Source organism: Ignavibacteriales bacterium, assembly GCA_026390815.1.
Lineage (GTDB): Bacteria > Bacteroidota > Ignavibacteria > Ignavibacteriales > SURF-24 > JAPLFH01.
The window spans coordinates 1-57,671 of the sequence record JAPLFH010000059.1; the positions used below are offsets into that span (position 1 = coordinate 1).

Sequence of the window (57,671 nt, forward strand, 5' to 3'; positions counted from 1 at the left end):
TTAAATCCCAAACCGTTAGGTAACGAACTACACTCTGTTTATTTTTATGATGAATTGAACGGATGGGCATTCGGCGGATCATCCGTATTAAGAATGCGTGAAGGTTCACCAAACTTTACCATTGTTCCAACAGAATGTATATTATTTGAAAACAATATATCCCGGTAGAGAAGCAACAAAAAGATATTTAAATAGAGAGGAATAGAAATGAAATATTTAGATAAAGAAGAAAAAGATTTAATTGAATCTTACGAAAAAGGTGAATGGAAAGCCATCAAAAAGAAAAACCAAAAGAATTATATAATAGCAGCAAAAGAAAGCATATCTAAAAACAAACGAATAAACATTCGATTGACTTCAAAGGATTATCACGATATTCAAGTGAAAGCAATAGAACAAGGAATTCCCTATCAAACATTAATTTCCAGCATAATCCATAAGTATAATAAAGGGGAATTAAAATCTTCAGCAATATAGTGTCAATGGTATAATACAGTGTCGGAAAGAAAACATTCAAACTGAAGGCAAACTTGTAATGATGAAGCCAAAATTCAATCCGCTAGTTTTATGAAAATTAAGATGAAGAATTTTGTTAAGCCAGTCATTAACCGGGAAGTTATTTTATTATTTGTAATTGCGTTTTTACTTTCTTGATTTTAGTGGCAGCAACACTGTATGCCGTTATACCGGTAGCTTCAAATTCGAAAAATATCCTTTTATGAATTATTAAAGAGAAAGAGAAATCTTTAATGCTTTATCTATTTCACTCATTTTTGATTTACTTAATGAACCATATTTGGTGATTAATCTTGCGTCTTTGTCAACAGTTCTAATTTGTCCACAATCAACGTAGCTTTCTTCCTTTAAAACGCCCTCACCTTTTTCAATAAATATCATAATGCATGAAACAATTTATTTATAATTTGAATTCAACTTATTAACAATTTGTTAATGCTGCCTTAACATTAACTTAACATTCATAAAGTAATTTTAGACGAGAATTTTTTTAAACAAGGAGTATCTATGAAAAATTTGTTTTTACTAATTGGCTTTTTTGTAATCTCATTATTTAAACTGCAGGCGCAGGATGTAAAAGAAAATGTAAAATTTAGCGGCTTAATGTTCGGCGACTACTTTTACAACATTGATAATTCGGATATAACCAAGAAGGATTTAAGCGGATTTCAATTTAGAAGAATATACATTACCACTGACTATAATATTGCAGAAAATTTTGAAACTCGTTTCAGATTGGAAGCTGATCAGGGTGCTGGATCATTAACCGCCGGTGGAAAAATTGGCGTTATGGTTAAAGATGCATATTTAAAATGGAAAGGAATTTTCAGCGGATCGGATATGATTTTTGGTATTTCTCCTACTCCCGCTTTTGATGTATCCGAAGGAGCTTTTCAGTATCGCGCAATAGAAAAAACTATTATGGATCTATTCAGTATCGTTCCTTCAAGAGATTTTGGAGTTGATCTAAAAGGTAAATTAACAGAAAGCGGTTCTGTAAATTATTGGTTTAAAATTGCTAATAATTCCGGCAACGCTCCGGAAACAGATAAGTATAAAAGATTTTACGCGCAATTTCAGTTGAAACCTGTTGAAGGATTTATAGCTACTTTTTATGGTGATTTTGCATCGAAGGCAAATAAACTTGATAAATTCGATAACCAGACAAAATCAAACGATCAGGTAGTTGGGGCAGTATTTCTGAATTACAAAAACAAGGATAATTTTTCGATTGGAGCCGAATCATTTTACAGAAGTATTCAGAATAATTTTAGTAAAACCTCCACTCAGGCGTTGCAAAACCAAAATAGTTTTGGAGTTTCTTTTTGGGCTTGGGCTTCTTTGTCGGAAAAATTTAGAGTGGTTGGAAGATTTGATAATTATGATCCTAATTCTGATAACTCAAATGATGCCGTGTTATTATTACTTGCCGGTATCGATTTTAGACCTGTTAAAAATGTAAGCATTATTCCAAACTTTGAACTATTCAAATATGAAGGAAAAGATCCAAAAGATTTAGTCGGTAGAGTAACATTTTATTATCAATTTTAATAAAGGAGTGAAAATGAAATTTCGAATAATCATATCAACACTATTAGCCATTTACTTTTCTTCAACTTCAATTGCGCAATTACAATTGAATGGAGCAGGTGCAACTTTTCCTTTTGTTATATATTCTAAATGGTTTGATGAATACAAAAATGCGACTGGTGTTCAATTCAATTATCAATCAATTGGCAGCGGTGGTGGCATCAAACAAATTATTGAAGGAACTGTAGATTTTGGTGCAACTGATGGACCTATGACTGATCAACAATTAGCTGATGCTAAAACTAAACAGGGTACAGATATTCTGCACATTCCAACTGTAATGGGAGCGGATGTTGTGTGTTATAATTTACCTGGTGTTGCCAAAGGGCTTAAGTTCGACGGTGAAACCCTATCGGCTATATTTTTGGGAAAAATTACAATGTGGAACGATGCCGGTATTAAAAAACTAAATCCAAAATTAAATCTTCCTAATAAAGCAATTATTGTTGCGCATCGTTCTGATGGAAGCGGAACCACTTATATTTTTACAGATTATTTAACAAAAGCCAGCAAGGAATGGGAATCGAAAGTTGGTAAAGGAACTTCAGTTAACTGGCCTGTTGGTTTGGGTGGAAAGGGTAACGAAGGTGTTGCCGGTTTGGTAAAGCAAACTGAAGGATCAATCGGTTATGTTGAATTAGCTTATGCAGTAAAAAATAATATTGCATACGCTGATATGAAAAATAAAGCCGGTAAATTTATCGAAGCAACTTTTGCTTCAGTTAGTGCGGCTGCCGAAGGCGCTTCCAAAAATATGCCTTCAGATCTACGCGTTTCAATTACTGACGCGGACGGAAAAGATTCTTATCCAATTTCAGGATTTACCTGGTTGCTTATTTATCAAAATATAAAAGATGATGCAAAAGCTAAAGCATTGGTAAAATTCTTAAAATGGGCAATGAATAAAGGACAATCCTATGCTACCGGGCTTTACTATGCTCCACTTCCAAAAGCCGTAGTTAAGCTGTGTGAAAAGAAAATCAGTTTAATTACTGTGAATGGCAAAAAAATTAAATAGTGCTTGTAAGTGATTATTGGATAGTGTTGAAATTAAAACAGCTAAAAAAAACATAATAAAAAAATTCTTTTCATCGTACAACTTCGGCGATTTCATATTCGAAAGACTGACACTACTCTTTGCGATGTCAGTCTTTCTTCTTGTTTTGTTGATGGGTTACGAGATGTACCAGGGTTCCAGAATTTCCATTGAAAAATTTGGGTGGAGTTTTTTAACCAACTCTACATGGGATCCGGTTAGGGAAATTTATGGTGCTTTGCCTATCATTTATGGTACTCTGGTATCTTCATTCCTATCTTTAATCCTGGCATTACCACTTAGTATTGGAGTGGCAATTTATCTGTCAGAAGTAGCTCCACCCTGGTTAGAGAAACCTCTTTCATTTTTAGTGGAACTTCTGGCAGGTATTCCAAGTGTTATCTACGGTTTATGGGGAATTTTTGTATTAGTTCCTTTGATACGAAATTATATTGAACCTTATTTATCGGATAAGCTTGGATTTTTACCATTCTTCCGCGGTGCACCTTATGGATTTGGAATGTTAGCCGCTGTTTTGATTTTAACAATTATGGTGCTGCCAATAATTTCTTCCATTACCCGTGACGTGTTAAAGTCTGTTCCACATTCCCTGCGAGAAGCTGCATTAGCGCTTGGTGCAACTAAATGGCAATCCACTATTATTATTTTAAAGGATGCTAAATCCGGAATACTTGGCGCAACCATGCTTGGTTTTGGAAGAGCAATTGGAGAAACAATGGCTGTAACTATGGTTATTGGCAACAGAGCTTTAATTTCTCCATCCTTATTTGATCCATCTTACACAATGGCAAGTTTAATAGCAAATGAATTTACTGAAGCAACCTCGGATATGTATATGAGTGCATTGATTCAGCTTGCGCTGGTTCTTTTTATAATTACAATAATTATTAATGCACTTGCAAGGTTCCTGGTTTGGAGTATGAGCAGGAAATGGAAAACGATATAATGAATTCAAAATTTTTCTTTTATAGAAAAAAAATAACAAGCACAATTATGATGTCTTTGACATTTGTTGCTGCATTGGCAGCAATTGTTCCGTTAGTTTTCATTTTCTATTATACAATTTCTAAAGGCATTACTTATTTCAATTTTAGTTTTTTTATTTCCATGCCCAAATCGGTTGGTGAAACTGGTGGTGGAATGGCTAATGCAATTGTTGGTACATTAATTTTAATTGGTATTGGTGGCGCAATTGGAATTCCCGTTGGCATAATGACAGGAACATATTTATCAGAATTTGGTAATAACAAATTTGGGTTTTTAGTAAGGTTTTTAACTGATGTATTAAGCGGCATTCCTTCTATTGTTGTTGGTGTAGTTGCTTACACTATGATTGTAGTTCCTATGAAGCATTTTTCTGCATTTGCTGGTGGGGTTGCTCTGGGAATTTTAATGATACCAACAATAACAAGAACAACAGAGGAAATGATAAAGCTGGTTCCTCATTCTTTGCGCGAAGCTGGGTTAGCATTAGGAATACCGAAATGGAAAACTACTACTGCAATTATTTTGCGTACGGCATGGAAAGGAATTGCGACCGGTGTTTTACTTGGTTTATCAAGAGCTGCCGGAGAAACCGCTCCTTTACTTTTTACTGCTTTAGGTAACCGTTTTTGGTCCACCAATGTTGGGCAGCCAATTGCTTCATTAACAGTATACATTTACGATTATGCCAAAGCTCCTTTTGAAGATTGGAATCAACAAGCCTGGACTGGTGCGTTAGTGCTGATATTGCTAATCTCAATTTTAAGTTTGTTGTTTAGAATTATAACTCGATCAAAATATAAATCAAATTAAATCTTCCGGATAAAAATGGATATCAAATTATCAATTAAAAACTTAGAAGCGTATTATGGCAAAAATAAAGTTTTAAAAGACATCTCAATGGAAATTCCCAAAAATAAAGTTGTGGCAATTATCGGTCCTTCTGGATGCGGTAAATCAACATTTATAAGATGTCTTAATAGAATGCACGAAGTTGTTGGCGGTACAATTAAAGGATCAATTTTACTTGATGGAGAGGAACTAACAAAAACTGACCCGGTACTATTAAGAAAAAGGGTGGGGATGGTATTTCAGAAACCAAATCCTTTTCCGACAATGTCTATTTTCAATAATGTTGCCGCAGGATTAAGATTAAATGGAATCCGAAACAAAAAATTAATTACGCCAATTGTTGAAAGGTGTTTGCAGCAAGCTGCACTTTGGGATGAAGTAAAAGATAATTTAGGTGATTCCGGAGCAAATATTTCCGGCGGACAGCAGCAAAGATTATGTATTGCCAGAACGCTCGCCGTTGATCCGGAAATAATTTTAATGGATGAGCCGGCAAGTGCACTGGATCCTATTTCAACTGCCAAGATTGAGGAGCTTATTTTTAAATTAAAAAAGAACTATACAATTGTTATTGTTACACATAACATGCAGCAGGCTGCAAGAGTAAGCGATTACACCGCCTTCTTCTATTTAGGTGAACTTATTGAATATGACGTGACTAAAAAAATATTTACAAACCCGGCAAAAAAACAAACCGAGGATTATATAACCGGCAGGTTCGGTTAAGCAATAAAACTGACTTAAAAGTATTACAAACCAAAAGGTAAAAATGCTTACACAATTTGAAATAAAAATTGAAGAAATAAAGAAGAACATTTTAGTGATGGCAAGTATTGTGGATGCAATGGTAGAAGATGCCTTTGCAGCAATTGAAAAAAATGATGCAGAATTCATTGCATCAATAAAACTACGTGATAAAACAGTTGATGAGTATGACATTCTGATCCAGGAAAAGTGCGAAGGTGTTTTAGCGTTGTTCCAACCAGTTGCAACAGACCTGAGGTACATCATCACAGTGCTGATGATAAATAATCAACTTGAACGATGCGGTGATATTGCAGTAAATATTTCTCAAAGAATTAAAAAACTGGGTGATGCTAAAAATCTTTTCCGTGAATCTGAAATAATTGATATGGGGAAACAAGCCCGGTTAATGGTAAAAGAAGCAATTGATTCATTTATTAATGAAGATATTTCGCTTGCCAGAACTATACGTGAAAAAGATAAAATTGTTGATTCTTATAACAAAACAATTTTTAATTTTCTTGTGGAAAAAATGCAGGCGGATAGTTCTGTTATAAATCCAGCTTCTCATATGATAATAATTTCCAAACATATTGAACGGCTGGCTGATCACGCGAAGAATATTGCAGAAGAAGTTGTTTTTTTAATTGATGCAGAAATTGTTGTGCATAGGAAAAATTTAAAAGAATAGTAATATTACGCAGGCCATCTAATTATTCAATTTCCAAGTTGGTTCAGTTTCCAGATATCTTTCTGATTGATCCGAAGTACCGGTGAGATTGCGAGAATACCAGTCTTACCAATATTTTTCTTAAGATATTTTAATTCGTTTAGTTTTTGTTGTACATCTTCATCTTTATTAACTGCAAACCCACTTTCAGTTAGCAGCAAATTGCTTTTTGCTCTTAAAGATAATTCCAGGTATAAACGAATATAGCAAATCATATCAATAATAATTTCACCTGGAAAGCGATCCTTTATTGAAATTATATACCTACCACTTTTGGTTTGGGAAAATTGCCCGCTCTTTGCCATATTTAGTAAACGCAGCTCGGTATCAAATTCTATCTCCAACCATTTCCTCAACGATTTTTCATTCTGCTCGAAGATTAAAATAATTATGAATGGAACACTGACGCAGATAACTAATGTTGAAATTAGCGGTGACACAATAAACTGGTTGTAAATGGAATGCAGAACTACAGCCGCAATTAAGCCCGGAAAAAACAAATAAAATCTAAAAGATTCTTTTTGACTAAACATATTCATAAAAATGACTGAAAATATTAATGTGCAGCTACCATGCATTAATGCTGTTCCAAATCCGCGTACAATCCAGATTGTTAAATTACTGCTGTCAATCATATTCAGATAATAAATATTTTCTACAAACGAAAAGCCGGCGCCAATTGCAAAACCTAAAACTGCTCCATCAATTAAAAATCCAATTCTGCCCCGGTACATTAGCAAAATAATTATTGATGCTTTCAAAGTTTCTTCTATCAGCGGGGCAATATATTTTGAGTAGGTAATAAAACTTATTTGCAATTCGTTTAAGAGAAATGAATTTATTAAGTAAGATATTCCGGCACTAATCATTCCCCAAATCAAGCAGGAAATTAAATCAAAGTACTTAACCAGCTTAAAGCTGTCTATGTAAATTAGAAAAAGTAGAAATATAAATACCGGTATTAAAGCAACTATAAAATTCATTTCTGGTTATCGCTTATAAAAGTTTTAGTGATAACATTACTTCATCAGATGGTTTCTGATATTTATTGAATGCCTTTCCATAACCAACAGAAATGGTTGACTTCAGAAGGGAGAAAAGCACAACTTCAAAATCGAGTTGAGTGCCGACATTTAAATACTGCTGACGTAAATCGCTTTTATCAAAATTTGTAATTAGTCCAGAGGAAAAGAAAGCAATTCTTGCAAAGGTTGAATAGAAAGATAGAAATCCCATTTCTCTAAATCTTAAAGCAGGTAAATCCCACTCAATTAAACATTTGCTAAAGTTAGTTCCACCAAGTGAATTTAATTCCATTCCGGGAAAGCTGTAATAGGTTCTATATCTTCTAACTTCCTGGTAATCAACATAGTTATTTCCGAATCCGCCGAAATAAAAATTAGCAAACGCATCAGCCCTGTTATTTGCAAAAGAATTTCCTACCGAACCTCTAAACCATATTGATGAATGATTCCACGGAGTTAAGAACCCATAATTCAAATTTGCCCATACACGGGGATAAAAATTCTTATTAACATAATTATTTTTTGAATTGAACTGGAATGAGAAACCAGCTTCGTCATCAACACTACCAAGTGATTTTCTAAAGCGTGAATATTTTATGTCTCCGCTTAATGAGTAAAGTTTATCGAATGAAGCCGCCACGTTTTGATAATCAGGTACTCTTTCCAAATCTCCAAAAGCTGCTGCACGGATTGTGTAATCCATTTTTTTTGGCGTTTCATCAATTAACATTTCATTGTATTGCAAAAGAAAGGAGTAACCAGCCCGGCTTGTTTTTGTTGGTCCAAACAAATCATAGAAATCCGCATGATTATATTCTGCCTCAAACTCCCAGTTCCAATACCGCATTGCTAATCCTAAATGTATTCTCTGCTTATTCTGAATTAATTTATTCGGCGAATAAGAAGCCGACATTGATATTGAGGAAAGTTGGATCGGATCCTGTAATTCCAATCTTAAACCATAGGATGGAAAAACTTTGTATCCTTCAACTATCGGGTAAAGGGAAGTGAACCGTAAATAATTGAAGGGAGCATACCCACCATTATATATTGTTAAAGAATCAATTTTTATTTGAGCGGGTGAGCCGGCTTTCCACGATTCCAGTACCGGATATTTTTCAATAACTTTTTGTCCAAGGTAATTTATTGCATTTACATCTTCCAATACTTTCTCCTTGAATAATACCGGTGAAAATCCCTTACCGGAATATTTAAATGCGAGGATTGAATCCGTACTAATTTTTATTGGTCTAAAGAAACCGGTTTCCGTATTGCTTATCGTCTGCATATCCTTTTTTTCAAAATCATAGCGGAACGTATTGGATACTCCGGTCAAATAGGAAGTACCGTACAAATATTTTCCATCTGGTGAAAAAACAAAATTTGAAGCGGAGTTATTTTCAAACTCATAAAGCTCTTCAAAATCAAGCTTACCTTTAATTGCATTTTGAATATCAATCCTGACGAATTTTTGTTTTCCGCTTATTTCCGATTTAGTCCCGGTCAAATATTTCCCATCAGGAGAAACATCAATATCAAAAAGATCCTGCCCATAAGTAATTGAATAGATTGTATTCCAGCTTTCATAAGGAAACGGAATATGCACCAACAAAGAAATTCCATTGTTATGCTGCATTCCCCAAAGAGATTTATCTGCTTTATCAAATACTAAATCGCCAATCCTTGCTCTCTCAATTAGAGTTTTAGATTCATCAGTTACCAGATTGTATGAATTTATTGTTCTCCAGTTTTGGCTGTTATTGGTTGTGTAAAATAAAGTTGATGACGAATCATCGTAAGCAAGCGAGGTAACATAATACAGTGCTGGCGAAGGCATATCTATCAACTTTTCAATCTTTCCATCTGTTAAACTTATGGAAGAGATTTGAGCAAGCTGCCCCGGATAATTTATTCCAGCGTAAATTTTATTTTCTTTCCTGTTGTAAAACTGCCGGGAGACTGAGCCCAGAGTTTCCGTCCCAATTTTTTTAAATTCGGTAGTTGGATTCTCTCTTATCAATTTGATGTTGTCATTCTGCAAATCTTGCTCGAATGAAATCCATTTATCCCACTCGTTTCTTATTGTTGTTTTATATACTTCTTTGAATTGTGAATCATAAAGAGTGTAACTATCATCAGTTCTTTTGTACCAATTTAAAAGTTTCTCCGGTCCATATTGATAAGAAAGATAATTAACGAATCTTGTTCCGTATAAATAAGCATTCATACCAACTTGGAAATCTATTGTGGTTCCTTCCGATTCCAATCCCACAGCATTATAAAAATAACTGCTGTCATTTACCATTGATCTGAAAACCATTTCATCATAACCACCAAGAGCCCGTCCAACACCGCCGGCCATCCAGGTTTCCATAAATACAGCTATGCCCTCGTGGTACCAGCGTGGTGAGTAACGGCGCGGGCTTGCTAAAAAACTGTAAAGCAAAGAAAGTGGCTGCTGATTTGTTGAAGAAACTTTTCCGGAAAATAGTGATCGGAAAAATCTATCGCGGTTGTTGGGTTTATCGCACATAACTATGTGTGTTAATTCGTGATTCATCAACCAGTTCATTCTTTCATTAGCCGGCATTACATCGTATGCATAATCAAATGGTTCAATTGCTACAATTAAAAGGTTGAATGGAATATTGATTGCACCGGCATAACCCCAATCACCAAAATCGTGGAAAAGCACCGCAAGCTGTTCATCTGATTTGTAATCCCATAGTTTATTGTGAAAACTCATTGCGTTTTCAAAACAGCTTGCAAGATGAGGAATTAAATAATACTGTCGCTGATCAACAAAAATTGTGTTTAGATTTTTAGTTTGAAAGGAATTAAGTAGCTGTGCATTAGCAAAACCAGAAAGCAAAAAAAATGTAATGAACAAAAAATATTTTAATGATGCGGCAGCAACAGTTGTTTTTTTCATTTGGCAGCCCGATATGTTTAAAAATAAACTATGCCATACATTGTAAGTATGGCATATCAATTAATAATGAGAAGATTATTTCTAATTATCTTAGGATTTAATGCTATCCCTAACTGATTATCTTTATGGCGTCATTAGTTCCATTCCCAATTGTTCATTACTATTCATAACAGCAAGTCCATAAGGAGCACTCGAGTTAAACAAAGAACCAAGTGGACATAAGTTGTTTAAGCTGGATGACCCTAACTGAGAACTTCCAAAAGCCATTGCAAATGATTTATCCTTATTATTAAAAGCAAACAAGCCAATTAAATTCTGGCTTCCGAAAGATGCATTTGTACCAAGCACTTTGGATTGAAGTTGTTCTTTATTACCAGATACTTTATTAGTCAGTTGTTCTTTATTTCCAGGAACCACCGTACTCGTTCCCATTTGCACATTATAATAAATTCCAAGTGCCATATCTTTATTAAAGTTAACATTTTCTTTGTTTGAATAAACACCAAGGTTTCCTTCCTTATTAAGAATTATAATACCCATTACATTATCTTTATTTCCAATTATTCCCGGTTGTTTATTTAGGAGTAAAGCGTTATGCACATTTGGAATTGCATCCACCATCTTCAGAAATCTTTCCGCAATTTGAATACGGAAATTTTCATAATCATTTAATGTTTTTTCAATTTCCAGGTTTTGATTAACAGTATCCTTTTTGCTTATTTTGGAAAGTAGAGTAATGGTGTTATCCAATGTACTCATATTTTGATCGATGTAGGATTTGAATTCATCAAATACTTTAGAATTCTTTTTTAAAAGATCAGCTCCCTTAATAATATCTTTTTCGTTTTTAGTAAGTGATAATATTTTATTTGTCCAATTACCTAAATCCTTGTTTATATCTGTGATGAAAGCTTTATAATCACTTAACTGGGTAATGGAAGCATTAAGCGATTTTTCATCACTCAGCATAACGTTTTTCAGTTTTACATCTTTCGCACTTATCTGCCCGGCATTATATTTTTTTACTTTACCTATAGTTCCGCTTGTTTCATCAACTGTTGCCGGCGGAAATAAGTAAGAAATAACTATTATTGTTGCTACTATAACTACAACCACCACTAAAACAAGTTTCATATTCTTTTTCAAGTTGTCCTCCTGTTAATATTATTAATGCGTATTAATTAAATTTTGGTAAATCTCTTTTGAATCAGCAAAAATTTTAATTGATATTTTTTCCTGTAATTGATTGCTGTTAAATAAAATTAGAAAACTATTATCACCCTTATTAACTATCTGAACGAGGTTTTTTGCAGATACAATCCTGGAATCATTATTCTGAATTAACGGTTTTAACGCGTAAAGTTTTAATTTGTCCTGGTTAAAGCCAAGATTTATTTTTACTTCCTCTGTAGAAGCGATTTTTAATTTTGCTATTACCCGGTCAGCCAGGAACTGTGAATTAAATGTTGCTTTAACTTCTGGTATGTCTATGGAAACATAATCCGCTTCCTTAAAATCACCATATGTTTCAATGCTGCCCATAGTACCGGAAAGTCCGGAACCTGTTGAACTAATATCGCCCGAAGTATTTTTATATACGAGCGACAGAACAATAAAGCAAGCAATTGCTCCTAACGCAAATGAACCTACATAACGAACTTTTGGTGAATTAAAATAGAATAAGAATGATTGGAATTTAATTTTCTTTCTGGATTCAAATTTTTTATTTCTTAGTTTAGAAATTACTTGATCAGAAAGATCAATATCATATTCTTCCGTTTTTTTTCTGGCAAGTAAGGTAAAGCAAGTTTTCATTTCATCATAGTATTTCTTTGCTTCGGGATTAGTGCTCATTTCTTTTTGAAGAATTTCTTTTTCTGTCACATCGATAATATTATCCAAATCTTTGTTTACCAATTCCACCAATTTATTTTTATCCATCTTAAAACTCTCCCAATTGCACTAAAATATTTTTAAGCAGATGTCGCGCAGTAAACAATCGAGATTTAACTTTGCTAACCGATATATTCATTGTTTCAGCAATCTCCTCGTACGAAAATTCCTGGAAGTGTTTAAGTATTATAAGTGTTTTCATATCATCTCTTAGATTGGAAATTGCAGCGTTTATTCTTTCCGATTCTTCCATTTTCAATAATTTATTTTCTGGAGTTGCAAGATCGAAGAAATTTGATTCATCGATTTCATCATTAAATTTTCTTGAATTCCGGAAGTTAATGGATTCATTAACTCCAATCCTGTAAATCCAACTAAAGAATTTGTACTTATCATCATATAAAGAAAGATTTTCATAAGCTTTAATAAACACGTTTTGTGTTACATCTTTGGCATCTTCAAAATTTTGAATCATTCTAACTACCAGGTTAAAAATTGGTTTTTGATATTTCTGGATCAACTCTTTAAAGGATGAATCATTTCCTGCAAGAATTTCTTCAACCAGAAGGTTATCAGATTTCTCATTCATAAGTACAGTTGGAATTTAAAAAAGTTTATTCCTTAGTTAATTAAAAATATTCTCTTCTTAACTGTTCATAAATATCATCGGTTAATCCTTCTTTCTTTCTCAAGTCCGCGAATTTATCCAGCAAGTCATTTACAGTTAACCTGTTCTTTTCTTGTTCCGGAATATCTTCAATAATTTTTCCCCGGTACATCATTATTGTTCGTGTTCCTAACTCCAGCGCTTGCTGCATACTGTGCGTTATCATAATTGTTGTAAGATTATTAAATTCAACAAATTTCCTTGTCAGTTTAACCACTTGCAAAGCAGTTTTAGGATCAAGTGCTGCTGTATGCTCATCCAGTAGAAGCAGCTTTGGTTTATTAATAACAGCCATTAAAAGAGTTAATGCCTGGCGCTGCCCTCCGGAAAGAGAGCCGATTAAATTATCTAACCTGTCTTCCAACTGCATTTCCAACAGGGAAACCTCCTCTTTGAAATAATTTAAAAGAGGTTTGTTCAGGTTTATCTTCGGTGTTCTCTTCTTACTTCGGTTATAAGCTATCAATAGGTTTTCAGCAATTGTCATATGCGAGGCTGTACCGCTAAATGGATTTTGGAATACGCGGGAAACGTAGGCTGCTCTTTCAAAATCTTTTTTTCTTGTTACATCTTTTCCATCAATCTCAATTTTACCTTTATCAGAAAATATAGTACCAGAAATTATATTAAGAAGAGTTGATTTCCCTGAGCCATTTGTTCCAATAAAAGTAAGGAATTCACCATCGTGCACTTTCAAATTTATTTTTTCTAAAGCAACAACTTCATTTATCGTTCCTGGATTAAAAATTTTTTCTGCATCGATTATATTTATCATAAAGCAAACTGGAAAAGTTTTTTGATTTTCATTTAATAATTAATGCTGCTTGTTTTATAACAGATTCCGGAATTTGGATTTCTAACCTTTTAGCAAGCGTTAGGTTTAAGGCAAGCTTTTCCGGAACATATTTTTCAATGGGAATTTTTATAATTTGTTCTCCATCTAAAAATCTTGTAAAAAGTTTTGCAGCTTTCACTCCAACGTCATGGTAATCTGCTCCCAGAGAAATTAATGCGCCGGCATTTACATCATCCGGTGTGTTTGTGAAATATGGGATTTTATTTTTAGCCATCATTTTGGCAATTGAAGGAACAACCATTGTAACTGTAACATCACCTGAAGTAAGGAACAAATCAACTTTTTTATTTATCAAGGATTTTACAGCTTCGTCAATCTCATTGGAATTGGTGATAGTTCTTTCAATTAATTCAAATCCATATTTGGAGGCAGCATTTCTTGCCATAATTGTACAGAACTCGGAATTCGATTCTGCCGGATTCCACACAATTCCAATCGTTTTTGCATGTGGAAATATTTCACGCATTAATTTAATTGTTGATGCTACCGGTTGCGGAGTTGCTAAACCGGTAACGTTTTTAGCGTGAGTAGTGTATGATTTTGCTAATCCAGATTTAATTGGATCTGTAACCGCACAAAAAATATGTGGAATTATTTTATTATTGTTTGCTGTTATCTGCGTTGCAACTGTAGAAACTGAAATGATGTAATCATATTTTTTACTAACAATATCCTTGGCAACAGATTGCGCTACTCCAAAATCTCCGTTGGCATTTTTTTTATCAACTACGATATTAAATTTTTTCAGCACACCGGAATTTGTTAGCTCGTCCAAAACACCCTGCGCAGTAGCATTTAATAAACTATTATCTGTGAACTGAAACAATGCGAGTTTTTTAAGAGTAACTTGATTTTCTTCTGATGGAAAAATTTCTACTTTTTTAGTAATAATCCCATTTTCAAGTTTTGCTGTTGCCTGGTTTAAAACATCATCTGGAATTTTAATGTTCAGCTTTTTTGCTTCATCCAGGTTTACACCAACTGTTGTTATTTTATAATTTTCGTAAGGAATTTCCGCCGGACTTTTACCTTTGATAATTTTGTCAACCATCCACGCTGCCTGCATTCCGCTTGAAAGATATTCATAACCATAAACTATAAGTGCGCCATCCTGCATTCTTTCAACATCATTAGAAAAGATTGGAATTTTTTTTGCTCTCGCAGCTTTTACAATCGATTCGAAAGATGCATAAACATTTATGTCGGGGATAAGGAAAAAAGCATCAATTGATTTGGCGGTTAAAGACTGTGCTGCCTGGTAGACTTCGCCCGAACTGGTAATTGTTGCGCCTGCAAAGGAAATATTTTTATCTTCGGCAATATATTTTTTCAATTGATTTATATTATGGACAGAATTGGGAAAAGCAGCATTCCAGATTGCTCCAAGTTTTAATTTCCCACCGTAAATTTTTCTAACTATTTGTAGAAGTTCTTTCATCGGCGCAGTTCCATATACTCCGGTTACGTTTGCAGGGTGATCCGTATTTGTTTTGCCAACTCCAATAATAAACGGATTTGCAACTGTTGCAAATACAATTGGTTTGTTCTTTATTTTTTTAACCGCAGTTTGTGTGCTTGGTGTAGAAATAGTAACATAAATATCAATATTTTGATTAATATAATTATCGATAATGGTGCTTAACGTTGGAATGTCTCCATTAGCATTTTGCTCGATGATCTTACAATTCTTGCCATCCTCATAACCAAGTTTTTTCATCTCTCTAATAAAACCATCACGGGTTAAAGTTAAGATTTCAGCATCGTTTGGAATTACGATTCCTATCTTTACAAACTTAGTTTCGTTATTATTAATGAAGAATAGCTTAGACATTAAAAGAACAATTAAAACAAGAACAACTATTGATGCACCAGCCAAAATACTTTTCTTTTTTCTTTGAAAGAATGATTTGTTCAATTTCAATTTTTTTAGTCCGAATGCACCCGAAGCCACAAGTGTAAATAAAACAAAAACAGCTGTAATTAGTTTTAAATCATTTGGATCCAAACCAACAAAAAGAGCAAGTGCAACCATCAGGCGGAAAATTATTGAGCCAACTATTACGCTTAACACCTTAATGTAAATTGAACGGCTTTTCAGAATTGCTTCACCAATAATTACAGAAGCCAAGCTGAAAACAATTGCGCCGACTCCCATTCCGATATCTGAAAACCCTTGGTATTGTGCAACAAGTCCACCGGAAATTCCTACAAGTCCGTTTGCCATTGATATTCCAAATACTTTCATAAACTCAACATTAACACCAGAAGCTGAAACCATAATTGGGTTATCACCGGTTGCACGCATTGCAATTCCAAAATCAGTTTTAAAGAAAAGTGAAACAATAATCCATATCAAAATCATTATGCAAAGAAGACATAAGCATAACCAGAGTTCGGGATTCAGATTCGGATTAATGCTGTCAAAAAATGAAATGAAACTTGGACTATTTAATAGTGGAATATTAGACTTACCCATTAATCTTAAATTGATGGAGTAAAGCCCGGTCATCACCAAAATTCCGGAAAGCAATCCATTTATTTTAAAACGGGTGTGAATGATGCCAGTTATAAATCCAGCAGCGGCTCCAGCCAAAAATGAAATTGGTAAAACAAGAAAAGGATTCATACCGGAAATTATCAATACAGAAGCAACCGAAGCGCCGGTAGTAAAACTTCCATCAACTGTAATATCCGGGAACTCGTAAATTTTATATGTTATAAAAACGCCAAGAGCCATAAAGCTGTAAAGCAGTCCTAAGTTAACAGCACCAAGCCATAATTCCATTATCCTTCCTCCAGCTCAATTATGGCAAAAATTCCATTCTTGAACATTGATTTTCCCAGTGTGTGCTGAACTTTAAGAATCTGAAGTTCGGTTAAAACACGATTAAGTTCGCTATCAAATTCTTTGATGTTTTTGTTTATCGATCCTTTCTCAAAAACATTTCCATGAAAATGAAAATTACTATCACCGGTAAAAATGGCGGCTGTGTTTTCAATTAGTTTTGATTTATCCTTTACAACTACACCAATAGCGGATATAATATTATTTACATTCGAAGCTTCAATTGGAAAATCAACCCACTCAGTAAAATTTTTCTGATCAAAAATATTTTCACCGGCAATTTTATTTTCGCTAATTGGAATTTTCCTTAAGTGCATCCCCAAAAATCCAGCGCTTTCTGCAAGGAGAACTATTCCAAAAAGATTTGCAGTTGAAAAATCGCGGGCAATTGAAACGACTTCATTAAGTGTTGCTGGATTATTTTCTCTTCCAAATTTAATTACTGCTGAATACGAACCGTTGAATCCAAATCCATATAAAAAATTGTACATAATTTTGGAATCAGATTGACCAAACAGCATAAAATCCACAAATGAATTTTTCCTTGCTGGAAAGGAAAAGAAATTTCTTTTAATTACCAGGGATTCTCCGAATAAATTTTTATAATCCTCGTAAGATTCGCCAAGCGCTGCCAAACCGGCGCCATATTCTATTTCATTTGCGTTTATACTTATTACATCTTTTGAACTATAATCAGAGGAGCTCAATTTAGATTGATTTCCAATATTAAAAAGTTTTCCTGGCAGGGAAGTGTACTTTAAATATTCGATCGGGATATCATTTAGTTGCAGCTTTCCGGATTCTTCCTTTTCACTCAAATCAATTATTTCTGGAAGTTCATTTTTTGATTTTGCCAATCGGAAGACCTGGTTTAATCCGCTTATCCGGAAAACATCCAGAACTGAAGGAGTTAGAGAAAACAAAATTAATTCCCCGCCAATTTTTTTTAGATTTTTTTGAGTGCCCACGAAAATACGCAATCCAGCGCTGCTAATATAGTTTACACCTGTAAAATCAATTAGTAAAGTTCTTTCCCCTTTGGAAATTTGTTTTTCAAATTCCATTTCAATGTCGTAGGCGGTTATTCCATCAATTCTTCCTGTAGGTTCTAATGTTTTGTAATTGCCAAGTTGAGTAATACTAATTTGCAGCATGATTTGTCCGTTTATAAATCAAATAAATTATATTTTTCTCATCAAAATTATTTTCCAGTCGATTCCATAAAGATTCATTTTCTTCCAGAAAATTTCTTTCTTTTTATTCACCGTTTGTTTAACAGGGAAATCCAATTCACCGCTTCCTTCATTCTGGGAGATGATGTTTTTAACTGATTTAGTAAAACTATCCTTGTAAGAAAAAGGATCATCTTCAATTAAATTCTTTCCAATTAAAGTGGGGAGACTATTATAAATTATCTTTCCGGTGTTTTCTATTATTAAAAGATCAATTGATTTATTCTGAATAGAAACTTCCTGTAAATTTTTAAGAAATGATTCCGGACGAATTAAGATACTGATTGCACCAAGATGCTTATTATTTTTTAATGCCGGGTATTCAAAGTCCAATGCATAAAATCCTTCCACAGCCTTAAATAAGTTACTTAAAACCGGCTGCCTGGTATCTCTCAGACGGAACACCTGTTCCTGTTTACTTATATCGGCGCCTTCAAATTCTTTATAAGTTTTCGGCTCAAGGAATTTCATTTTGCCATCTGGAGTAACAAATGCACAATCGATGCAATAAATAAAATCATTGTAAAGCTCAATTAGTTGTTCCCGGGTTTCTTTTTCATCAATGTTAGAATTGGCAACAGCTTCTGCTTTTTTTGCAATTTCAATTTTCATCGATTGGAAAACTGAATCAATGGATTTTTCAACGTTAGAAAAAGTTAAATTTATTTCTTTATCAGGCTGGATAGATTTTTGGCAACCGGCGGAAAATAAAACAAAAAAAATAAATAGTGCTGAAGTAGTTTTTCCCATTGTAAGAATCTCCAGAATGCTAATTTGTTGTTCGATAATTTTCTTATCCAAGCTCAAAAGTTGTATTTCCAAAAACCTTGTTCAGATTAATCTTTGGTTCACCTTTGTAGTACATTCGTGCGCATTCAAAAACATATTTCATATTGTACTTACGCACAAGAGCGGTAGCAAAATCATTTGCTTCCGGAATATCAAGATAAATTTCTTTTCCATCAGCAAACTCAGCAAGACTTAGAAATAATTTTTCAGCAGCGTTAGCATTTTCTGCAAATAAAGGTCCAATCTTAAATCCAACCCGGCACGGACGAATTACTCCGTATCCAATGATTTTGTTTTCCGCCAAAATTACTTTTGCAGAAATATTCGGCTGAGTAAGCCAGCATTTTAAAAATGTTGGACGAGGGGCGGGAAACATTTCGTTATCATATTTTAAAACATCCTCAAACGGAACATCATTCAAATCAATTACATCGCTGTATGTTTTTCCAATTAAATTATTAGCTACATATCTTAACTGTCGATAGGCAAATTTGTATCCTGATTTTTTATAATTTACTTGCTGTTCTACAACGCCATCCATTCCGGATGTTAATCCACCTAAATAGTTAAAAGCATGTTGCCAGATTTTAATTCCGTATCCTTGTGCGCGATATTTTTTTTTTACAATGTAGAAACCCATAAATCCAAATTTGTTTCCATACTTAACCGCAGATTTGCATGCAATAATTTCTCCATCAAGTTCACCAACGAAAAATCCGTTTGGATCTGTTTTAAAAAAACAATCGCCATCGTTTAATCCAGGATTCCATCCTTCCTGTGCTGCCAGTTCAATGGCAAAATCCATTTCTTCAGATTGTAAATTTCGTACGATAAAACTCATTTCTAATTCTCAAACCATCTAAGCAAATTTTGGTAAAGATATTCTAAAAGTTGCACCTTCATTTATTTTACTTTTAGCTTCGATTGCTCCGCCATTCTTTTCTACAAGTTCCTTTACAATTAACAATCCTAAACCGGTTCCTTTTTCCTTATCAGTTCCTAAAGTTGAAAGATGCTTATCCAATTTGAATAGATTTGTTATATCTTTTTCCTGGATACCAACACCGGTATCTTTAATGCTTATTACTACCTTATCCAATGCTTTAGACAAACTGATAGTAATTTTGCCGTCCCTCGGAGTAAATTTAATTGCATTCGATAGCAGGTTTTGTATTATGGAGTGAATCATCGTTTCATCTGCATAAATGTAAAAAGTATCTTTGTAACGAAAGATGATATTGATATTTTTGGCAGCCGCATTCGGTGATAAAAGATTTATAACTTCGTGAATAAGTTCGGTTATATTTATTTTACACGGATTAAATGATTGTTTTCCAATACTAATCCAGGACCATTGCAGCAAATTATTTAAAAGTTTAAAAATTGCATTTGCCGAATTATGAATTTCCCTGGAATAATTCCGCAGTTCATCAGTTGTTAAAGAATTAAATTCTTCATTTAGCATTTGTGAAAAACCAAGCAATCCTGTAAACGGGCTTTTCAAATCGTGGGCTATAATTGAAAAGAATTTATCCTTGCTGGCATTCAGTTCCCCAAGTTCATCAGAGAATTTTTGTATTTCTTCTTCATGTTTCAATCTTTCGGTAATATCTCTAAAGTTAGTACAAACAGCTTTTTCATTTCCCCATTCAATAATATTTATTGTTAAATCCATATTGCAGAAAGCACCATCTTTTTTAAGAACTTTTCTGGCTGCAAGTACGGACCCAAAAATTTCCAAATCATTTAATTTTTTTTCTGGAAACTGATTTATTGGTTCGGGTAATAAAACAGAGTAATGCTTTCCAATTAATTCTTGTGGATTGTAACCTAAAAGTATTTTGGAGGATTTGCTGATATCTAAAATTTTGCCAGCTTTACCATCGGTAATCATTACAACATCCAGCGACCCATCAAAAATAATTTTATATTTTTTAAGTTCGTTTGAGATTGCAATATTAGAAAACTCCAAATCTTTAAATTGTGTTTCTAATAGCTCAATTTTAGATTTTAATATTTCAATATCGTCAACTATAAAAGACATTTTAAAAACCAAAGTTTAATTTAGATTAATCAAGCAGTACCCATTTATATACATCACCTTGTTTTCGAACACCCCAGTAAGCATAATAACCAAACATTCTATCACCGGCGTTATTCAATGTGGTTGCCCCGGTTAATCCATAATATGAGTTAGCAGTTTGCTGAAAAACTTTTTTTAAGAATTGAAAATCATCGGCTCCATCTATCGATAAATAAGCAATTGCAACTATCCAAAGCGCATCATACGCAGCTAAACCGAAAGCATCCGGCTGATAACCAATTTCACTTTCAATTTGATTTACTATTGGTTGCCATTTGAATTTGTTTGATTGGTCAAGTCCATATGTTGGACATGGATACTTCGTCATTTCCGCAAATCGAGCGGCAGTTGTATCAGCAATTAGTTTTTCATTTAAAACCATCCCATCACTTCCATACCATTTTACAGAATTTAAGACTGTATCCGTAATTGCCTGCTTAAAAATATTTATTACCGCATCAAAACCGGTGATGTAAACACCAACACCTGCTTTACCATACAATGCTTGTTGTTGAAGTATTTCCGCCCTTATAGTTTGAAGATAAGATGCAAAATTAACCGTGGCAGGATCATACACAACACCTTGCGTAACGGTGCCGCCAAGATTTATAAAACTGGCTTTTGCTGCAATTTGTAATCCCTGGTTACCGGCATCATTTCCACCAAAAGGAATATATGTTTTCATTCCTTCACTCCACATAAGCTGTGCTATCGCCGCTCCTTCAATAGAATCGGAAGGACAGAACCGGAAAATATTATCGCCGGGTATTGCTAAGTTACCGGCAGTGCTTCCCTGGCTTAAAACCAAAATGTTATTTTGGTCAGCAAATTTTTTAATTGCAGAAACTTCTTTACTGGATTGCGGTCCGATTATAAATCTTACTCCTGAAGCAGAAAGACTTTTAATTTTTTGTAAAGCAATGGTTGTATCAAGTTTGGTATCTTCAATTTTTAATTTTAACCGAATGTTTGAAGAAATTGATGCGAGGTAGTTGTTAATATCTTTAGTTGCAATGTTTAATGCTGCTTCGCTTGCTTTACCTAATGAAGACCAATCGCCGGTTAAAGATAGTAATGCACCAACAGTTATTTCTTTATTTCCAGTTGATTGGATAGGGGATGTATTTTCATCTGAGCATGACAAAAAGTTGATTGTAATAAATACAGCCAAAACCAGTAAAGAAATCACCTTAACTTTTAAAAATGAAATAATTCTTTTCACGTTGGACTCCTTCTTTATACCAATTGAATAAAAATTTCCTTTAAGCGAACTAAGATTATCATTAGTAAAAATCAAAAAGATTAAAGTTGATTTAATGCCGCAGATAAATCGGGGTAAATTGGAAATATGGCAGTAAAGCCAGCTATTTCGAAAACCTCTTTAATATAATCTTGCAGAGAACAAAGAATAATTTTTCCGTTTGCATTTTTTAGTTTTTTAGCACCAACTAAAAGAACTCTTAATCCTGCGCTGCTAATGTAATCCATCTTGGAGCACTCAATCACAATCTTCAGAGTTCCGCCATCAATTTCCGCAATCAGCTTTTGTTCTAAAGGTGTTGAAGTATTTGAATCGAGCTTACCGTGTATCTCCAAAATTAGAATATCATTTTTTTTACTTTCAACTATTTCCACTTTATAAACTCCTTTTAAGAATTTTAGATAATTTTTTTCTTCAGAATCGTAATATTTTTATTCTCTTTCCTTTCATATTTAATTTCATCAATTAATGTCCGTACCAGGTGAAGACCCAGTCCTCCAATCGGTTTTTCGTCTAATGGTATATCGGGCTTTACTTCAGTGCTTTCCAATATATTAAAAAGATTGGCATCATCTTGAACGGTAGCTATAATATAACCATCGCTTATTTCCAGCTTAAGTAAAATCTGGTGGACTGAGTCATCTGAATAACCGTATGATATTGTATTTGTGATAATTTCATCGAGTGATAAATTTATTGTATTAATTAATGTTGCAGGTAAGTTATAAGATTTACCAAAATCATCTATAATTTCACCCAACCTGGTAATTTCATTTATGTTGTTTGAAAAAATAGTTTCAATAAATTTTTCGTTTGCCATCTTTATGCATTCCCAAGATACTTAATTGCAAGTACAGTTATATCATCTGATTGCTGTACACCAACAGAATAATTATGAACATCTTTAACAATAAATTTACACAAGTCAGTTACATTCAGATTGAAATTTTCCTCAAGTCTGGAGATCAATCTTTGCTCGGAATACAAATCTTCCTTATAATCGAAGGCTTCTGTAACCCCATCCGTAAAGAGAAATAAACTATCATTTGGTTTTAGAGTAATTTTCTTTACAGCAAAAGGAAGGCTCTCAATTATTCCAAGTGCAATTCCACCTGTCATTTCAAGTTCTTCAACTTTACCTTCATTCCAAATTATGTATGGTGGGTTGTGTCCGCCATTTGCATATTCAATTTCACCGGTAGTAGTATTTAGTATGCCATAAAAAAGTGTTACAAACATAGAAGCAATACTTTCCGGGCAAAGTAAATTGTTAACGTGTGCAATACAATCTCCGGGTGAAAGTCCCTTTAAAGCGGTAGCTTTTAATAAAGTTCTGCTTACTGCCATAAAAATGGCAGCCGGAACGCCTTTTCCGGACACATCAGCAATTACAAATCCAAGTCTGTTATTGTCAATCATAAAAAAGTCAAAGAAATCACCACCGACTTCTTTTGCTGCGTTCATAGAAGCAAATATTTCAAATTCTTTTCTATCAGGAAAGGGAGGAAAAACCTTTGGTAATATTGCTTCCTGAATACTGCGGGCAATTGTTAGATCGTGCTGGATTGCAATTAACTGGTCATGTTCCTTTTGAAAATTTCTTAGCAAGTCAAGTTCCAGAATCGTTTTATTTATTGTAGTTTCCAGGTCAGTAAAATCAACTGGCTTTGTTACAAAGTCAAAAGCGCCGCGGTTCATTGCAGTTCTAATATTATCCATATCACCATAAGCAGAAACAATTACTGTTCGAAGAGCAGGGTTTTTTAATTCATTCAATCTTGCCAGCAAAGTCAATCCGTCCATTTCAGGCATATTAATGTCTGTAAGAATAAGTCCAATGTCCGGGTGTTCTAATAATTTAGTAAGAGCTTGCAAACCGTTGTATGCAAAAACAAAATCATATTCATTATCCCGAATCTTTTTTCTGAATCTTTGTCTTATTAACGATTCCAGATCCGGTTCATCATCAACAACCATAATTTTTTCGGGCATCACTTCCTCGTATTTATGTATTTATAGAAATTATTGCATTTTTCAATTCATCAAAGTCGATTGGTTTTGTAAGGTATTTATCGGCTCCGTACCGGATGGCTTTACTGTGTTTTTCTTCATCATCGTAAGCGGTAATCATAAATACTTTCAGGTGCGGAAATTTTTCTTTAATAACTTTCAGTAATTCCAAACCTGTCATACCAGGCATGTTAATATCTGAAAGAATAAGAACCACTTCGGCAGAACTTGTTGAGTTTAGGAATTTGATTGCGTCTTCGGCAGAAAATGCAAAGCAAAATTCTATTTTCTCATCTTTCAATTCATTCTTAAATTTTTGCTTAAACAACGATTGAATATCAAGTTCATCATCGACCACTAAAATTTTCATTATTTATCACGTTAAGTTTTTGGGTAGAGTAATTATAAATTCTGCAAAACTGCCTTCATCCGATTCAACTTTTATCTCGCCTTTGTGCTCCTGTACAATAATATCGAAGCTGAGAGATAATCCTAAACCGGTTCCTTTTCCTGTTGGCTTTGTGGTAAAAAACGGGTTGAAGATTTTATCCAGAACTTCTTTTGGAATTCCTTTCCCGTTGTCGCGTATTCTCACTTCAATTTTATTATCGAGATTTTTGGTGGTTATTGTTAAAGTTGGAGAATAGTTATCTCTTTTTTCTTTTTTCTTTTCGTTTACTGAGTAACAGGCATTGTTGATTGTATTCAAAAATACTCTGCTTAAATTTTGGGGAACAACATTTATTTGCTCAAGTGTTTGATCATAATTGGTTTCTATTTTAACATTGAATGCAGAATCCTGAGCCCGGAAACCGTGGTAAGCAAGATTAACATATTCTGCCAAAAGATTATTGATATCAGTTTTTTGAAATTCCCCTGACTTACCACGTGAATGCAGAAGCATTCCTTTCACAATACTATCAGCTCGTTTACCGTGTTCATTAATCTTTCTTACGTTCTGCTCTAAATCGTTTAAAATCTCATTTACATACTCAACTGTTTTTGTTTCAATGTTATCCTTCTGATTTTCAAATTCCACTCTAAGTTCCTTCGCAAGATCGATTGAAAGTTCGGAGAAATTATTTACAAAGTTCAGCGGATTTTTAATCTCGTGCGCAATACCTGCCGTTAACTGCCCAAGCGAAGCCATCTTTTCAGCTTGAACCAACTGAGCCTGAGCTTCTTTTAATTCTTTATGTGCTGCATTAATAGCTTCATAGGCAAAAGCATTATCCAATGCAATAGCGGTATAAGTGGCAAGGTTATTCATTATATCATAATGGATTTGATCATATACATTTTTTTCAAAGCTTTGAACAGAAATAGCTCCTATAACTCTATTTTCAACTACCAATGGAAAGTAAATCATTGATGAGGAATAACCGCCAACCTTAGGTTTAACTCTTTGTGGAATGTAGCGAGCATATTCTTCATCTACATCATTCATAAAAACTGGTTTACGATTATCCACACACCAAACTGCAAACCTGTTTTTATCTTCCATACTAAAACTGAATTGTGGAAGTGTTTCTCCTCTTTCTATGGAGAGTTTGCATTCAAGTTGATTTTCTTTTTTGTTGTAAACTAAAATCAGGAATATAGTTGCATCCAGCAATGAGTTTACGCTTTCATAAACCATGTTAAAGATCAGTTCAAGGTTAAGAGTTGATGTAATTTTCTGACCAATCTCACTAAGTGTTTTAACATTTTTGTATGCGGAATCGAGTTTAAGATTTTTATCTTTTAACTCAATTGTTCTTTGTTCAACTTTTTCTTCCAACGTGTGGCTATAATCTTCTAATTCATCATTTGCAGTTTTTAATTTCTGGATTGTATCTCTAAGCGCTTTCTGCATAGAAATGAAGGACTGGTTAAGTTTGCCAATTTCATCCCTGGATTTTATTTCTGGAAGTTTAACATCAAAGTTGCCGGCAGAAAATTCCTTTGTTGCTGTTGCAAGCTGTCTTAATGATCCGGTTATTGAACGGGAAATGAGGATAACCACAATTAATAAAAATAATCCTCCGCCAACACCCAGGATAAAAACGGTTTCACTTAGATTTGTAACATCAGCTGTCAATTCATCAATTGGGTATACAATCCCCAATGACCAGCCATTTACAGTTATAGGCGCATAAGAAATCCAACTTGCCTTTCCACTCTTAAGACTTTTATAATCCGGCTTTTCAAATCCAGTTTTACCCTGAATCATTTTTCTTCCAATTTCTCTTAAGGCTGGATAATTCCGATCTTCGGCAATACTAAAAATGGTTTCATTCATTATTGTTTCTTTAATAGGATGAGTTACCAACTTGCCGGTTTTAGAAATCATAAATCCATACCCGGATTTGGATACTCTAATGGAGGAAACAATTTTCTGAAGCCAATCGAGAGAAACATCCGCGGTAATTATACCAATAAATTTCTTTTCACCTTTAATAGTTTTGTAAATTGGAACGGCATAAGTGGACATTACAATATTACCACCACCTTCATCTAAATAAGGTTCGCTCCAGATTGGTTTGTTAAGCTCTTTTGGTATTTGGTACCAATCCATATGTGGATAATCATATGAACCATCGCCAAGGTTGGTGTATTTTATTTGTTCGTTGTATTTATAATAATAAGGGGCAAAGTATTTTATATTCCGGGAAAACTCATACGGTTCAAAAGCAATTGTTACACCAAATATTTCAATATTGTTTTCAACTATCAAGCGAATAGTTTGAAGAAGATTTTCTTTAGAGTAATTTGAATTTTGAATAAGGATGGCAAAATTGTCCGGAACTTTTGCTACGGAATTTAGCACTTTCTCTAACTTAACAACCGTACTTGATGTAAAATTTCTCGCATTCTCTTCAATGTTTTTTTCAATTATGTTTTTGGAAACTTTGTAGTTATATAAAAAAATTACTGCAAAAACGAGTGAAATACTGGAGAAGATCAGAAGGATCATCTTAAAAGCTAATCCTCTGTTAATTAAAATCTTTTTCATTTTTTCCGCTACGCTAAAATGGCTGATAGAATAAATTAAAATCCGGAATCTTTTTTATTAATTTGTTTTCCAATAATTTGTTTGCAACAAATTCGTAATCTTTTTGAGAAAGCATTTCAAATTTTTCATAAACCTTTTTTGGAAAGATTAAGTCCTTCATCCTGTTCAACATCCAACGTTCGTGCGCACGGTTAACTGGCTGTTTAGCTGCTTTCATATATTTGGTAACAATGTTTAGTGCTTCCTCCGATTTTTCAAATGCTAACTTCCAACCTTCCAAAGTTGCAAGGATGAAATCTTTGCAAAGCTTCGGATCTTTTTTAAAAGTAGATTCTAAACAATAAATGCCTTCTTCAGGAAAATTCAATCCGTAATCCGCAAAAAAGAAAGTTGAAAGTTCATCTTCATTTAAGCCGGAATTAATAATTGTATGATATTCATTATACCACATTGCAGAAGTAACATTAACACCATCCATTAAAAAAAGATTTATAGAACTTCCCTGTGGAATTATTTTTACATCAAGGTTAAATTTTTTGAAAAATGCCATCGGTTGGATTTGAAAATCGCCACCCCAGATTCCAATTTTTTTTCCATTCATATCTTGCGGAGTTTTAATTCCGCTAGATTTTTTTGCAATTAGCATTAAAGCAGATTTATTGACTAACTGAGAAATGTTGATAACCTTAATTCCTTTATCGCGTAACTGGATTGCGTTAGTAAGCCAGAGAGAAGCAAAGTCGACCTTACCTTTTTCTATTTCTACCGATGAAGGATTATTTGGACCACCCGTTAATATTTTCAAATCGATGCCGTATTTTTTATAAATACCTTTTTCGTAAGCCATAAAATACCCGGCAAATTGTGCTTGTGGTATCCAGTGTGGAATGAAAGAGATTTTCTTCAAATCAGATTGTGTAAATGCAACAGCAGAAGTAAACATAATTAGAACAAGTATCGATATTAATACCCTCATAATTTCCTTAAAGATTGTCAAGAAATTCATCTGCTACTTAAACAAAATAAATTAGGATGTCAAGATAATTTAGAAAAAGAAATCGGGCATTTAGAGTTGGGAAACTGGTATTCAATAGTAATTCCAACGTATAATTTTAACAATTGCTTAGCGTAATTACAGATGTAGAAAATTGTAACTGAATTTTGAAATATTAATTTGTAATTATCCATTTACTTTCAGGTATGCAATTAATCCAGGAACTAAGATCTTTGGTGATTAAAACAAAAGAGCCATTAGTGATTTAATGGCTCAATTTGAGGTTAAGGGGTCTATGGTTTATTGAGGGTTTCAATTTTCCATTAGAGAGAAGATTTTTGTAAGAACAAATTTTACGTTAATTTCGGCTATAATTATTTGATGTAAATTCTATTTATAAACTATAAATATTATGCCATTATAATTTAATCTGATTTTCCAATATAATTCTAACTACAATCCAAAATTACTGGATTGTTGTGGTAGAAGTTACCTGAAATAATTTCAATTTTACTATAATATTCTTCCAACAATTTCTTCCAGAATATTTGGTTTTATTAATGCAGCAAAATATTTTTTAAAGAAGTTTTCTTCAATCTTATGTTTTTTAATTTAAAGATGATCAAACCGGTTAAAATGTATTTATTAAAAAAAATCATTGTTTTTATTTTTTGCATGTTTGCCTGTGGGTGTTCAAATCTTTTTCAATCTACAAAGCCAATCGAGGTAATAGATTCTAATAAAGACGCTGAATTAAAAATTATTATTAAAAACACCGGAATATTCATAGAAATATTTAGCAAAAGTGGTTTAGGATATTCTACCTTTAGAAAAAATGATTCGCTTAATACTTGCAATTTAGTGTTTCAATTTCATCTAAAAGGATTAGAGGAATTAAAGTTTATTTATAACAATAAATGCTCCACTGTTTACGTTTCAAGTATTGATAAATATATCGTTCACCAACAAATTACTGATTTTGAATTTCCAGATAAAGCAATCGAAATAACTGATAATGAGCCGAATTGGTTTCCAATAAACTTTATTGAAGATGGATTGATCGAGGTTAAAGTTCCTACAGATTTTTTAAGGAATATTTATAATCAGTTCGAAATCAGGTGGATTGATTTTTATCGATGATTGAAATTAATAATAAAATCTGTGTTTCTTAATTCTATTTGCTTTACAAACAGATAATTTTATAATAGCTTTGTAATAAGACAAACAAATTTAATTTTTTATGAAACAATTTTTAAAATTCACACTTGCCTCTATGCTGGGGGTATTTTTAAGCTTCATCTTTGTTTTTGTTATCTTCGTAATTTTTATGACAGTTTTAATTGCAGGATTACAAACTACAAAGGTAGAAGAAATTCCTCAGAATTCAGTTCTTGAAATTAAATTGAACTATTTTATTCCAGAAAGAAGTTTTCAATCTCCGCTGGCAGTTTCATCATTCCCATTTATTTCACTTAGAAAGCAAATTGGTTTAAATGAAATTATAGATAACATTCGCAAAGCCAAAACTGATTTTAAGGTGAAAGGAATTTATATAAATCTAAACAACTTTACTGGTGGTGGTATAGCAGTAATTGAGCCTATTAGAAGAGAACTATTAGATTTTAAAAAGTCGAAGAAATTTATAATTGCATTTGGAGATAATATTTCCCAGCGGGCTTATTATTTAGCTTCTGCTGCTGATAAGATTTATATGACACCGGAAGGCAGCCTGGATTTTAGAGGATTAAGTGTGGAAATGATGTTCTTTAAAAACACGCTTGATAAATTAGAAATTGAACCACAAATATTTCAGGCTGGTGAATATAAAAGCGCCACGGAGTCATTTAAGTCTGATAAAATGAGTGAGCCGAACAGACGGCAGATTACTGAGCTTTTAAATTCAATCAACGAACATTTTTTAAAGGAATTAGAAACAACGAGAAAAATTCCCTATGATTCTTTGAAATTAATCTCTTCCAATTTCCTGGTACGCACACCGGAAGATGCCAGGAAATACAAGTTGATTGATGAATTGATTTACAAAGACCAGGTGTTTGATGAAATGAAGAAAAAAGCTCGTACCGACAGAAATAAAAAACTTAGTACAGTTTCAATTGAAGATTATACCAATGTTAATGTCGATGGTGGAACTTCAAACTATAACAGGATTGCTGTAATATATGCTGTTGGAGAAATTGCAAATGTTTCCGGAAATGAAAGCATTATTGGTACTGAAAATATTACAGATGCAATTAAAAAAGCCAGAGATGACGAACGAGTAAAAGCTATTGTCATGCGGGTAGCTTCTCCCGGTGGAGATGCATTAACTTCTGATATTATTTGGCGCGAAGTTGCTTTGGCAAAAAAGAAAAAACCATTTATTGTTTCGATGAGTGGAGTTGCTGCATCCGGAGGTTATTACATTTCTTGTGCTGCTGATTCAATTGTTGCAGAGCCCAATACAATTACAGGCTCAATTGGTGTGTTTGGAATAATTCCAAATATGAAAAACTTTTTTAAGAATAAATTGGGAATTTCATTCGACCGCGTGAACACGGGTAAATTTTCGGACTATTTTAATGTTAACCGCCCATTGACTGTTGAGGAGAAAAAAATTGTTCAGTCAGAAGTTGATAGAATCTATAAATCTTTTGTTTCTAAAGTTTCTGTAGGAAGAAGAAAATCTTTTGAAGAAATTCAAAAGATTGCACAAGGACGTGTTTGGACTGGTTTGCAAGCTAAAGAAAATGGATTGGTTGATGAAATTGGAGGTTTAAAAGATGCAATTCGTATTGCAGCTGCAAAAGCCAGGGTTAAGCAATACTCGATTGTGGAATATCCAACTCTTAGAAGTATAATGAAAACTTTATTAGAAGATTTTTCAGCAGATGCTGAATTATCATTTTTAAAATTGAAACTGGGAGATAATTTTAGAGCGTTCGACCAATTAAAGCAGGTTGGAAATTTGAAAGGTGTTCAGGCAAGATTACCAGTTGAGCTTGATATTAATTAATAGCAACGCACAAATTAAAAGAGTTAAAGGATTTTTTTTATTTTACCCTGAGATATTTTTATTGGCTCAATTCAGAAATAAAAATTTGATTTCTGCTATAGCCAAATTTAATAACTCATAACATTTTTATTAAAACAATTTCATTATCCATTCACCAATAAAATAGCCGGCTGCGGCAACACCAAATCCAACTACGAACATATCAAAACCGCTGCGGAAAATACTGCGCCCGGTAAAAAAACTTCTTGCAGCGCCTACACCAAAATGGGTAATCATTGCAAGCAGAAAGGAAGTCCAGATTGCTTTCGTTCCAGTAAGAAAAAGAAAAGGCAAAACAGGAATGAAAGCTCCAACGGCGGTTGCTGTTCCTGTTATCCATCCTTCCTTAAGTGGGCTTCCGCCAGCTTCCACAATTCCCAGTTCGTCTCTTACAGATTCATCCAATGCTTGTTCTGGATTTTTAATTATTTCATTTGCTAAAGCCTTAGCTTCTATTTTGCTCATTCCTTTTGCTTCATAAATAATTGCCATTTCTTCAGCTTCAAGTTCCGGCATTAAGCGGATTTCTTCCTTTTCCATATTCCGTTCATAATCAAAAACTTCTTTCTGGCTTACAGCAGCAAGATAACCGGACGAACCCATTGAAAGTGAATCAGCTACAATTCCAGCTATTCCTGAAATTAAAATAATATGGGGTGCCGAAGCAGCACCGATCATTCCGGCAATTAATCCAAAGTTAGCGGTTAATCCATCATTAAAACCATAAACAATATTGCGCAATAATCCGCCGGATTCCGAACTATGCCATGGTTCTCCTTTTATTCCGAATGTGTTCATCAAGGTACCGGCATGATTTGCAGAATCTTTTGCCAGTTTTAATGCAATGTTCTTTGTTGAACTGACATTGGATGAGCGATATAATCCCATATAGGATTTAACCTCATTCGCTTCTTCCCGAAGTTGAAGCTTAGATAGCATAACGGTTCCGAATTTTCTGGAATACCAGGCAAGAAACCGGGCTTTTATCGATGGCTTTAATTCAGCCAGTTTAAAATCATATAATTTCATTTGCTCTAACCAAATTGCAATATGTTTATCTTCTATAATCGCAAGCTGATTATAAATATCCTTCTCTTTTTCATCTTTAATAAGAGCAACTAAAGTGCGATAAAGAAATGCAGCATCAACTTCATCCTGAAGATGCTTGATCCAAATGGCAGCAGTTTTTTTATTTACCGTCATCATAATCCTTTCAATTATAATTTTGCAGTAAGGTTCATTTAAATTAAATTTGTGTTGTTCAAAAATATCAAAACAATTTTACAACATACAGTAAACTAATTATGAAATACGAACGGGAATATTTTATCCATTATTACGATTGTGATACTAATCTGAATCTTAATATAACAAGTTTGTTAAAATACTTTGAAGATATTGCCATCCTTCAAAGTGAAGATGCCGGAATAGGTTTGAAATACTATGAAAAGAACAATGTTGCCTGGATGCTTTATAAGTGGGACGTAATTATAAATCGTTACCCTAAATATAAAGAAAGAATAAAAATAATAACTGAACCAGTTTCATTTTTCCGGTTTTATGCTTATAGATCGTTTGAAGTTAAAAATTTGGCAGGCGAAACGCTGGCTACCGCAAATACACTTTGGTTTTTTATTGATACAAATTCAAGAAAACCAACAAAAATTATCGAAGAAATGTTCAGTGGTTATGGAATTAGTACTGAAGAAAAAAGAGAGTTACCAATTGATGAGATAAAACCGTTTGGTAAGATTGATTATGAGAAGGAATTTTTTGTGCGGCAGAGTGACATTGATACAAATGACCATGTAAATAATATTAGTTATCTTGCCTGGGCTCTGGAGGTTGTACCTGATTTTCTATTTAAGGATTCCATTTTAAAACGGTTAAAAATCTATTATAAAAAAGAAACTCACTACGGCAGTAAAATAAAGTCATTAGTTGGAATAAATAACGAATTAAGCAAAAAAATATGTTCCCATAAGATTTCTGATGGAGGAGATGATATTTGTCTATTAGAGACTCAGTGGGAAGTCAAATAATTCAAGACTAAAATATAATTTGTTTATATATTTTATTATTGTATATTTCATACGGACAAAAAGTCCAAATATTTTTTAATTTTTTTTAGAGGTACTTTCGTGAGCACTAAACTTTTTGTGGGAAGTCTCCCATGGTCAATCGACGACAAAACATTACAAACCACTTTCGAGGCTTATGGAACAGTTGTTTCAGCCAAAATTGTTATGGATCGCCAAACCGGCAGATCAAGAGGATTTGGTTTTGTTGAAATGGAAGATTCTTCCGATGCCAAAAAGGCAATGGCTGCATTGAACAATTCCGAACTTAACGGTCGTAATATTCTTGTCAATGAAGCAAAATCAAAAATATAAGCGGTAATACAATTTATTCGTATTGAAAAGCGCTCTTTCGGGCGCTTTTTTTTATTTAAACTCGTTTGCTACATTTAGAAAAGGTTGAAGAGTTTTTAGTGTAAGATTTGATACGAGGAGGAAAAGTTTGTTTTGGTTGATCATTTTTATAAAATAAAACTTACCTTCGATAATCCTTTCACATTGCACTTCTGGTTCTTTTAGTTTACACCCAACTTGTTCTTGAAAGCTAACAAGTTCATTTGAAGTTTGGAAATTAATCTCTGCTAATTGAATGTAACCATCTGGAAGTTCAATCGGCAAAATGTACAGAGAATAATTTTTTACACTATCAAACTTTTCCAGCCAATCCGGAAACCCGTTTTGCAAACCCAATATTCCATTAATAAATTTCAAATCTTTTTTATAGCTTACAAATAATTTATTCTTAAAAAAGGACGGAATAGTAAAGTCATCCAGTTTAATCTTTCCGAGAATTATTTTGATAAGATTATAGCTTATTGCTTGCGTCTCAGTTGTTCCTTTTTCATTTAGAATTTGGAGATAAAAATTAGATTTTATTGCCAGGATTTGGAATAATGAAACACAATTAAATTTTGATAATGAATCATTGTTTTCACATTTGAATCGGGAGATAGAAAAAATTCCAAATGCTGCTTCCGGATTCTTCATCTCATAAATATTAATTATGAAATGAGTCCCTTCCAGATCAATTTCCTGAACCAGCAGCTTTTGAAAACCGTATTCCAGGTAAACATCTGCACCACCATCAATGTAACCGTAGAGAGAAGATCCGTCATAAAATTCCGATTTAATTATCTTTGCACCCGGGATTTCTCCATCCGTAATCTGTGGAAAAGTTACTTCTGCATTAACATTAGTTATTAGCAGTAGAAGCAATAATAAAAACATTTTTATTCGTTTGTTTATCAAAATCATTTTTAGTTGATTTAAATTTTTCACACTTACTTATTTGATTTCGATCTTTTCTAATTTGATCTTTTCAATATCTGCCACGCCAAGCTGCAAGTTTTGGGCAAGCTCTAAAAAAAATCTTCCTTTCGGAGAGTCTTCTTTCTGAATTTTTTCTTCAAGTCTTTTCTTTAAAATAATGTCGTAACCAATTCTGTCTACTGCAACAGGATCACTTCCAATTAAAATAGTTTTGAAGTTGGTTATAAATTGTGGATTAGCACCCGGACCGCCCTGGAAGCAGCCTTTAATTCCATCTACAATATTTAAAACAACTTTATCCCGCAGCGGTGGAAAAGCGCAAACTTCGGCGCAGGTTTCTGCCCAAAGTTCTTTATGTAATCTGCCGGTGTTGGAAATACTTCCGTAGGCAAGATTTTTTAGGCAAAGTGTAATTGAGCTTCCGGCATTTTTAAGGATAGGAATGTTAATAATCTTATCTACCATCTGGGTGGCAATTTTGGTAAAGTAAGAATACTTTCCTTCGTTAATCATGTACGGAAGAGTTTCAGCATCATATTTTTCTTCGCAGTCGGCAAAGTAATACCAATTCCTATCGATCATTTCTTCACCATAGAGTTTTCCATCTGCATTATAAAAGGAACCATTTTTATCTTTTCTTTCCGTTCCAATAATTTTTATGCCTGGAAAATTTTCGTCAGTAAATCCAACTTCATTCAACTCAAATTCTCTTCTATCCCAAATGATCAGATTTTCTTTTGGTATATCTGCTGCTTCTAATTGCTTGATAATAGCTTTAACAACTTCTGGACTTGTGGAGAGCAATGTTCCAGCAACGGGATTTACTTTCAAACCAATTTTATCTTTTGGTGAAACAAACATGCGCCACGCTTCGTTAATATCATCTTTTCCGGTAAGTGAAAGCATTCCGCGTTTTATCATTTCATCAATTTCGGATTGATCAAATTTATTTTCTACAATGCTTTTTTCATTTAGAATCTGTACCACTTTACCAGGAAATTTTCCGGGCATTGATTCTGAGGTTCGTGGATACTTTAAAGCATCTTTGATGTTAGTTGAAGGTTTTTCCGGTAATAATTTTTTTGCCAGAATATTGTTTTTTAGTAATGGTGATAGGGCAGCACCTGCACTGGTTAACCCAAATATTTTAAAAAATTTGCGGCGATCCATTTTATTCATTTGTTCCTCAATTAAAATATGAATGAAAGCACCGCCCGCAAATTAACAATTTGTAGTTTTAAAATCCGAAATTATTTTTTCTTGTTTTGTTCAACACCTTCAGAAGATTCTAAGCCTTTCAAAATCCCTTCCACTAAATTTTTTCCCCAATTAGGTGAAATTGAAGTTTCAGGGACAAACTTATTATACTTTTCAAATGATTCTTTTAATATTGGAAGAGCTTTTTGTTTACCTCCACCAAAAGCTTCTGGAGTATTAAGAATAGTTTGCCCAATTAGAAATATGGGACGAGGGTTTTCCGGATTTAATTTTTTAGCTTTCTGGTAAAGTGAATTAGAAAGCGTACCATATTTCTGCCAGCGTTCCATTGGCGCAACAACCATTCGTGCTTGTGCAGAAAATCCTTTTAAAGTTAATATCTCCGAATCATCAGGTTTAAGAGAATCAGCATTATTAATTAATAAATCAGCTTTATCTAAATAAATATCTTTTTTTGCAACCACTGTATCAATAAAACTGGAAATCAAAAGACAGTAAGCCGAATAATAATACGGCAGCCATTTACTTTTTTCAGCATTTGCAATTCTTTCAAATGTATTTGAAAGCTGCTGGAAGTCCGAAGCAGATTTAGCCGAATCCATCATCACCATGTTTTTTTTGATTGCCGCTGTATATTTATCATCCTGGGCGTTTAAGTTGATGATAAGAATTAATATGCAAAAAAGATTTAGAATTGTTTTCATTTTTTCTCCTATTATTTATTATTTCTGCCAATTAAAATCCACTTACATTTTCTCCAAGGGAGATGAACATACCGAAGAAAACAGATCTTAAAACTGGTGCACCTACCACTTCTTTTACCTTTCCATCCGTAGAAAAACGGTAAGTGTAAACATTATTAAATCCCAAAATATTTTCTACTGATACAAAAAACACTGTGAAATTACCAAAAATATTTTTGAAAAAATTATAATTGATGCTAAGATTATTATATTCCTTTGTTTTGTCCTCAAGAAATATTGGGTTATTGGGATTAAAATATGGTCTGCCTGTTGCAAAGGAATAAGTAAAGCTGAGCATACTATTAAGATTGGGTAAGAATTGTTTGAACACCGCAGAAAAAGTATGCGGAGTTGCAAAAGTTGGTTCTGCTAAAGTTGGATAATCTTTATACTCTCGTTTCGTGTCAAGGTATGAATAAGAAATCCAGCCATCTCCATTTTTTAAAATACCGTTTGCTCTAAAGAAAATATCAATTCCTTTTGCATATCCTTTGCCTAAATTGGATAAAATAATTGCTGGGTTATCGCTCTTCTTTACAAGATATTTATATTGTTTGTAGTATCCTTCAATCCGGAAAGTTATCTTGTCTCCCAGGTATTGATAGTTAAAAATGTAGTGGTCTGCTCGTTCATAATTCAAATTTCTTGTTTCAAAAAGAAATTCTTTTTCCGGAGTTTGATAAAAAATTCCATATGCAAAGTTTAGTTGATCAAACTGCCCAAGTCGGTAAGCAATTGAAGCGCGGGGAGCGAAATTAAATTTTTTAATAATCCCTGAATTTTCCATTCTGGCACCTACACGTGCTGCCAAATCATTACTTAGAAAAATATCTGTTTCTGCAAAAGCGGCAGCATAAACATCGTCCAGTTTTCTATCATATTCATTAAATCCTTCACTATTAATTAAATTTTGAACTTCACCACCGAAAGTAATGAAAGAACCATCAACAATCTTTCTTGAGAGAGTTAACTTAGCTTGAAGCATTTTATCATCTATTTTAATTTTATCAAGGTTCAAGTCAATCATATCATGTTTCCGGCTATAGGAAGCACCGGCAAATAAAGCCCATTCCTTGGCTAACACATCAGAAAAACTTGTTTGAAGGAAATAATTATTATTTGTTAAACCGTATTTGTCTCTTAATTCAAGATGATCTAAGTTTTTTAAATACAATCTTGAATAAGATTCCTCATAAGAAGTGTAAACCTTAAAAATTCCTGTTGTAGAAGTTTTATGACGGAAGATAACCTGTCCCTCACCGGAAGAAGGAGCTTTATCCCAATCCAATCGTTGTTTTTGAAGTTTAAAAATTGGTGACAAATTATAATAACCGCCTTCAAATGCAAGCGAAGTATTTTCCCATCGTTGAACATGAGATCCTCCCAATCCAACAACCATTAGGTTTATCGAACTTCTGGTATCAGGTGCAAGATCAGTGCTTTTAAGAATCAAAGCGGAAGAAAGAGCCTGTCCATATTGCGCTGAATAACCACCGGTACTAAACATTGTTCCCTTAAAAAGGAATGGAGAAAATCTTCCTCGTGATGCAACATCTGGAACTGTACTATAAAACGGTGATTGCACAATCATCTCATCAATTATGGTTTTAGTTTCAGAAGCGGAACCGCCTCTTACAAACAATCCTTCGGTTTCCCCAATGTGTTGGGCGCCAGGTAGAGTATTTAGAGCGGTATAAATATCGGCAGTTGTTCCGGTTGTAACAATATCCAGAGGTTTAAGAATAACAGCTTTGTTTTCATCGCTTGCTTCAAAAGAACCAGCGGAAATTACAACAGCTTTAAGTGAAGACGTTTCTTCTTCCATAATAAAGTCTTCTCTTATCTCTTCTTTTTTAATATTAATGTTTCTTTCTTGAGCTTTGTAACCAACATAGCTTACAATTAAAATCTTATCTCCGGTTTCTAAAGTTATGAACGAATATTTCCCTTCCGGATTAGTCGAAGCGCCATCGTAAGTGTTTTTCAGATATACATTAGCTGAGCGAAGAGGATCTCCTTTTTTATCTTTAACATTCCCACTTATTTTTATTTGCGAGTATGCAGTTGAAGAAATGATTAATAAAAGAAGTAATAATCGATTCATAGGTTTCACTAATTAGCACTCCAAAAATTTTTATAATACCAGGTTAATTAGTTCGATACTGATTTCTTTATTACGATTTAATACTAAGTTAAGATATAAAAAAGCAATCCCGCAGAATTGGTAAATGGGATTGTCAAACATTTTTAATTTTTAAATTTATCGGTTATTAAGATTGAACTCATTTTCAATATCTTTCCCGAAGTGATCTTTGTACATTTTTTTATACTTATCGAAAAGTTTGTCTTCAACTTTTTTCCCATCAACTTTCATTTCATTTTTGGAAATATTTATATCAACATCTTCACTTGTATTTTTAATTAAGCCATCGTTCACCATTTCGCTTTTTAAATCTTTTATAAAAGCATTTAGCTTTTTCATTTCTTTGTTCAATTCTTTCATATTAAAGTCTAAGTTCTCCATGCTTTTTTCCAACCCGCTCATATCAATCTCTGGTATATCAATATCCATTTCAGGTATTTCAATATTTATTTCTGGAATATCAGGCATATCAGGAATATGAATATCAATATCAGGTACATGGACATTAAAATTACCCGAAGCCCACTTTTGATGCTTTAGTTCTTCGCTCATCTTTTTCATATTCTCGCGGAATTCTTCTGTGTCCATATCAATTTTAGGAGGATGAATTTTCAGATCTTTTAATTTATTCTTTAATTCTTTCATTTGATTTTTAAATTCTTCCTTATCAAAATAAACATCAATTTTCTGCTGCTTAAGATTACCCATCTCTTCCCTCAATTTTTCCATTTCAAGTTGAAATTCTTCATTATCAAAATCGTAAATGTTTCTTTGATTTTTAAGATTTTCCTGTAACTCTTCCATTTGCTTTTCAAACTCTTCTTTATCAAAGGGAAAATTATTCAAGTGGATGCTGAATTCCTTCTTGGCAGGTTGCAATTCTTCAATTTTATTATAAACCAAATCTTCGTAGTCTTCAATTTCATCATTTGGAATTCGCTTTCCATTTTGATAAAGTGTAACCAACTCATCATCTTTAAAAACAGCTTTCCAGCGTGATAATTTTCCATTTTCGTAATTATCAAAAGTAAAAGTGGATTTCCCTTCTTCTGATTTATAAGAATGTTGATATTCTCCATCATATTTGCTGTGGTATAATGAACTACATCCAAAAACGGAAAGTGAAAAGATCATTATAAAAGAAAATAAAATTATTTTCCTTTTCTGATTCATATAAATGATTTTCATAATTGCCTCGTGTAAAATACTTCAAATGAATGTTCTTTTTTTGTTAAGACGGATAGAATTGAAAAGGGTTGCACATAAAGCAAATTTTTATAGTCGGGAAATCAAATACCATCTGATTGGGGAGGATTGGATTCCTTTTAGAAAATAATGGTTTCCTTCGGTAAAAAAATCCCCTTACAAAAAGGGGATTTTTATTAATGCAAAATACTGTTTCTATTTAACAGGATTCAGTTTTCCTTCGCTATTTGCAATTTGCCAAACATCCATAAAGCCAAGCTTAATTATGTTTGTCATCTTTTTAATATCGGCTTTGTCGGCTGTGTCGCCAGGTTGGTGGTAATCGTTATGCCATCCAGCCATAAAATAAAATATCGGAATGTTCTTTTCAGCAAATGGAGTATGGTCACTTCCACCACCAGGTTTTTCTTCAGCTTCGAACTCAATCTTTAATCCAAGATTCAAATCCTTGTTGAATTTCTCATTCATATCTTTTAATTCCGGGTAGGCTTTTGTGTAGGTCATGCTGCATTCAACACCAAGAGAATCATTTACACCATCCCGCGAGATCATATCGTAGTTTAAACAGGCAATTGTATTTTGTACCGGTTTAATTGGATGCTCAACAAAATAATATGAACCGAGCAATCCTTTTTCTTCACCTGTCCATAAAGCAAATACGATAGTTTTTTTAGGTTTGATCTTTGCTTCTGCAAAAGCCTTAGCCAAAGTCATTACAGCAACACTTCCGGAAGCATTATCATCAGATCCGTTCCAGATATAACCCTTTACCATACCAACGTGATCGTAATGCGCACCGATAACAATTACCTCATCAGGATTTTCTCCTTCAATAGTTCCCAATACATTTCTTGTACTTACCAAATTAGATTTTACAGTTGTTTTAAATGAAATGGTTTTGTTTTCAATTTCCAATGAGTTCGGTTTAATCTTTTCCTGGGCAGATTTTTCAAATTCAGAAAAATTGATCCCGCAATTTTTAATTATTTCATTAGCAAGTCGGTTGGTTATATAGACAGTCAATATTCCGGATCTAAGTGTATCACCAGGAATACTCATTCTTCTGAAAAGTCCAGCGCGAAGTTCAGAATCACCCTCATAATTATTTATGTTGAAGCGGAAAGGAATATTTGTTACCCAGTCATTAGAAATATTTTTTTCGGGATTGACTTCAATTATACCAACTGCGCCAAGTTCTTCTGCCCATTTATTTTTGTCTTTGGATAAATTCCACTCCGCCCATCTTCCCTCAGGTTTAAAAAGTTTGTATGCTTTTGATGACGTATCTTTATATCCAGGATAACCTGCAAGACGTAAGATTATTTTTCCTTTTACATTAACTCCGTTAAAATCGTTGTAACCTTGTTTGTCATTTTTATATCCATATCCAACGAACACAATGGGCGCTTCAAACTGTTGACCAATGCTTGCTGGGTTGAGATAAAAATCTGTTTTATAAACAAAGTTGGTTATTTTTTTTGAATTTTTTTCGTTTGTAATTAAAGCTAATTCCTGTAAATCGCCAGGTTCATAATTTAACAGGTTGAAATTTTGGAAGTAACTATTATAGCTTTCAGCTTTCTTTCCTTTCATTCTCTCTTCACGGGATTGGAATTTTCGTTCAATATCTCCGGCAGGATTTACACCGTACACTTTAAACATACTTGCAATGTAATCACCAGCCATAAAATTTCCTTTGGTGCCGGTTTCTCGTCCTTCCATCCAATCAGATGAAAGAAACTCTAACTGAGCTTTGATTGCTTCTGGTGTAATTACATCTAAGCCTTTTTTTACAGCATCACTTTGTGCAAGGAATGTTGACTGAAAAAATATGAATGTCAGGAGGGGAAATAACTTATAGGTGTGCATAGTTCCTCTTATAATTTTACAAAGGATTTAATTACCTCCGCAAAACTAATAAAAGTTTTCAATTTATATTCAAATAGAAATTAATAAATATAAGATTGAACTTTAAGTAAAACTGTACTCACCAATTCTAGTTAAAAGATTGTTATCAACGATTCTTATTTCTTCAATTTATCCTTAAATACTTTTTCAAACTTCTCAACTTTAGGACCGATAACAAAGGAACAATAACCTTGGTGTGGATTCTGATTAAAATAATTCTGATGGTAATCTTCTGCTCTGTAAAATTTGATGAATGGAGAAATTTCTGTTATTACCGGATCTTTCCAAGCACCAGATTTATTTAATTCTATTTTGAAATGTTCGGCAAGTTTTTTCTGTTGATCATTATGATAAAATATTACAGACCGGTATTGTGTTCCTGCATCTGCCCCTTGGCGGTTAAGAGTGGTTGGGTCATGAGTCTTCCAGAAAACCTGGAGAAGTTCATCAAAAGAAATTACTTTTGGATCATAAGTAATCTGGCAAACTTCCGCATGCCCGGTTTTACCGGAACAAACTTGATCATACGTTGGATTTTCCTTTGTTCCTCCGCTATATCCAGAAGCAACAGATTTAACGCCTTTTAGCCTTTGAAATATTGCCTCGGTACACCAGAAACATCCGGAACCGAAAGTAGCAGTATCTAGTTGAGCATTTGTTTCCATATTCACTTTCTTTTTTGTTTCACCTAATGAATTATTTCCTTTGCAACCCAATCCCGAAATTATTAAAAAAAGAATCGGGATAATTTTTATGGATAATCTTACCATTTTATAATCTTTCTTATGTTTATGTAGTGATAACATCAAATTTTTGTAAAAGGTTTACTTTAGTAATACTATCTACTCTTTAAAGATCATTTTAAGAAATTCCTTTCTTTTTCATAATTTGCATTTAACCTTTTCTATTTTACGGCGTATCATTAATAAATAAAAAATGAAAGAATTGTTTAAAGCTGAAGAACAAATATCCGAAGAAATTTTACATCGCTGTAAAAGCGGCGATACAATGGCATTCAGGGAAATTGTAAAGAAGTACCAGAAGTATGCGTTTATTTTAACTTTCAAAATTTTGTTGAATGAAGATGACGCCAAAGATGTTGTTCAGGAAACATTTATAAGAATCTGGAAGCACATTTCAGTTTATAACAGTCAAATAAAATTTACAACCTGGATTTATAAAATAGTAACAAATCTTTGCTATGATAAACTAAGATCAGATAAGCGAAAAGAAAAAATTATGGATAATAAATTGGAAGTTGAAAATCTCCTTGTAGCAGTTAAAGATAGCAATGAACTGATAATGGAGAATAAGCAGCTTGCAGGAATTATAGAAAACCTTGCCGAGGAACTATCACAAAAGCAAAGAATGGTTTTTATCTTACGCGATCTTCAGGATTTGTCAATCAAAGAAGTATCATCAATTCTTGATATGCCAAAGAGTTCTGTAAAAACAAATCTTATTTTTGCGCGGAAAAACATAAAAGAAAAGTTAGAGAAGTATTTGTAATGAAGGAAGATTAATATGAACTGCGAATCAGTAAATAAAATAATTTATTTGAAAAGTGAAGAGTTGTCCAGAAGCGAATCACGAACACTTTATAATCATCTTTCTGTTTGTAATTTCTGCCGAATTGAAAGACATAAATTTGAAGCGGCAAATGAAATAATCACCAAACTAAAAAAGGTGGAACCAGCTTTTGAAAATCCAACTCTTTGCGAAGACATTATTATAGAAAGGATTCAGCAAATTAAAAAAGATATACCTGAATCAATCTTTAACAAACTTTTCAATAAGCTGGCGGACTTTTTTGAAATATCTTTTGTCCGCTACTCGCTGATTTCTGTTCTGCTAATTGCATTCAGTTTGTTTTTCTATGAAGAAGCAACAACAGTAATTGACATATCAAGGTTGGAAGAAAGTACAGCGGTAAACTTTAATAATGAAATTACTGCCGGGGGAATATTTGAAGATCAAACAAAAATGCTGAATACAATCTCTGAGTTGTGCAAACTATTTACCAGTAAAAGGAATATTGCAAAGCTTACAGACGATTGGATAGTTATGAATAAAGCAGAATTGCGATCTTTCTTACAACTTAACAGCAAATTAAATGCGATTAAAACAACTCTGCCTTCTAATTTTAATGTGAAATATCCTTTGCTGGCAAAATATATAAATATGGAATTAAGTGATAAGCAAGTAGAAGAATTTATAAATCAAAAGGATGAAATAATTGTTGAGCTTAATAAATTTCTTAAAGAGGGAGAGCTGAAAAATGAAATTCCTAAATAAACTGAGTTTTCTTTTATTGGTAGTTACTTTGTTAACTCTATCCGGTTGTTATGATAAAAACTATTCTGTTAAAACCAAAGTTTATCCTGATGGATCTTTTGAGCGAATGTTTATTATTGAAAAAGATGATTCGGCAAGTGTTTATGAAAATCCTTTCCCGATAGCGTTTGATTCATCCTGGAAAATGGAATTGAAGAAAAATAATGATAGCATAAAAACTTATACTTTTACCGCTAAAAAACATTTTTCTTCTCCAGAAGTTTTCCGTAAAGAAATTGTTCAAACTAATGAATTAAACAAACTAAACCTTTCCTTTAAGCTGGAAAAGCAATTCCGATGGTTTTATACTTATTTAAATTACCAGGAAATTTATAATGGGAATAATCTTTGGAATTATATCCCGTTGGAAAAATTCTTTTCACAAAAAGAAATTAAGCAGCTTTATGCTGATTCAATATCAGAATCTCTGAAGAAAAAAACGGAAGAGTGGCAGCAACGGAATATTTTCGAGGAATATTTTCAAGCGTTGGTTAAAGGTGCAGAAGAATTGAATGACCCCAGCTTTAACGTAACTATGCTCAATTTAAAAAAAGAGCAGCTATTTAAAGCACTGATTGAAGCTGACGCTAATGGAGAAATTATTCTGGCAACTTTTGAGAAAATCCTTGGTACGAAAGCAGTATGGAAGTTAAAAAGTAAATTTGATGAATTAAAAAATTCATTGCAGAATAAATTTGAGCTAATAATGAGTCTGGACGGAAATTATAGCAATGAAATTATATTACCTGGAATAATCCTAAGTACAAATGCAAAATCAGTTGAAGGGAATAAGCTTACCTGGCAATTCCCAACAGACAAATCTTTTCTCTTGCATCGCGAAATGCACGCACAATCCCGTGTTATAAATACCTGGGCTTTTGTAGTAACGGGTGCTTTGATAATATTGATTTTAGCTGGTCTTGCAATTCCAATTATTAGAAGAAAGAAATTGGTTTAACCTTACCTGAACTTAATAAGTCACCTTAGGCAAAGAATTGTAATTGTCATATTGAGCGGGGCGAAATATCTCAAACCAGTTTGAAATCGAGGTGTCGAGATTCTTCCCTCCATTCAAGAACAATTTTGCGTAAGGTGACTTAATTATATATTCCAGTTATCAAAAAAAATGAATTACTTCCTCTTGCTTGATTTTTACAAAAATAGTTTCTAATATATTAATGTAAAGGGCACATTAATATTTATCCACAAATTTACTTTTACAAAATCAGTTAACCCAAAAGGTAGAAAACTGATATAAATAGTTATAATTTATAAAAATTTTTAAGAGGCTTATATATGAAAAAACAAATGGCTTTTGTTTTCATGGTCTGTACTTTCTTCATTCTGGTTCTATTGCAATTTAATTGCTCTACAAAAGAAGAAAAGAAATCAATGACAAGTGAAGAAATGGTTGCCAGGGGAAAATATCTTGTTAACATTGGCGGTTGCAATGATTGTCATTCGCCAAAAGTATTTACTAAAATGGGTCCGATGCCGGATACTACCCGACTTTTATCCGGATTCCCCGCTGATAGCAAACTTAATATGATCGATACTTCTATCACTAATTCAAAATGGGCATATGGCAGTATGGATTTAACAGCTTGGGTTGGTCCGTGGGGTGTTTCCTTTGTTGCAAACTTGACCCCCGATGAAGCCACCGGACTTGGAAACTGGACTGATGAAATTTTTATTAAAGCTATGAGAACGGGGAAGCATATGGGATTTGGAAGAGAAATTCTTCCACCAATGCCATGGTTTAATGTTGCTGGTTTAAAAGATGAAGATTTGAAAGCAGTTTTTTCTTATCTAAAATCTTTACCACCGATTAAGAACAGGGTGCCAGATCCTATTCCGCCAAATATGATTGCGCAAGTGGTAAATAAGAAATAATAATTATCTGATTTTTAATTGTGTGAATTGGATGATATAAAGAAGCGGAGAGCGGGGGAACCGGTGAATGGGAGATAGAGAGAATTAAAATATTTTCACTTCTCCATTTCCCCGGTTCTCCGTTTCTTTTAAAGAGTGATATAGGAAAAAATTATTATTTACCTTGTGTAACCGATGACCCGCCGCTTAAATCAGAGTGCCCATATTCTGCTTTACCATAAAAAGTAACTTCGGAACCACCACTTGCATCAACATTAAGTTTTCCATTCATATTAATTGTAACTTCGCTACCGCCGGAAAGATCAGCGTTAACATTGGAAACTAAAAATTCTTTTAGCTTAATTTCACTTCCACATGAGCCTTCAATTTTCAAATCTTTTGCATTGCCAGATAAACTAACTTCACTTCCACCGGAAAGATTTACAGAAATATCAGCACATTTTAATTCACCTTTAAGAGCGGAGCCGCCAGATAGCTCACAATCAAATGGTTTTTCCGAAGCATCCATTTTAATTCTTCCTTCCGAACCACCGCTTAACTCTAAACCAATTAACTCAGGAGTTGTTATTGTAATATAAATATCATCTCTTGGATGCCAGTTCCTTTTGTCGATGTAAAATTTTAAAGTCTCATGTGATTTTTCCACTTTTAAGTATTTAAAATCGGATTCATCAGCTTTTACTTCCACACTATACAAATTTGATTGATTGATTTTAACATGCATTCCCCAACCCACTTCAACTTTCTTGAAATCCTTATAATCGAATTTTTCTGTTTTGTCCTCAGCTAAGGAACTTGCATAAGTGATAAGAATGGTTGTTATGATAAAACTAATTATTACAAAGTTTTCTTTTTTCACTAAATACCTCCAAAAGATTTTGTTTGTCTGTTTAGACTTAACAAATAAAAGAAAGTTACCATCCGATCAATTTTTCCATCGACCGCTAAAAATAAACTAATGAAACTTACCTTCATTTAATTTATTTTAGAACAACCATTTTTTTGGTCTGAATAAATTTTCCAGCACGTAAAGTATAAAAGTAAATTCCACTTGTTAATCCCGCTGTGCGGGAATTTGCATTAAACTCAACCGAGTATTTCCCGGCTGGTTTTTCTTCATTTACCAAAGTAGTAACTTCTTTTCCAAGAACATCAAATATTTTCAAGGTAACAAATCCGCTAATTGGTACAGCATAATTAATTGTTGTTGATGGATTAAAAGGATTTGGGTAATTCTGCCACAAGCGAAAATCTTTTACTATTTCATTTTGAAATTTCTTTAAGGTTTCATTTACAAATTTTTCCGTTCCAATAATCATTCTATATGAATGCTGATTAGAATTGCCGATGCTAATATTTTTTAAATCGAGCAGTTTATTATTTTCAATATCAAAAATTACAGATTGATATTCTTTTGGAAAGCTACCAAACATTTCCGGTTTAATACTTATTGAATTATTCTTAATTGTGTTTCCAATTATAAAATCCCAGGTTGCTCCTTCAGCATTTTGTTTTATACTAACGTCGGATTTAGTGTTCAATATTTCGTTAGTTATATAAGCCTCCAATCCATTTTGCAATTTTGGGGGAATTAAATATTCACTTTTTACCAAACCAGATTTTGAAAGTTTATTATTGGAGTTGAAGACTGAGAAAAACAATTCATTTGAGGTTGTTTCATCTGCAATGGTTAGCTTAACGAACCATCCAATATCAGCTAAAATTTTTGGAAAGTATAGTGGATTATATTTCCCAAAAGTTTTTAATTTAATTCTTTTTACTTCCGGTTCAACAAAGTATCCTTCGCCGGGTTTCATAATATTAGTCATCTTATAGCTTTTATTATTTGGGTCATATTTCCGTAAGATCAAAGTCGTATCAATTTGAACATCAAAAAAGTAAGGTGATGAAATTGTCTTCCAGCCATTGCTATTAAAAGTTAAAACGTTATCAGCTAATTTTCTGCTCCGGATATTCTGTGGATACAAATAAGAGATTTTGAAAGTATCAACCAGAGATTGTGCAGCAAAATAAGCAGAGGTTTCTTTAAAGTAGTAATTGTTGAATAGCGAAAAAGAATCTGGTGCAGAGGGATTGTATTCATAAACAACCCATTCACCATCCTTCATATTTTTAATTCCACCAAAGTATTTGAAAACAGAATCAGCGACAACATCTTCAAATGGAAAACCAAACATAGTCCATTTCACATTAGCATTTTGCGAATTTTCTGCTGCTTTAGAACGTGGTACTGAAATGCTTACTGTTTTTAATTTTGGGATAATTGTCTGCACATCAATTGAATCAAAAACTGAAATGGAATCTACAATTAAACCATTGATGTTTCTTGAAATCAAATCGCCAAAGAAAATTAATCCCTTGTCCGTAATGTCTGATTTTGGAATTATGAAATTGTAGTTTCCATCATTGTAGGAATAATGTTTTACACCGGGTCCGCCGAGGTAATATATAATTCTGAAATCCAGATTATTCTGGAAAGTAAACAACGATGGATTTAGAGTTAATGTAACCGCTTGATTAACTTCAAGTATTTTAAGAGTAGAATTGAATGGTTCATTATTAAAACGCAAATTGCTTTTTAGTTTTATAACAGATTGAAGGCTATCAATCCCACCATCGATTGGAAGATAAATAGTGTCTTTGCCAAAGCCATTATGAATGATGCTTAAAGTGTCAATGCTTACTTTGTCAAAATTTGGAGTTAAATATTTTATTCCTACTGTAATTGTATCATTCGGTTTTAGGCTAAAAGTGTTTTGGAAATCATTTGTAACTTTAAATCGTTTTTTAGGAAATTTGATAGAACAATTCAACCAGTCGTTCCCAATATTTCTAAAGAATATTTTTTTATTGTTGTTATTAAATGTTTCAAAAGTATCAGCCATAACTTTATTGATAGCTGTAATCGATTCAGGTGATAATTCACCTCCAATTCCGGTTCCAACTAATAATACTGTAAAGTTCTTTACCGGGTAGGAATTAGTTTGTAATTGAATTAGAGCCTGGTGCTTCCCAGGTTTAAATGGTTTGAATTCAACATTGAACGAAACGCTATCATTTGCCTTAATCACTTTTACCGGCTTTATCAGTTTGTAAGAATTTGTGTCGGTCCCTTCAATAAATATTTTATTAACTACTAATGGATAATTCCCACCAATGTTTTTAATTGTTAAAATTTTATTTGAAAGATGGGAAGCAGCAGTATTATCAAATATTAAAGTATCGCTGTTTAGTCCGACTTTTGATTGCTTTAAGGTAAAAGCTAATTCAAGCTTTAAAGTATCTCTTCCCGATAAATTGTTTGTCCTAATCAGGTAAAGCATTGCACGGTTTAATCCGGTATCCGCTTTGTGTGTGTTAAATCTTAAAAGAAATTTTGAAATAGAATTTGGTTGAATGACCGCATTCTTTTGACTAAGGAAAAAAATGGAATCAGGTTTAATTTTAATCGAATCAATTACATACTGGTTTACACCTGCATTTGATATTATGATTGTTCCGATAGTATCCGAAGAACTTACAGAAAGATTTATGCTTTTCTTTAGTGAATCCTGAATAATTAAAATTGAAGGTCTTGTTCTAAATCTATAAATTTTTGACCACAGGCTTGAGTCTTCACCCAAATTATTTGCTCTAATTCTCCAGAAGTACAAAGAATCAAAAGCCAAGTGGGATGGTTTAAAAGTAACTTTAGTTATGGATGTGTCTATAAGTGGTTCTGCAAATAATGGATGATCAGATAATTGTAATTTATAGCTGGTTGCACCTGGTATTGCAGCCCACGATAATGTTAAATTAAGCTGATTATTCCTGGAGCTGTCTTTTGGAGAAATCAACAAAGGTGTAACCAGTCTTGTTTTAAAGTAAGATGTATCGGACCAATAACTTGAATCTTTATTTTTATTGCTTGCCAAAACTTTCCAGAAATATTTTTTAAAGTATAATAGAGAATCGATTTTAATCTGAGTTACTTTTAAATCCTTTTCAAAAAAGATATTTGCAAACTTATTATCTTCAGCAACTATAAGTTTATATTTATCGGCGTTTTCAATTTTATTCCAAACTAATGTTATAACTGTATCAAGGTTTAAAGTGCTGTCTATGGGTGATAGTAACCGAGGATTAGAAAGCCTTGTTTTGAAGTTGTAGACTTTCGACCATAAAGAAGAATCACCAGTATTGCTATGAGTCATCACTCTCCAGTAAAAGCGAGTATTGGTTTTAAGCGAATCAAACTTATTTGATGTAGCACTCAGCTTTTTGTCAAATAAAATAGAATCTTGCTGGAAATAGTTTGATAGGGACAATTGTAATTTGTAAAACTTTGCAGCATCAACTGGATTCCATTTTAAAACCAAAACAGTATCCAGATTTCTTGCGCTATCTGTTGGCGCTATACTCCAGGGCGAACCCAACCTGGTTTTAAAATGCCGTATAGTTGACCAACCGCTGGAATCTTTATTTTCATTTCTTGCACTAATCCGCCAGTAATAATCAGAGATATATTTTAATCCGGTAATTTTAATTGTTGTAGTATCAACAAACTTTTCAAGGAAAAGTGATTTGAATAAATTATCCTTCGCAATTTGTATACGATAACTTTTTGCTGAGTCAACTTGACTCCAGGCAAATCTTAAAGTAGTGTCAGTATTTTTCAGATTGTTTGCTGGTGAAAGTAGAATTGGTTTTGCCAGTTTTGTTTTGAACGAAAAAGTATTTGACCAGGAACTGGAATCTTTAGATTTATTTGTCGCAAGAATTCTCCAGAAATATGATTTATTATACGCGAGTGAATCCAATAAATATTCTGTTGTGGAAATTTCTTTATTTAAAAGAAGGTCTGAATCTATAAAATCATTTTTTATGGAAAGCTGTAATCTGTAACTGTACGTAGAATCAACCGGATTCCATTTTAAAACTAAAACTGTATCCAGATTTCTTGCGCTATCTATTGGCGCAATACTCCGGGGCGAACCCAGCCTGGTTTTAAAATGTCGTATAGTTGACCAACCGCTGGAATCTTTATTTTCATTTCTTGCACTAATCCGCCAGTAATAATCAGAGATATATTTTAATCCGGTAATTTTAATTGTTGTAGTATCAACTAATTTTTCAAGGAAAAGTGATTTGAATAAATTATCCTTCGCAATTTGTATACGATAATTTTTTGCTGAGTCAACTTGATTCCATACAAAAACTAAAGTAGTGTCAGTATTTTTCAGATTGTTTGCTGGTGAAAGTAGAAATGGTTTTGCCAGTTTTGTTTTGAACGAAAAAGTATTTGACCAGGAACTGGAATCTTTAGATTTATTTGTCGCAAGAATTCTCCAGAAATAAGATTTATTATACGCGAGTGAATCCAATAAATATTCTGTTGTATAAACTTCTTTATTTAAAAGAATATCTGGTTCAATAAAATCCTTTTTTAACGAAAGCTGCAATCTATAAGTATCGGCTGAATCAATCCTGCTCCATTTTAAAGTTACAGTAGTATCAATGTTGTGAGCATTATTAAACGGCGAAAGGAAATTGGGTTTACCCAGCTTTGTTTTGTATTTATAAACTGAAGACCATTGGCTGGTTTCAAAATCAGCATTTAATGCTTGTACCCGCCAAAAGTAAACTGTGTTAGCATCAAAATAGTAAACCGGGGCAGCAGTATCCCTGGAAGAAACATTAGCTTCAAAACTTGTAAAGTTAGAATCGAGAGAAATTTGTAAAATGTAACTCTTATTTACTTCATTATAATTCCATATAAAATCAAGCGAATCAATATTGTTTTTAGAATTGTTCGCTGGCAAAAATAAAACAGGTTGTATTGGTTTTCCGGTTGTTCTAAAGTTCCAAATGTCCGACCATAAAGAATCGGATGCTTCTGTTTTTACACGCCAATAATATATCGTGTCCGGAGCAAGTTCCGAAATCGTGAGCGCATTCCCACCAAAAGATAAATCCTCTTCTATTTTAATAAATTTTGGGTCGAACGAATATTGACACCGGTATATATCAACACCTGCAATTGATTGCCAGACTAACTCAAGGTTCTTTGTTTTTTGAAATCTTGAATTATTTAAAGGTGAAACCAATACAGGTTTTTGATCCTGTGCTGATAGTATTGTAAAATCAACTTGACTAAAGAATATAAAAAGTAAAACGATGGATATTAATTTTTTCATATTTGTTCAAAAGTTTAATAATAGTTTATTTTATCTTGGAGGTAATGGTTTACCAAAAGTCATTGATGTTTTTGGAGCTATTTCCTTTTCTGGCCAAAGTAAATATACCGTAGCTGCAACTACAGCCGTTCCAAGAAAATAAAAAAAATCATTTTTGAAGAATGACTTATCCTCTTTTTTATCTTCATCTGCATTTGCATTAAAGTTTATGGTTGCAAGCTCAGAGCTGCCATTTTGCAACAATGTGTTTGCAAAATTAATTTGTATTACACCATTCATTTTTTCATTATCAGCTAAATAATTTTTTGGATTCCGGATATTATATTCAAGCGATAGCTTACTTGAATTTTTTAAGTTTACTGATATGGAATCAGTTGATTGTGGGAGGATAATTCCCGCACATATAAAAACGAAACACATTTTTAATGTAATTGATGATCGCATTTGGGTTCCTTTTAAATCTTCTTATTGAATAAAAGAACTTTTAAAACAAAATATTCCTATTTAATTACTCTGGTAACGAATCGAAATAAAACCGCACTTGAACATACCATCGTAAGTTCATGTTTACTCCGATAGGATAATAATTTTCCGGTTTATTGAAAATGTTTCGGAAAATAATATTTGTCCAAATAATTTTTCCGCCAAACCATTTTTGTATTGAAATATCATAATTGATTCTTGATTTTGTAATAAACGAATTACTTGTAGACGATTGAGCCGGGTAGTATTGATATTCCAACCATTTTGTTGGACTAACATATTTTAATCTTGTGCTAATGCTAAAACTTTCTACTGGTTTATAATCAAATATCCAAACCAAACTGTGTGTTGGAAATGCTTTCCATGCATTTCTAAAATCATCATTTCCCCAAAAATCTTTCTGGTAATAGTAAAACAACTTCTGCTTTATATTCGATGACATTTTAACTTCAATTCCTACTTGTCCACTAATAACCTTAAGTGAATTGTTAGGTGAAATTTCCACCGCGGAATTGAACGAAGAAGTGTTTTCCGAGAATTGGAAAATTTGTTTCTCCAGATAGTAGTTGGAAAAATGTCTAAAGTTGCCACCGGCTTTAATTGATAAAGTGGAATCAAATTTATAAACATAGTTCAAGTCAGCAGTGTACAAAGTGCTTTTATTAAAAATTCCATTTAGATTATAAACGGTTCTATTTTCATTGGAAAAAGTATAACCTTTCTCAAACCAGGTCCAGTAATTCAAATCCTCATTTAATAGATGCTGGGAATAAGTAAAAGAAGTATTTAGTGAATGAAACGCATTTAATTTCCAATAATTATTGATAACGCTTTTAAGAGACCAATTTTTATCATTCCTTAACAAATAAATACCAAAAGATTGACTAAAAGATTTTGAAATATCGAAATTCATATTTCCATAGAATTTTCTGAAAATCAATTCATTTCCTTCTATCTGTTGTTTTGTTTCAATAGAATATTTTTCAAAGTCCAAACCCAAAATCATTTGAAAGGATTTGGCAGAATATATTCCATCAATTTTTGCCGATAGGTTATTCAACTTGAAATCGAAATCAAGATTTTGTTTGTTCTCCAATTTTTCCAGATTGGTGCCGGATAATTTTAATGAATAATTTAAAGTTAAATTCGATGTTGGCTGAACATTTCCATTTAATCCGACGTGGTGAATTACCTGCGAAACCGGAATCTCATTTCCATAAGGTTTAAAAAAGAAAAAATCCTTGCGATCTGAAACACCCACAAAAAAATTATGATTTCCGGTTAAAGCATTTACAGATAATTTTAATGAGAAAGAATTAAGCACAGCTTTATTATAATCAACGGATAAATTTGAAATTCTTTTTTTTAATTCTGGATCAGTCAAAAAGTTTTCGTCCCGATTAAAGTGACCACTTAAATTCCAATTTGAACTCCCATAAAATACTGTAGTAGAAAGCAAGTAATTGATGTGGTCCACATTTGGCGAAGTGTATTGTGTGTATTTATATGGTCCTGGATCACCGGTTTTATCTCCGGTAGTGTAATTAAAGTGGGCAGAAAGTTTTTTAACCGGATTTTTAGTGTGGAAATGAATCAGCCCTCTTTCTGTAAATTCCCCAGCATAAATTTGAGGAGAGTTGATAAGTTCCACATAATCTATTTGGTCAATAGTAATTGGCAGCATATTTAAATTTTGTTGGTCAAAAAAATTCATATCAATTCTTTGTCCATCAAGCATAACAATAAAATTTTGTCTTTGGTATGGTGATAAATTATTTGCATTAGCATACCAGTTTGAGCCATCTATTGTGTATGAATTCCATTTTTCAGCTAATAAAAAAATATCAGAAAGATTAACAATTCCGGAATCAAATATTTCTTTTGAATTTATTATTTGCTTGTCGATGTTTTCACCTTGCTGGCAAATGCTACAGATCTGAAATGCAAATAAAAAAAATATAATGTATTTCAATACAAAAATTCCTTTAACCATAACGGCATATTAATGGTATAATTTAAACCTGCTGTAATGATGAACAGTTTAATTTTTCTATGGAAAAATATAGTAATAAAATCCGCTTCTAATTTAAAATTTATATTTGAGTACATCTTTATATTGATGCCAGTATTAAATGATAAAGCCAACTCCGATTCATTTTTTTCCTCTGTGGCTACAGAATCAACCTTAAAAAATGTAAAATAAGGACCAGCCCTAACCTGACTATTAAAAGTTATATTTAACGGAAGCCTGATATCTTTTCCCCAACCAAGGAATATATAAAGACTTTTAAAATCTGGTGAAACTAATTCGTTTCCCTTAAAATTAAAATAAAAAACACCTGTTTGAATATTACCATAATAAAATGGTGAGGAAACATATCCAAAATACCCTGTACTTGGTTTATAAAAGTTACTAATAGAATACTCTCGAATTTTGGAAATGCCAATACCAAAATTTAATTTATCAAAAGTAGCGTTGCTTTCTTGCGCAGATAATTTTGGCGATTCCCAAAGGAAAAATGGAATAAGTAAAATCAATTTATATGTTTTTAATAATCCCAAAAGTTTAGAAAACATTTTGTACCGTTAATCATTCGTTTGTGAATGATGATTTGAATTCAATATTTAAAAACTATTTAGCTTAAGATAAATTATTATTTCTTATTTGTAAAATATTATATGGAAATTCTCTTTAAAGTATTTAAGCGTTTATGATATTACATTGAGATTGATATTTATTTAGCTTGAATATAATATTTTTTATAATTTAGCAGAAATTTAAAAACCTTTGTGTTTATTTAATAACCAGACTGATCTAATTTGGTTCTTATAAAATTAGCTTGTTGAATTTACTTAGAAAATAAACTGAGATGAAATTAAAATTTATCACCAGCGCTAAAATCATTTTTATAGTTTTTATTATACTAATCATAATAGTTATCTTATATAATCATGGAGAGAAGGGGAATCGGTTTAATTCAGTTGATCGTTTGAGGGATAAGGTAGTTGAGAAAATTAAAACTGATTCAAGTAGAATTACAGAAATAAAAGCAGAAAACAAGAATACATTTCTAAATAAAGAGAAGCACAACAAAATCCAAAAGCATTTAGAGAATTGTCAATCATCTGGTATTCCAGAAGAACTACATATATTAGATGATTCAAGTTCAACAAATAAGATTATAGAAAAAGATTCTTCTTCAAAGGAAATTGTATCTTTAGAAATCATTCATAATCCAACCTCACCTAAAATAATTCAGATTCCATCGCAAGTTATTTTACAAGGTGAAAAATTTATATCTCTCGATTTGAACATGTTTGTTATTGATTCAATAGATAAACCGGAAGAAATAAAGTGGACAGTTAGCAACAGTAAAAATTTAAATGTCAAAATAAGTCTATCTAATAAATTGATAATCGATGTAATTAATAAAGATTGGTTTGGCGTTGATACAATATTATTAACTGCCGTTAATAGTGCAAATCTTTTTTCATCAACAAAAATTGTTTTAGAAGTTAGAGAGGTTGAACTTATTGATCGTTATCCAATTAAGCCAATTAAAGATGTACTCGTTATTGGAGTTGAAGATGTTTTATCTTTAGTAATAAATCCGGTAAAGTGGAATACAGAAGATATTATTTTTGCGTCTTCAATACTGGCTGGAACTTTAGCCCTTACAACACTGGATAAGCGAGTTCAGGATGAAATTATTAAAAATGGAAGTTACAGTAAAAACACACTATTGGATGTCGGAAAATTCTACGGGGAAACATATACATCTCAACTTGCTGGTGTTGGAGTTGCTTTGTATGGAATTGCTTCCAGTGATAAAAAAGCGACCAGAATTGGGTTGGAGATATTTGAATCATACTTGATAGCAGACCGGATAAATTATTTGATTAAGCATATGTTTGGAAGAGAAAGACCTTTTACTAACAAAGGCGAGTTGACATTTAACTTATTTACATCGCGCTCAAACAGTTATAACTCATTGCCCTCGGGGCATGCTACTTTAGCTTTTTCGCTATCTACTGTGTTATCTTCCTGTACTGATGATTATTATCTGAAAGCATTAATTTTTGCTCCAGCAGTTTTATCCGCTGTTTCCAGAGTATATCAAAATTACCATTGGGCTTCCGATGTTTTTCTTGGTGGTGCCGTTGGTTTTATAGTCGGCAATTATTTGGTGAACAGACACAACAATATTATTTCAAACAAACTTTCATTTGGATTTGATGGGCAGGGAAGAGTTGGTTTTGTTTATAGATTTTAAAAGGAAATTTCTTAATGGAAAATTTAGAACCTAAAAGACAACTTAATTTAGTCCAGACTACTTCAATAATAATCGGAGCTGTGATAGGTTCAGGAGTTTTTCTGAATATTCCTATTGTAGCAAAGTTTGGTGGTAGTCCAGGAATATCTGTCTTAATTTGGCTTTTGGGTGGAGTTCTTTGGCTACCTCAAATTATAATACTTGCGGAGATGGGTACTGCATTCCCAGCGCAAGGTGGTCCCTATTATTATCTTTATAAAGCGGGTTCACCTTTCCTTGCATTTCTTTATACATGGACAGCATTTCTTACGAGTGATACTCCAACAATTACAATTATTGGATTAACCGCTTCTTCTGTATTAACTTTCTTTTTTCCTATTTTAGGAATGCCCCTGTACGCTAAACTTTTTGCCGCAGTTTTAATTTTTTCCCTTGCATATATTCAATATAGAAGTGTTAAAACCGGAAGTAACTTTCAGATAGTTTTAACGACGGTAAAACTCCTTCCATTGTTTGCAATTGTTTTTATAGGATTTTTTTATCTTAACTCCGGAAATCTTTTTCTATTTCCCAAAGGAAATATTTCCACAAAAACAAATTCTGTTTTCAATAATTTTACAGCCGGCGTTTCTGCTACTCTTTGGGCTTATGCTGGATTCATTAATATTTTATATATGGCAGGTGAAGTAAAAAATCCAAATAAAATTTTACCAAAATCTCTAATGGGATCTTTGTTATTTGTAATGATAGCTTACACTTTAATTAGTCTTTGTACAAGTGCAATTGTACCGTTTGATAAACTTGTTGCTGCTGAAGGT

Annotated in this window: 49 protein-coding genes (1 of these 49 running past the window's edge); 17 read left to right on the forward strand and 32 right to left on the reverse strand. The window is 32.9% G+C overall.

All coding sequences use genetic code 11. From position 1 onward, the window contains the following. The first annotated feature begins 207 nt into the window (after window positions 1-207). Window positions 208-477: a hypothetical protein gene (locus NTX22_18205; protein MCX6152464.1), complete on the forward strand. Its 270-nt coding sequence runs from the start codon at window positions 208-210 to the stop codon at window positions 475-477. Window positions 478-726: 249 nt separating this feature from the next. On the opposite strand, the gene NTX22_18210 is transcribed toward NTX22_18205, so the two are convergent. Continuing rightward, a complete protein-coding gene (locus NTX22_18210) occupies window positions 727-897 on the reverse strand; it encodes a type II toxin-antitoxin system PemK/MazF family toxin (protein ID MCX6152465.1) in 171 nt (56 codons plus the stop codon). A 126-nt stretch (window positions 898-1,023) separates the two neighbouring features. On the opposite strand from NTX22_18210, the gene NTX22_18215 reads away from it, so the two are divergent. From NTX22_18215 to phoU, 6 genes are read left to right on the forward strand one after another with little or no spacing between them, the layout of a single operon-like run. Further along, entirely contained in the window at window positions 1,024-2,067 is a 1,044-nt protein-coding gene (locus NTX22_18215; protein MCX6152466.1) for a hypothetical protein, read from the forward strand. A 13-nt stretch (window positions 2,068-2,080) separates the two neighbouring features. Further along, window positions 2,081-3,124 (forward strand): phosphate ABC transporter substrate-binding protein PstS, encoded by a 1,044-nt coding sequence (gene pstS, locus NTX22_18220; protein ID MCX6152467.1) that lies wholly within the window; start codon window positions 2,081-2,083, stop codon window positions 3,122-3,124. A 16-nt stretch (window positions 3,125-3,140) separates the two neighbouring features. Then, window positions 3,141-4,109 (forward strand): phosphate ABC transporter permease subunit PstC, encoded by a 969-nt coding sequence (gene pstC, locus NTX22_18225; protein ID MCX6152468.1) that lies wholly within the window; start codon window positions 3,141-3,143, stop codon window positions 4,107-4,109. Next, window positions 4,094-4,960 carry a phosphate ABC transporter permease PstA gene (gene pstA, locus NTX22_18230; protein MCX6152469.1) on the forward strand — a complete coding sequence of 289 codons (867 nt, stop codon included), beginning with the start codon at window positions 4,094-4,096 and terminating at the stop codon, window positions 4,958-4,960. Before pstC ends, pstA begins: the two co-directional genes overlap by 16 nt. A 15-nt stretch (window positions 4,961-4,975) precedes the next feature. Continuing rightward, window positions 4,976-5,725 (forward strand): phosphate ABC transporter ATP-binding protein PstB, encoded by a 750-nt coding sequence (gene pstB, locus NTX22_18235; GenBank protein ID MCX6152470.1) that lies wholly within the window; start codon window positions 4,976-4,978, stop codon window positions 5,723-5,725. A gap of 43 nt (window positions 5,726-5,768) precedes the next feature. Further along, entirely contained in the window at window positions 5,769-6,434 is a 666-nt protein-coding gene (gene phoU, locus NTX22_18240) for a phosphate signaling complex protein PhoU (protein ID MCX6152471.1), read from the forward strand. 26 nt (window positions 6,435-6,460) lie between these two features. Here phoU and NTX22_18245 read toward each other — a convergent pair whose 3' ends face one another. From NTX22_18245 to NTX22_18330, 18 genes are all read right to left on the reverse strand, one after another. Continuing rightward, window positions 6,461-7,456 (reverse strand): PrsW family intramembrane metalloprotease, encoded by a 996-nt coding sequence (locus tag NTX22_18245; GenBank protein MCX6152472.1) that lies wholly within the window; start codon window positions 7,454-7,456, stop codon window positions 6,461-6,463. A gap of 13 nt (window positions 7,457-7,469) precedes the next feature. Next, a complete protein-coding gene (locus NTX22_18250; protein MCX6152473.1) occupies window positions 7,470-10,430 on the reverse strand; it encodes a hypothetical protein in 2,961 nt (986 codons plus the stop codon). Between the two features lie 123 nt (window positions 10,431-10,553). Further along, a complete protein-coding gene (locus tag NTX22_18255; GenBank protein ID MCX6152474.1) occupies window positions 10,554-11,576 on the reverse strand; it encodes a hypothetical protein in 1,023 nt (340 codons plus the stop codon). 21 nt (window positions 11,577-11,597) lie between these two features. Beyond that, window positions 11,598-12,371: a hypothetical protein gene (locus NTX22_18260; protein MCX6152475.1), complete on the reverse strand. Its 774-nt coding sequence runs from the start codon at window positions 12,369-12,371 to the stop codon at window positions 11,598-11,600. Window position 12,372: 1 nt separating this feature from the next. After that, window positions 12,373-12,912, reverse strand: coding sequence for a sigma-70 family RNA polymerase sigma factor (locus tag NTX22_18265; protein ID MCX6152476.1), 540 nt, complete (start codon window positions 12,910-12,912; stop codon window positions 12,373-12,375). A gap of 40 nt (window positions 12,913-12,952) precedes the next feature. Further along, on the reverse strand, window positions 12,953-13,765 hold the full coding sequence (locus NTX22_18270; protein ID MCX6152477.1) for an ATP-binding cassette domain-containing protein: 813 nt from the start codon (window positions 13,763-13,765) through the stop codon (window positions 12,953-12,955). Between the two features lie 28 nt (window positions 13,766-13,793). After that, window positions 13,794-16,631: a hypothetical protein gene (locus tag NTX22_18275; protein ID MCX6152478.1), complete on the reverse strand. Its 2,838-nt coding sequence runs from the start codon at window positions 16,629-16,631 to the stop codon at window positions 13,794-13,796. After that, the gene (locus tag NTX22_18280; GenBank protein ID MCX6152479.1) at window positions 16,631-17,845 is read right to left on the reverse strand and encodes an STAS domain-containing protein; all 1,215 of its coding nucleotides are present in this window, start codon (window positions 17,843-17,845) and stop codon (window positions 16,631-16,633) included. The genes NTX22_18275 and NTX22_18280 overlap by 1 nt, the downstream gene beginning before the upstream one ends. 27 nt (window positions 17,846-17,872) lie before the next feature. After that, complete coding sequence (locus tag NTX22_18285) at window positions 17,873-18,724, reverse strand: hypothetical protein (GenBank protein MCX6152480.1); 852 nt, start codon at window positions 18,722-18,724, stop codon at window positions 17,873-17,875. Beyond that, window positions 18,717-19,553, reverse strand: a complete 837-nt coding sequence (locus NTX22_18290; protein ID MCX6152481.1) for a GNAT family N-acetyltransferase — start codon at window positions 19,551-19,553, stop codon at window positions 18,717-18,719. Before NTX22_18290 ends, NTX22_18285 begins: the two co-directional genes overlap by 8 nt. A gap of 18 nt (window positions 19,554-19,571) precedes the next feature. Next, a complete protein-coding gene (locus NTX22_18295) occupies window positions 19,572-20,756 on the reverse strand; it encodes a PAS domain-containing sensor histidine kinase (protein ID MCX6152482.1) in 1,185 nt (394 codons plus the stop codon). Between the two features lie 25 nt (window positions 20,757-20,781). Next, on the reverse strand, window positions 20,782-22,017 hold the full coding sequence (locus NTX22_18300) for a penicillin-binding protein activator (protein MCX6152483.1): 1,236 nt from the start codon (window positions 22,015-22,017) through the stop codon (window positions 20,782-20,784). A gap of 80 nt (window positions 22,018-22,097) precedes the next feature. Then, window positions 22,098-22,430: an STAS domain-containing protein gene (locus NTX22_18305; GenBank protein MCX6152484.1), complete on the reverse strand. Its 333-nt coding sequence runs from the start codon at window positions 22,428-22,430 to the stop codon at window positions 22,098-22,100. Between the two features lie 23 nt (window positions 22,431-22,453). Continuing rightward, window positions 22,454-22,876, reverse strand: a complete 423-nt coding sequence (locus tag NTX22_18310; GenBank protein ID MCX6152485.1) for an ATP-binding protein — start codon at window positions 22,874-22,876, stop codon at window positions 22,454-22,456. A gap of 2 nt (window positions 22,877-22,878) precedes the next feature. Further along, window positions 22,879-24,048, reverse strand: a complete 1,170-nt coding sequence (locus tag NTX22_18315) for a SpoIIE family protein phosphatase (protein MCX6152486.1) — start codon at window positions 24,046-24,048, stop codon at window positions 22,879-22,881. Window positions 24,049-24,061: 13 nt separating this feature from the next. Beyond that, the gene (locus NTX22_18320; GenBank protein ID MCX6152487.1) at window positions 24,062-24,436 is read right to left on the reverse strand and encodes a response regulator; all 375 of its coding nucleotides are present in this window, start codon (window positions 24,434-24,436) and stop codon (window positions 24,062-24,064) included. Window positions 24,437-24,442: 6 nt separating this feature from the next. Further along, on the reverse strand, window positions 24,443-27,061 hold the full coding sequence (locus NTX22_18325) for a cache domain-containing protein (protein MCX6152488.1): 2,619 nt from the start codon (window positions 27,059-27,061) through the stop codon (window positions 24,443-24,445). 13 nt (window positions 27,062-27,074) lie between these two features. Then, entirely contained in the window at window positions 27,075-28,037 is a 963-nt protein-coding gene (locus tag NTX22_18330) for an ABC transporter substrate-binding protein (GenBank protein ID MCX6152489.1), read from the reverse strand. Window positions 28,038-28,691: 654 nt separating this feature from the next. Between NTX22_18330 and NTX22_18335 the strand changes: the two genes are divergently transcribed. Together NTX22_18335 and sppA are read left to right on the forward strand one after the other, a co-directional pair. Next, complete coding sequence (locus tag NTX22_18335; protein ID MCX6152490.1) at window positions 28,692-29,195, forward strand: hypothetical protein; 504 nt, start codon at window positions 28,692-28,694, stop codon at window positions 29,193-29,195. Window positions 29,196-29,328: 133 nt separating this feature from the next. Next, on the forward strand, window positions 29,329-31,068 hold the full coding sequence (gene sppA / locus NTX22_18340) for a signal peptide peptidase SppA (GenBank protein ID MCX6152491.1): 1,740 nt from the start codon (window positions 29,329-29,331) through the stop codon (window positions 31,066-31,068). Window positions 31,069-31,197: 129 nt separating this feature from the next. Here the strand turns inward: sppA and NTX22_18345 are convergent, their stop codons facing one another. Then, complete coding sequence (locus tag NTX22_18345; protein MCX6152492.1) at window positions 31,198-32,313, reverse strand: VIT1/CCC1 transporter family protein; 1,116 nt, start codon at window positions 32,311-32,313, stop codon at window positions 31,198-31,200. A gap of 98 nt (window positions 32,314-32,411) precedes the next feature. Between NTX22_18345 and NTX22_18350 the strand changes: the two genes are divergently transcribed. Further along, window positions 32,412-33,149 carry a thioesterase gene (locus NTX22_18350; protein ID MCX6152493.1) on the forward strand — a complete coding sequence of 246 codons (738 nt, stop codon included), beginning with the start codon at window positions 32,412-32,414 and terminating at the stop codon, window positions 33,147-33,149. Between the two features lie 99 nt (window positions 33,150-33,248). After that, entirely contained in the window at window positions 33,249-33,500 is a 252-nt protein-coding gene (locus NTX22_18355; GenBank protein ID MCX6152494.1) for an RNA-binding protein, read from the forward strand. A gap of 51 nt (window positions 33,501-33,551) precedes the next feature. On the opposite strand, the gene NTX22_18360 is transcribed toward NTX22_18355, so the two are convergent. The 7 genes from NTX22_18360 to msrA form a co-directional block, all read right to left on the reverse strand. Then, window positions 33,552-34,412 (reverse strand): hypothetical protein, encoded by an 861-nt coding sequence (locus NTX22_18360; GenBank protein ID MCX6152495.1) that lies wholly within the window; start codon window positions 34,410-34,412, stop codon window positions 33,552-33,554. Window positions 34,413-34,469: 57 nt separating this feature from the next. Next, a complete protein-coding gene (locus NTX22_18365) occupies window positions 34,470-35,633 on the reverse strand; it encodes a DUF362 domain-containing protein (protein ID MCX6152496.1) in 1,164 nt (387 codons plus the stop codon). A 71-nt stretch (window positions 35,634-35,704) separates the two neighbouring features. Then, a complete protein-coding gene (locus tag NTX22_18370) occupies window positions 35,705-36,376 on the reverse strand; it encodes a hypothetical protein (GenBank protein ID MCX6152497.1) in 672 nt (223 codons plus the stop codon). A 31-nt stretch (window positions 36,377-36,407) separates the two neighbouring features. Further along, the gene (locus NTX22_18375; GenBank protein ID MCX6152498.1) at window positions 36,408-38,519 is read right to left on the reverse strand and encodes a TonB-dependent receptor; all 2,112 of its coding nucleotides are present in this window, start codon (window positions 38,517-38,519) and stop codon (window positions 36,408-36,410) included. 156 nt (window positions 38,520-38,675) lie between these two features. Beyond that, window positions 38,676-39,746 (reverse strand): hypothetical protein, encoded by a 1,071-nt coding sequence (locus NTX22_18380; protein MCX6152499.1) that lies wholly within the window; start codon window positions 39,744-39,746, stop codon window positions 38,676-38,678. 213 nt (window positions 39,747-39,959) lie between these two features. Next, a complete protein-coding gene (locus tag NTX22_18385; GenBank protein MCX6152500.1) occupies window positions 39,960-41,633 on the reverse strand; it encodes a M20/M25/M40 family metallo-hydrolase in 1,674 nt (557 codons plus the stop codon). 155 nt (window positions 41,634-41,788) lie between these two features. Continuing rightward, window positions 41,789-42,442, reverse strand: coding sequence for a peptide-methionine (S)-S-oxide reductase MsrA (msrA, locus tag NTX22_18390; GenBank protein ID MCX6152501.1), 654 nt, complete (start codon window positions 42,440-42,442; stop codon window positions 41,789-41,791). Between the two features lie 166 nt (window positions 42,443-42,608). On the opposite strand from msrA, the gene NTX22_18395 reads away from it, so the two are divergent. The 4 genes from NTX22_18395 to NTX22_18410 all read left to right on the forward strand — a co-directional run bounded on the left by NTX22_18395 (window position 42,609) and on the right by NTX22_18410 (window position 45,899). Then, complete coding sequence (locus NTX22_18395; protein ID MCX6152502.1) at window positions 42,609-43,181, forward strand: RNA polymerase sigma factor; 573 nt, start codon at window positions 42,609-42,611, stop codon at window positions 43,179-43,181. 15 nt (window positions 43,182-43,196) lie between these two features. Then, window positions 43,197-43,967 carry a hypothetical protein gene (locus NTX22_18400; GenBank protein MCX6152503.1) on the forward strand — a complete coding sequence of 257 codons (771 nt, stop codon included), beginning with the start codon at window positions 43,197-43,199 and terminating at the stop codon, window positions 43,965-43,967. Next, window positions 43,951-44,964 (forward strand): hypothetical protein, encoded by a 1,014-nt coding sequence (locus NTX22_18405; GenBank protein ID MCX6152504.1) that lies wholly within the window; start codon window positions 43,951-43,953, stop codon window positions 44,962-44,964. The genes NTX22_18400 and NTX22_18405 overlap by 17 nt, the downstream gene beginning before the upstream one ends. 338 nt (window positions 44,965-45,302) lie before the next feature. Beyond that, window positions 45,303-45,899: a diheme cytochrome c-553 gene (locus NTX22_18410; protein ID MCX6152505.1), complete on the forward strand. Its 597-nt coding sequence runs from the start codon at window positions 45,303-45,305 to the stop codon at window positions 45,897-45,899. A 154-nt stretch (window positions 45,900-46,053) separates the two neighbouring features. Here NTX22_18410 and NTX22_18415 read toward each other — a convergent pair whose 3' ends face one another. The 5 genes from NTX22_18415 to NTX22_18435 form a co-directional block, all read right to left on the reverse strand. Continuing rightward, window positions 46,054-46,758 carry a DUF2807 domain-containing protein gene (locus tag NTX22_18415; GenBank protein MCX6152506.1) on the reverse strand — a complete coding sequence of 235 codons (705 nt, stop codon included), beginning with the start codon at window positions 46,756-46,758 and terminating at the stop codon, window positions 46,054-46,056. 121 nt (window positions 46,759-46,879) lie between these two features. Next, complete coding sequence (locus NTX22_18420; GenBank protein ID MCX6152507.1) at window positions 46,880-52,096, reverse strand: T9SS type A sorting domain-containing protein; 5,217 nt, start codon at window positions 52,094-52,096, stop codon at window positions 46,880-46,882. A gap of 30 nt (window positions 52,097-52,126) precedes the next feature. Then, window positions 52,127-52,540, reverse strand: a complete 414-nt coding sequence (locus NTX22_18425) for a hypothetical protein (protein ID MCX6152508.1) — start codon at window positions 52,538-52,540, stop codon at window positions 52,127-52,129. A 64-nt stretch (window positions 52,541-52,604) separates the two neighbouring features. Beyond that, a complete protein-coding gene (locus NTX22_18430; protein ID MCX6152509.1) occupies window positions 52,605-54,551 on the reverse strand; it encodes a hypothetical protein in 1,947 nt (648 codons plus the stop codon). Continuing rightward, window positions 54,548-55,156 (reverse strand): hypothetical protein, encoded by a 609-nt coding sequence (locus tag NTX22_18435; GenBank protein MCX6152510.1) that lies wholly within the window; start codon window positions 55,154-55,156, stop codon window positions 54,548-54,550. The genes NTX22_18430 and NTX22_18435 overlap by 4 nt, the downstream gene beginning before the upstream one ends. 293 nt (window positions 55,157-55,449) lie before the next feature. Between NTX22_18435 and NTX22_18440 the strand changes: the two genes are divergently transcribed. Together NTX22_18440 and NTX22_18445 are read left to right on the forward strand one after the other, a co-directional pair. Then, the gene (locus tag NTX22_18440; protein ID MCX6152511.1) at window positions 55,450-56,853 is read left to right on the forward strand and encodes a phosphatase PAP2 family protein; all 1,404 of its coding nucleotides are present in this window, start codon (window positions 55,450-55,452) and stop codon (window positions 56,851-56,853) included. A gap of 14 nt (window positions 56,854-56,867) precedes the next feature. After that, on the forward strand, window positions 56,868-57,671 hold the 5' portion of the coding sequence (locus NTX22_18445; protein ID MCX6152512.1) for an amino acid permease. 549 nt of this gene lie beyond the right edge of the window; only the first 804 of its 1,353 coding nucleotides appear in the window; its start codon is at window positions 56,868-56,870; the stop codon falls past the right edge of the window.

Excerpts from the sequence above, each read along its gene's own strand:
- NTX22_18205 (MCX6152464.1), top strand. The coding sequence starts at position 208 with ATGAAATATTTAGATAAAGAAGAAAAAGATTTAATTGAATCTTACGAA.
- NTX22_18210 (MCX6152465.1), bottom strand. The coding sequence starts at position 897 with ATGATATTTATTGAAAAAGGTGAGGGCGTTTTAAAGGAAGAAAGCTAC.
- NTX22_18215 (MCX6152466.1), top strand. The coding sequence starts at position 1,024 with ATGAAAAATTTGTTTTTACTAATTGGCTTTTTTGTAATCTCATTATTT.
- pstS (MCX6152467.1), top strand. The coding sequence starts at position 2,081 with ATGAAATTTCGAATAATCATATCAACACTATTAGCCATTTACTTTTCT.
- pstA (MCX6152469.1), top strand. The coding sequence starts at position 4,094 with ATGGAAAACGATATAATGAATTCAAAATTTTTCTTTTATAGAAAAAAA.
- pstB (MCX6152470.1), top strand. The coding sequence starts at position 4,976 with ATGGATATCAAATTATCAATTAAAAACTTAGAAGCGTATTATGGCAAA.
- phoU (MCX6152471.1), top strand. The coding sequence starts at position 5,769 with ATGCTTACACAATTTGAAATAAAAATTGAAGAAATAAAGAAGAACATT.
- NTX22_18245 (MCX6152472.1), bottom strand. The coding sequence starts at position 7,456 with ATGAATTTTATAGTTGCTTTAATACCGGTATTTATATTTCTACTTTTT.
- NTX22_18250 (MCX6152473.1), bottom strand. The coding sequence starts at position 10,430 with ATGAAAAAAACAACTGTTGCTGCCGCATCATTAAAATATTTTTTGTTC.
- NTX22_18260 (MCX6152475.1), bottom strand. The coding sequence starts at position 12,371 with ATGGATAAAAATAAATTGGTGGAATTGGTAAACAAAGATTTGGATAAT.
- NTX22_18265 (MCX6152476.1), bottom strand. The coding sequence starts at position 12,912 with ATGAATGAGAAATCTGATAACCTTCTGGTTGAAGAAATTCTTGCAGGA.
- NTX22_18270 (MCX6152477.1), bottom strand. The coding sequence starts at position 13,765 with ATGATAAATATAATCGATGCAGAAAAAATTTTTAATCCAGGAACGATA.
- NTX22_18275 (MCX6152478.1), bottom strand. The coding sequence starts at position 16,631 with ATGGAATTATGGCTTGGTGCTGTTAACTTAGGACTGCTTTACAGCTTT.
- NTX22_18280 (MCX6152479.1), bottom strand. The coding sequence starts at position 17,845 with ATGCTGCAAATTAGTATTACTCAACTTGGCAATTACAAAACATTAGAA.
- NTX22_18290 (MCX6152481.1), bottom strand. The coding sequence starts at position 19,553 with ATGAGTTTTATCGTACGAAATTTACAATCTGAAGAAATGGATTTTGCC.
- NTX22_18295 (MCX6152482.1), bottom strand. The coding sequence starts at position 20,756 with ATGTCTTTTATAGTTGACGATATTGAAATATTAAAATCTAAAATTGAG.
- NTX22_18310 (MCX6152485.1), bottom strand. The coding sequence starts at position 22,876 with ATGGCAAACGAAAAATTTATTGAAACTATTTTTTCAAACAACATAAAT.
- NTX22_18315 (MCX6152486.1), bottom strand. The coding sequence starts at position 24,048 with ATGCCCGAAAAAATTATGGTTGTTGATGATGAACCGGATCTGGAATCG.
- NTX22_18320 (MCX6152487.1), bottom strand. The coding sequence starts at position 24,436 with ATGAAAATTTTAGTGGTCGATGATGAACTTGATATTCAATCGTTGTTT.
- NTX22_18325 (MCX6152488.1), bottom strand. The coding sequence starts at position 27,061 with ATGAAAAAGATTTTAATTAACAGAGGATTAGCTTTTAAGATGATCCTT.
- NTX22_18330 (MCX6152489.1), bottom strand. The coding sequence starts at position 28,037 with ATGAGGGTATTAATATCGATACTTGTTCTAATTATGTTTACTTCTGCT.
- NTX22_18335 (MCX6152490.1), top strand. The coding sequence starts at position 28,692 with ATGTATTTATTAAAAAAAATCATTGTTTTTATTTTTTGCATGTTTGCC.
- sppA (MCX6152491.1), top strand. The coding sequence starts at position 29,329 with ATGCTGGGGGTATTTTTAAGCTTCATCTTTGTTTTTGTTATCTTCGTA.
- NTX22_18345 (MCX6152492.1), bottom strand. The coding sequence starts at position 32,313 with ATGATGACGGTAAATAAAAAAACTGCTGCCATTTGGATCAAGCATCTT.
- NTX22_18350 (MCX6152493.1), top strand. The coding sequence starts at position 32,412 with ATGAAATACGAACGGGAATATTTTATCCATTATTACGATTGTGATACT.
- NTX22_18360 (MCX6152495.1), bottom strand. The coding sequence starts at position 34,412 with ATGTTTTTATTATTGCTTCTACTGCTAATAACTAATGTTAATGCAGAA.
- NTX22_18365 (MCX6152496.1), bottom strand. The coding sequence starts at position 35,633 with ATGAATAAAATGGATCGCCGCAAATTTTTTAAAATATTTGGGTTAACC.
- NTX22_18370 (MCX6152497.1), bottom strand. The coding sequence starts at position 36,376 with ATGAAAACAATTCTAAATCTTTTTTGCATATTAATTCTTATCATCAAC.
- NTX22_18375 (MCX6152498.1), bottom strand. The coding sequence starts at position 38,519 with ATGAATCGATTATTACTTCTTTTATTAATCATTTCTTCAACTGCATAC.
- NTX22_18380 (MCX6152499.1), bottom strand. The coding sequence starts at position 39,746 with ATGAAAATCATTTATATGAATCAGAAAAGGAAAATAATTTTATTTTCT.
- NTX22_18385 (MCX6152500.1), bottom strand. The coding sequence starts at position 41,633 with ATGCACACCTATAAGTTATTTCCCCTCCTGACATTCATATTTTTTCAG.
- msrA (MCX6152501.1), bottom strand. The coding sequence starts at position 42,442 with ATGGTAAGATTATCCATAAAAATTATCCCGATTCTTTTTTTAATAATT.
- NTX22_18395 (MCX6152502.1), top strand. The coding sequence starts at position 42,609 with ATGAAAGAATTGTTTAAAGCTGAAGAACAAATATCCGAAGAAATTTTA.
- NTX22_18400 (MCX6152503.1), top strand. The coding sequence starts at position 43,197 with ATGAACTGCGAATCAGTAAATAAAATAATTTATTTGAAAAGTGAAGAG.
- NTX22_18405 (MCX6152504.1), top strand. The coding sequence starts at position 43,951 with ATGAAATTCCTAAATAAACTGAGTTTTCTTTTATTGGTAGTTACTTTG.
- NTX22_18410 (MCX6152505.1), top strand. The coding sequence starts at position 45,303 with ATGAAAAAACAAATGGCTTTTGTTTTCATGGTCTGTACTTTCTTCATT.
- NTX22_18420 (MCX6152507.1), bottom strand. The coding sequence starts at position 52,096 with ATGAAAAAATTAATATCCATCGTTTTACTTTTTATATTCTTTAGTCAA.
- NTX22_18425 (MCX6152508.1), bottom strand. The coding sequence starts at position 52,540 with ATGCGATCATCAATTACATTAAAAATGTGTTTCGTTTTTATATGTGCG.
- NTX22_18435 (MCX6152510.1), bottom strand. The coding sequence starts at position 55,156 with ATGTTTTCTAAACTTTTGGGATTATTAAAAACATATAAATTGATTTTA.
- NTX22_18440 (MCX6152511.1), top strand. The coding sequence starts at position 55,450 with ATGAAATTAAAATTTATCACCAGCGCTAAAATCATTTTTATAGTTTTT.